General features: G+C 68.1%; 59 protein-coding genes, 1 tRNA gene and 1 riboswitch (1 of these 61 running past the window's edge). Of the genes, 37 read left to right on the forward strand and 23 right to left on the reverse strand.

Annotation, left to right across the window (positions count from 1 at the left end; translation table 11 throughout):
- Positions 1-297: 297 nt before the first annotated feature.
- Positions 298-1,269, reverse strand: coding sequence for a carbohydrate kinase family protein (locus QH195_RS09540; RefSeq protein WP_280424928.1), 972 nt, complete (start codon positions 1,267-1,269; stop codon positions 298-300).
- 402 nt (positions 1,270-1,671) lie between these two features.
- A complete protein-coding gene (locus QH195_RS09545; RefSeq protein ID WP_195057714.1) occupies positions 1,672-2,028 on the reverse strand; it encodes a HesB/IscA family protein in 357 nt (118 codons plus the stop codon).
- Positions 2,029-2,279: 251 nt separating this feature from the next.
- On the opposite strand from QH195_RS09545, the gene QH195_RS09550 reads away from it, so the two are divergent.
- From QH195_RS09550 to QH195_RS09575, 6 genes are all read left to right on the forward strand, one after another.
- The gene (locus tag QH195_RS09550) at positions 2,280-2,960 is read left to right on the forward strand and encodes a DUF3043 domain-containing protein (protein ID WP_432278320.1); all 681 of its coding nucleotides are present in this window, start codon (positions 2,280-2,282) and stop codon (positions 2,958-2,960) included.
- A gap of 7 nt (positions 2,961-2,967) precedes the next feature.
- Positions 2,968-3,525 (forward strand): bifunctional adenosylcobinamide kinase/adenosylcobinamide-phosphate guanylyltransferase, encoded by a 558-nt coding sequence (locus tag QH195_RS09555; RefSeq protein ID WP_432278319.1) that lies wholly within the window; start codon positions 2,968-2,970, stop codon positions 3,523-3,525.
- A 49-nt stretch (positions 3,526-3,574) separates the two neighbouring features.
- Positions 3,575-4,279, forward strand: coding sequence for a maleylpyruvate isomerase family mycothiol-dependent enzyme (locus QH195_RS09560; protein WP_348536824.1), 705 nt, complete (start codon positions 3,575-3,577; stop codon positions 4,277-4,279).
- Between the two features lie 518 nt (positions 4,280-4,797).
- On the forward strand, positions 4,798-5,889 hold the full coding sequence (gene cobT, locus QH195_RS09565) for a nicotinate-nucleotide--dimethylbenzimidazole phosphoribosyltransferase (RefSeq protein WP_280435088.1): 1,092 nt from the start codon (positions 4,798-4,800) through the stop codon (positions 5,887-5,889).
- Between the two features lie 25 nt (positions 5,890-5,914).
- Positions 5,915-6,664, forward strand: a complete 750-nt coding sequence (locus QH195_RS09570; RefSeq protein WP_280435089.1) for an adenosylcobinamide-GDP ribazoletransferase — start codon at positions 5,915-5,917, stop codon at positions 6,662-6,664.
- Between the two features lie 116 nt (positions 6,665-6,780).
- Entirely contained in the window at positions 6,781-7,494 is a 714-nt protein-coding gene (locus QH195_RS09575; RefSeq protein ID WP_280435090.1) for an MBL fold metallo-hydrolase, read from the forward strand.
- A 72-nt stretch (positions 7,495-7,566) separates the two neighbouring features.
- Here QH195_RS09575 and QH195_RS09580 read toward each other — a convergent pair whose 3' ends face one another.
- The 3 genes from QH195_RS09580 to QH195_RS09590 all read right to left on the reverse strand — a co-directional run bounded on the left by QH195_RS09580 (position 7,567) and on the right by QH195_RS09590 (position 10,615).
- Positions 7,567-8,667: a branched-chain amino acid aminotransferase gene (locus QH195_RS09580; protein ID WP_280424923.1), complete on the reverse strand. Its 1,101-nt coding sequence runs from the start codon at positions 8,665-8,667 to the stop codon at positions 7,567-7,569.
- 93 nt (positions 8,668-8,760) lie between these two features.
- Positions 8,761-9,855, reverse strand: a complete 1,095-nt coding sequence (gene gcvT, locus QH195_RS09585; protein ID WP_280435091.1) for a glycine cleavage system aminomethyltransferase GcvT — start codon at positions 9,853-9,855, stop codon at positions 8,761-8,763.
- A gap of 148 nt (positions 9,856-10,003) precedes the next feature.
- Positions 10,004-10,615, reverse strand: a complete 612-nt coding sequence (locus QH195_RS09590) for a GNAT family N-acetyltransferase (RefSeq protein ID WP_280435092.1) — start codon at positions 10,613-10,615, stop codon at positions 10,004-10,006.
- 261 nt (positions 10,616-10,876) lie between these two features.
- Here QH195_RS09590 and QH195_RS09595 point away from each other — a divergent pair, with 261 nt between their 5' ends.
- Together QH195_RS09595 and QH195_RS09600 are read left to right on the forward strand one after the other, a co-directional pair.
- On the forward strand, positions 10,877-11,521 hold the full coding sequence (locus QH195_RS09595) for a TetR/AcrR family transcriptional regulator (protein WP_280435093.1): 645 nt from the start codon (positions 10,877-10,879) through the stop codon (positions 11,519-11,521).
- Positions 11,522-11,531: 10 nt separating this feature from the next.
- Positions 11,532-13,043: a leucyl aminopeptidase gene (locus QH195_RS09600; protein ID WP_280424919.1), complete on the forward strand. Its 1,512-nt coding sequence runs from the start codon at positions 11,532-11,534 to the stop codon at positions 13,041-13,043.
- A gap of 386 nt (positions 13,044-13,429) precedes the next feature.
- Here the strand turns inward: QH195_RS09600 and QH195_RS09605 are convergent, their stop codons facing one another.
- Positions 13,430-13,783, reverse strand: coding sequence for an oxidoreductase (locus tag QH195_RS09605; RefSeq protein WP_280424918.1), 354 nt, complete (start codon positions 13,781-13,783; stop codon positions 13,430-13,432).
- 252 nt (positions 13,784-14,035) lie between these two features.
- Here QH195_RS09605 and sucB point away from each other — a divergent pair, with 252 nt between their 5' ends.
- From sucB to lipA, 5 genes are read left to right on the forward strand one after another with little or no spacing between them, the layout of a single operon-like run.
- Positions 14,036-15,796 carry a 2-oxoglutarate dehydrogenase, E2 component, dihydrolipoamide succinyltransferase gene (gene sucB / locus QH195_RS09610; protein WP_280435094.1) on the forward strand — a complete coding sequence of 587 codons (1,761 nt, stop codon included), beginning with the start codon at positions 14,036-14,038 and terminating at the stop codon, positions 15,794-15,796.
- A 10-nt stretch (positions 15,797-15,806) separates the two neighbouring features.
- Positions 15,807-16,697, forward strand: coding sequence for a TIGR01777 family oxidoreductase (locus QH195_RS09615; RefSeq protein ID WP_280435095.1), 891 nt, complete (start codon positions 15,807-15,809; stop codon positions 16,695-16,697).
- Positions 16,694-17,221 (forward strand): GNAT family N-acetyltransferase, encoded by a 528-nt coding sequence (locus QH195_RS09620; protein WP_280435096.1) that lies wholly within the window; start codon positions 16,694-16,696, stop codon positions 17,219-17,221. Before QH195_RS09615 ends, QH195_RS09620 begins: the two co-directional genes overlap by 4 nt.
- Before the next feature lie 2 nt (positions 17,222-17,223).
- On the forward strand, positions 17,224-17,997 hold the full coding sequence (lipB, locus tag QH195_RS09625) for a lipoyl(octanoyl) transferase LipB (RefSeq protein ID WP_280424914.1): 774 nt from the start codon (positions 17,224-17,226) through the stop codon (positions 17,995-17,997).
- Positions 17,994-19,016, forward strand: coding sequence for a lipoyl synthase (lipA, locus tag QH195_RS09630; RefSeq protein ID WP_280424913.1), 1,023 nt, complete (start codon positions 17,994-17,996; stop codon positions 19,014-19,016). The genes lipB and lipA overlap by 4 nt, the downstream gene beginning before the upstream one ends.
- 136 nt (positions 19,017-19,152) lie before the next feature.
- On the opposite strand, the gene QH195_RS09635 is transcribed toward lipA, so the two are convergent.
- Positions 19,153-19,287, reverse strand: a complete 135-nt coding sequence (locus QH195_RS09635; RefSeq protein WP_280435097.1) for a hypothetical protein — start codon at positions 19,285-19,287, stop codon at positions 19,153-19,155.
- A gap of 345 nt (positions 19,288-19,632) precedes the next feature.
- Here QH195_RS09635 and QH195_RS09640 point away from each other — a divergent pair, with 345 nt between their 5' ends.
- Complete coding sequence (locus QH195_RS09640) at positions 19,633-19,920, forward strand: putative quinol monooxygenase (protein ID WP_280424911.1); 288 nt, start codon at positions 19,633-19,635, stop codon at positions 19,918-19,920.
- A gap of 145 nt (positions 19,921-20,065) precedes the next feature.
- On the opposite strand, the gene QH195_RS09645 is transcribed toward QH195_RS09640, so the two are convergent.
- A tRNA-Met gene (locus QH195_RS09645) sits at positions 20,066-20,139 on the reverse strand.
- 178 nt (positions 20,140-20,317) lie between these two features.
- Positions 20,318-20,535: riboswitch (cobalamin riboswitch) on the forward strand.
- Between the two features lie 110 nt (positions 20,536-20,645).
- Between QH195_RS09645 and QH195_RS09650 the strand changes: the two genes are divergently transcribed.
- From QH195_RS09650 to QH195_RS09660, 3 genes are read left to right on the forward strand one after another with little or no spacing between them, the layout of a single operon-like run.
- Entirely contained in the window at positions 20,646-21,698 is a 1,053-nt protein-coding gene (locus QH195_RS09650) for a FecCD family ABC transporter permease (protein WP_280435098.1), read from the forward strand.
- Positions 21,698-22,468 (forward strand): ABC transporter ATP-binding protein, encoded by a 771-nt coding sequence (locus QH195_RS09655; RefSeq protein WP_280424909.1) that lies wholly within the window; start codon positions 21,698-21,700, stop codon positions 22,466-22,468. Before QH195_RS09650 ends, QH195_RS09655 begins: the two co-directional genes overlap by 1 nt.
- Positions 22,469-23,479: an ABC transporter substrate-binding protein gene (locus tag QH195_RS09660; RefSeq protein WP_280435099.1), complete on the forward strand. Its 1,011-nt coding sequence runs from the start codon at positions 22,469-22,471 to the stop codon at positions 23,477-23,479.
- Positions 23,480-23,493: 14 nt separating this feature from the next.
- On the opposite strand, the gene QH195_RS09665 is transcribed toward QH195_RS09660, so the two are convergent.
- Entirely contained in the window at positions 23,494-24,222 is a 729-nt protein-coding gene (locus tag QH195_RS09665; RefSeq protein WP_280424907.1) for a nuclear transport factor 2 family protein, read from the reverse strand.
- A 113-nt stretch (positions 24,223-24,335) separates the two neighbouring features.
- Here QH195_RS09665 and QH195_RS09670 point away from each other — a divergent pair, with 113 nt between their 5' ends.
- Positions 24,336-24,953, forward strand: a complete 618-nt coding sequence (locus QH195_RS09670) for a TetR/AcrR family transcriptional regulator (protein ID WP_280424906.1) — start codon at positions 24,336-24,338, stop codon at positions 24,951-24,953.
- A 225-nt stretch (positions 24,954-25,178) separates the two neighbouring features.
- The gene (locus QH195_RS09675) at positions 25,179-26,084 is read left to right on the forward strand and encodes a DUF5995 family protein (RefSeq protein WP_280435100.1); all 906 of its coding nucleotides are present in this window, start codon (positions 25,179-25,181) and stop codon (positions 26,082-26,084) included.
- Here QH195_RS09675 and QH195_RS09680 read toward each other — a convergent pair.
- From QH195_RS09680 to QH195_RS09695, 4 genes are all read right to left on the reverse strand, one after another.
- A complete protein-coding gene (locus QH195_RS09680; protein WP_280435145.1) occupies positions 26,081-26,707 on the reverse strand; it encodes a formylglycine-generating enzyme family protein in 627 nt (208 codons plus the stop codon). The genes QH195_RS09675 and QH195_RS09680 overlap by 4 nt on opposite strands.
- 125 nt (positions 26,708-26,832) lie before the next feature.
- A complete protein-coding gene (locus QH195_RS09685) occupies positions 26,833-27,738 on the reverse strand; it encodes an SDR family NAD(P)-dependent oxidoreductase (RefSeq protein ID WP_280424904.1) in 906 nt (301 codons plus the stop codon).
- 136 nt (positions 27,739-27,874) lie between these two features.
- The gene (locus QH195_RS09690; RefSeq protein ID WP_280435101.1) at positions 27,875-28,510 is read right to left on the reverse strand and encodes an NAD(P)-dependent oxidoreductase; all 636 of its coding nucleotides are present in this window, start codon (positions 28,508-28,510) and stop codon (positions 27,875-27,877) included.
- A gap of 38 nt (positions 28,511-28,548) precedes the next feature.
- A complete protein-coding gene (locus QH195_RS09695) occupies positions 28,549-29,778 on the reverse strand; it encodes an MFS transporter (RefSeq protein WP_280435102.1) in 1,230 nt (409 codons plus the stop codon).
- Positions 29,779-30,219: 441 nt separating this feature from the next.
- Here QH195_RS09695 and QH195_RS09700 point away from each other — a divergent pair, with 441 nt between their 5' ends.
- The 3 genes from QH195_RS09700 (at position 30,220) to QH195_RS09710 (ending at position 32,008) form a co-directional block, all read left to right on the forward strand.
- The gene (locus QH195_RS09700; RefSeq protein WP_280424901.1) at positions 30,220-30,678 is read left to right on the forward strand and encodes a hypothetical protein; all 459 of its coding nucleotides are present in this window, start codon (positions 30,220-30,222) and stop codon (positions 30,676-30,678) included.
- On the forward strand, positions 30,659-30,991 hold the full coding sequence (locus QH195_RS09705; RefSeq protein ID WP_280435103.1) for a hypothetical protein: 333 nt from the start codon (positions 30,659-30,661) through the stop codon (positions 30,989-30,991). Before QH195_RS09700 ends, QH195_RS09705 begins: the two co-directional genes overlap by 20 nt.
- A gap of 147 nt (positions 30,992-31,138) precedes the next feature.
- Positions 31,139-32,008, forward strand: a complete 870-nt coding sequence (locus QH195_RS09710; RefSeq protein WP_280435104.1) for a LysR family transcriptional regulator — start codon at positions 31,139-31,141, stop codon at positions 32,006-32,008.
- Here the strand turns inward: QH195_RS09710 and QH195_RS09715 are convergent.
- Positions 31,981-32,655 (reverse strand): class I SAM-dependent methyltransferase, encoded by a 675-nt coding sequence (locus tag QH195_RS09715; protein WP_280435105.1) that lies wholly within the window; start codon positions 32,653-32,655, stop codon positions 31,981-31,983. The genes QH195_RS09710 and QH195_RS09715 overlap by 28 nt on opposite strands.
- 111 nt (positions 32,656-32,766) lie before the next feature.
- Here QH195_RS09715 and QH195_RS09720 point away from each other — a divergent pair, with 111 nt between their 5' ends.
- The gene (locus QH195_RS09720) at positions 32,767-33,015 is read left to right on the forward strand and encodes a hypothetical protein (protein ID WP_280424897.1); all 249 of its coding nucleotides are present in this window, start codon (positions 32,767-32,769) and stop codon (positions 33,013-33,015) included.
- A gap of 45 nt (positions 33,016-33,060) precedes the next feature.
- Here QH195_RS09720 and QH195_RS09725 read toward each other — a convergent pair whose 3' ends face one another.
- Positions 33,061-33,450 carry a MarR family winged helix-turn-helix transcriptional regulator gene (locus QH195_RS09725; protein ID WP_280424896.1) on the reverse strand — a complete coding sequence of 130 codons (390 nt, stop codon included), beginning with the start codon at positions 33,448-33,450 and terminating at the stop codon, positions 33,061-33,063.
- Between the two features lie 85 nt (positions 33,451-33,535).
- On the opposite strand from QH195_RS09725, the gene QH195_RS09730 reads away from it, so the two are divergent.
- Positions 33,536-34,981 (forward strand): MFS transporter, encoded by a 1,446-nt coding sequence (locus QH195_RS09730; RefSeq protein ID WP_280435106.1) that lies wholly within the window; start codon positions 33,536-33,538, stop codon positions 34,979-34,981.
- A gap of 101 nt (positions 34,982-35,082) precedes the next feature.
- On the opposite strand, the gene QH195_RS09735 is transcribed toward QH195_RS09730, so the two are convergent.
- Positions 35,083-35,991, reverse strand: a complete 909-nt coding sequence (locus tag QH195_RS09735; protein ID WP_280423245.1) for a hydrogen peroxide-inducible genes activator — start codon at positions 35,989-35,991, stop codon at positions 35,083-35,085.
- 120 nt (positions 35,992-36,111) lie between these two features.
- Between QH195_RS09735 and QH195_RS09740 the strand changes: the two genes are divergently transcribed.
- From QH195_RS09740 to QH195_RS09750, 3 genes are all read left to right on the forward strand, one after another.
- Positions 36,112-36,699, forward strand: a complete 588-nt coding sequence (locus QH195_RS09740; protein WP_280423244.1) for a peroxiredoxin — start codon at positions 36,112-36,114, stop codon at positions 36,697-36,699.
- Between the two features lie 16 nt (positions 36,700-36,715).
- Complete coding sequence (locus tag QH195_RS09745) at positions 36,716-37,255, forward strand: carboxymuconolactone decarboxylase family protein (RefSeq protein WP_280435107.1); 540 nt, start codon at positions 36,716-36,718, stop codon at positions 37,253-37,255.
- 376 nt (positions 37,256-37,631) lie between these two features.
- On the forward strand, positions 37,632-38,825 hold the full coding sequence (locus QH195_RS09750; RefSeq protein ID WP_280435108.1) for an FAD-dependent oxidoreductase: 1,194 nt from the start codon (positions 37,632-37,634) through the stop codon (positions 38,823-38,825).
- 24 nt (positions 38,826-38,849) lie between these two features.
- Here QH195_RS09750 and QH195_RS09755 read toward each other — a convergent pair whose 3' ends face one another.
- The 3 genes from QH195_RS09755 to QH195_RS09765 form a co-directional block, all read right to left on the reverse strand.
- Positions 38,850-40,055, reverse strand: a complete 1,206-nt coding sequence (locus tag QH195_RS09755; protein WP_280435109.1) for a serine hydrolase domain-containing protein — start codon at positions 40,053-40,055, stop codon at positions 38,850-38,852.
- Positions 40,056-40,274: 219 nt separating this feature from the next.
- Complete coding sequence (locus tag QH195_RS09760; protein ID WP_280435110.1) at positions 40,275-42,605, reverse strand: M28 family peptidase; 2,331 nt, start codon at positions 42,603-42,605, stop codon at positions 40,275-40,277.
- Between the two features lie 107 nt (positions 42,606-42,712).
- Positions 42,713-43,930: an SGNH/GDSL hydrolase family protein gene (locus tag QH195_RS09765; protein WP_280435111.1), complete on the reverse strand. Its 1,218-nt coding sequence runs from the start codon at positions 43,928-43,930 to the stop codon at positions 42,713-42,715.
- A 132-nt stretch (positions 43,931-44,062) separates the two neighbouring features.
- Between QH195_RS09765 and QH195_RS09770 the strand changes: the two genes are divergently transcribed.
- A complete protein-coding gene (locus QH195_RS09770) occupies positions 44,063-44,638 on the forward strand; it encodes a TetR/AcrR family transcriptional regulator (protein WP_280435112.1) in 576 nt (191 codons plus the stop codon).
- A 176-nt stretch (positions 44,639-44,814) separates the two neighbouring features.
- On the forward strand, positions 44,815-45,663 hold the full coding sequence (locus QH195_RS09775) for an LLM class flavin-dependent oxidoreductase (RefSeq protein ID WP_348536870.1): 849 nt from the start codon (positions 44,815-44,817) through the stop codon (positions 45,661-45,663).
- Between the two features lie 3 nt (positions 45,664-45,666).
- Here QH195_RS09775 and QH195_RS09780 read toward each other — a convergent pair whose 3' ends face one another.
- Complete coding sequence (locus QH195_RS09780; RefSeq protein ID WP_280435114.1) at positions 45,667-46,848, reverse strand: MFS transporter; 1,182 nt, start codon at positions 46,846-46,848, stop codon at positions 45,667-45,669.
- Positions 46,849-46,945: 97 nt separating this feature from the next.
- Between QH195_RS09780 and QH195_RS09785 the strand changes: the two genes are divergently transcribed.
- Together QH195_RS09785 and QH195_RS09790 are read left to right on the forward strand one after the other, a co-directional pair.
- Positions 46,946-47,884: a LysR family transcriptional regulator gene (locus tag QH195_RS09785; protein WP_280425886.1), complete on the forward strand. Its 939-nt coding sequence runs from the start codon at positions 46,946-46,948 to the stop codon at positions 47,882-47,884.
- 184 nt (positions 47,885-48,068) lie between these two features.
- Positions 48,069-49,097, forward strand: coding sequence for an alpha/beta hydrolase (locus tag QH195_RS09790; RefSeq protein ID WP_280435115.1), 1,029 nt, complete (start codon positions 48,069-48,071; stop codon positions 49,095-49,097).
- Between the two features lie 171 nt (positions 49,098-49,268).
- Here the strand turns inward: QH195_RS09790 and QH195_RS09795 are convergent, their stop codons facing one another.
- On the reverse strand, positions 49,269-50,213 hold the full coding sequence (locus tag QH195_RS09795) for a helix-turn-helix transcriptional regulator (protein WP_280435116.1): 945 nt from the start codon (positions 50,211-50,213) through the stop codon (positions 49,269-49,271).
- A 93-nt stretch (positions 50,214-50,306) separates the two neighbouring features.
- Between QH195_RS09795 and QH195_RS09800 the strand changes: the two genes are divergently transcribed.
- Together QH195_RS09800 and QH195_RS09805 are read left to right on the forward strand one after the other, a co-directional pair.
- Positions 50,307-50,726, forward strand: a complete 420-nt coding sequence (locus QH195_RS09800) for a VOC family protein (RefSeq protein ID WP_280435117.1) — start codon at positions 50,307-50,309, stop codon at positions 50,724-50,726.
- Between the two features lies 1 nt (position 50,727).
- Entirely contained in the window at positions 50,728-51,105 is a 378-nt protein-coding gene (locus QH195_RS09805) for a YdeI/OmpD-associated family protein (protein WP_280435118.1), read from the forward strand.
- 18 nt (positions 51,106-51,123) lie between these two features.
- Here QH195_RS09805 and QH195_RS09810 read toward each other — a convergent pair whose 3' ends face one another.
- A complete protein-coding gene (locus tag QH195_RS09810; RefSeq protein ID WP_280435119.1) occupies positions 51,124-51,459 on the reverse strand; it encodes a 4a-hydroxytetrahydrobiopterin dehydratase in 336 nt (111 codons plus the stop codon).
- The gene (locus tag QH195_RS09815; RefSeq protein WP_280435120.1) at positions 51,456-52,787 is read right to left on the reverse strand and encodes a helix-turn-helix domain-containing protein; all 1,332 of its coding nucleotides are present in this window, start codon (positions 52,785-52,787) and stop codon (positions 51,456-51,458) included. The genes QH195_RS09810 and QH195_RS09815 overlap by 4 nt, the downstream gene beginning before the upstream one ends.
- Positions 52,788-52,954: 167 nt before the next feature.
- Here QH195_RS09815 and QH195_RS09820 point away from each other — a divergent pair, with 167 nt between their 5' ends.
- From QH195_RS09820 to QH195_RS09835, 4 genes are all read left to right on the forward strand, one after another.
- Complete coding sequence (locus QH195_RS09820; protein WP_280435121.1) at positions 52,955-53,305, forward strand: hypothetical protein; 351 nt, start codon at positions 52,955-52,957, stop codon at positions 53,303-53,305.
- Positions 53,306-53,834: 529 nt separating this feature from the next.
- Complete coding sequence (locus QH195_RS09825) at positions 53,835-54,125, forward strand: WXG100 family type VII secretion target (RefSeq protein ID WP_432278463.1); 291 nt, start codon at positions 53,835-53,837, stop codon at positions 54,123-54,125.
- Between the two features lie 12 nt (positions 54,126-54,137).
- Positions 54,138-54,449, forward strand: coding sequence for a WXG100 family type VII secretion target (locus QH195_RS09830; protein ID WP_280435123.1), 312 nt, complete (start codon positions 54,138-54,140; stop codon positions 54,447-54,449).
- A 101-nt stretch (positions 54,450-54,550) separates the two neighbouring features.
- A protein-coding gene (locus tag QH195_RS09835; protein ID WP_280435124.1) for a hypothetical protein crosses the window boundary here: on the forward strand, positions 54,551-55,616 show its 5' portion. Its footprint extends 215 nt past the window's final position; 1,066 of the gene's 1,281 nt are visible here — the first part of the coding sequence; the start codon lies at positions 54,551-54,553; the stop codon falls past the right edge of the window.

Raw genomic sequence — 55,616 nt, forward strand, 5'->3', positions numbered from 1 at the left:
CCCCCCGCGCGCGGGGGGCCCCCTTCTACGTCCGAGTACCGGATGACCCGTCGCGAGCCGAGCGGTATGGAAAGGCCTGGTACTCCCGCCGGGCCGCGGCACGCTCTCTGTCGTCGCGTGCAGACCGACTCGACTCAGCGACCTCACTGTTGCGATCGAACCGCCCCTGCCCACCGTGTCGGCGGATCCACCGCCGCGCGCCGGCGAAGAGCGTCTGCGTCTATCGCCCCTGGCCGGCGGAAGCAGGCCGATTGCTGTCGAGCCTCTCGATGTGCCGGGCACGGCGTGTGGAAAAGCTCAGCGCAGCAGCGGTTCGAGTTCTGCGGCGGCCTCGGCGCCGTAGGCCTCACCGAGCCGTTTCAGGGCGGCGTCGGCGTCCAGGGTCCATTCCTGGGTGCCGACGGTTTCCAGCACCAGTACCGCGATGAGCGAACCGAGCTCGGCCGAGCGCTGCAGGCTCAGGCCGGACGTGTGACCGGTGAGGAAGCCCGCCCGGAAGGCATCGCCGACGCCGGTGGGATCGACCTTGGCGGTCTCCGGTACCGCGGCGACCCGCACCTCGGTGCCGTCGGTATCGACGACCAGCACGCCGTCTTTACCGAGGGTCGTGACCCGCACCCCGACCCGGGCGGCGATCTCCTCCTCGGTGAGGCCGGTCTTCTGCTTGAGCAGACCCCATTCGTATTCGTTGGTGAACAGGTAGGTGCAGCCTTCGATGAGCTGCACGGCTTGGTCGCCGTCGAGGCGGGCCAGCTGCTGGGACGGGTCCGCGGCGAACGGGACGTGCAGCTCGCGGCATTCGGCGGTGTGCCGCAGCATGGCCTCGGGATCATTGGCGCCGATGAGCACCAGGTCGAGGGTGCGCTGTTCGGCGAGCGCGGTCAGCGAGATATCGCTGGCCTCGCTCATCGCCCCGGGATAGAAGGAGGCGATCTGGGCCATATCCTCGTCGGTGGTGCAGACGAAGCGCGCGGTATGCGCGGTTTCGGAGACCCGGACCGCCGAACAGTCGACGCCGCTGCCCTCCAGCCAGGTGCGGTAGTCGTCGAAATCGCGGCCCACCGCGCCGATCAGCAGCGGTGCCCGGCCGAGTAGACCCATGGCGTAGGCGATATTGCCGCCCACGCCGCCCCGCCGGACCACCAGATCGTCGACGAGGAAACTCAGCGAGACATGCTCGAGCTGATCGGGCAGCAGCGCGTCGGCGAAGCGGCCGGGGAAACGCATGAGATGGTCGGTCGCGACGGACGCGGATACAGCTATGGACACGTAAGTGGGCCCCTTCGGAATCAGCGCGAACAGAAAGTGAACGGGGCCTTGCCCCCGCTGAATCACCGTATCAACTCACCGGGGCTACGACTATGTGTCGTAAACGGTGTTTATCCTGCGATACCGTCGGGCAACACCTGATTCCTGCCCGCAATCCGGGTTGACGATGCCGGCCGGGAAAGCCACCAGCCCTGCTGTATCGGGTGGCGGCTTGCCGAGAACAGCCGGGCTCTGTCGCTCGAGCCCGTCTCGACGAGGCCAACGGCACCGCGAGTCCGAAAGGTCGTCAGTCCGTCCATGCGTTCGGACCGTAGGACCATACGGCGCAGCCGCGAGTATGCGGGCTGAACGCTTGGACCGAAGGGCCGAAGCCCACGCCGCTCGAAGCGGCGCGAACTCAGCTCAGTTGAAGGAATCGCCGCAGGCGCAGGAACCGGTGGCGTTCGGGTTGTCGATGGTGAAACCCTGCTTCTCGATCGTGTCGACGAAATCGATCGCGGCACCCTGCACGTAAGGGGCGCTCATCCGGTCGACGGTCAGGGTGACGCCGCCGAAATCGGCGGTCAGATCACCGTCGAGGGTGCGATCGTCGAAGAAGAGCTGGTAGCGCAGCCCGGCACAGCCACCCGGCTGCACCGCGATCCGCAGCGCGAGGTCGTCGCGGCCCTCCTGGTCGAGCAGCGCCTTGGCCTTACCCGCGGCCGCATCGGTCAGCTTCACGCCGTGGGTTTCGGTGGCGGTCTCGTTCTGCACAGTCATGAACTCTCCTATGGACAGCGTGGTCGGTCCGTGAACAGCGCACGGTTCAGGGGTCAACACCCTCGGACGGGCTGCTATTCCCCATCTTGCCATCTCCGGCCGCGCGCGCCACAGCACCCGGGCTTGTTCTGGCACCGTATCCGGATCTCGCCGCACGTGAGCACCGCCACGACCGGGCCGGGCGGTGACCGTTCCCACCCGGCAACCGCCCGGCTTCCGGGCCGGTCAGCCGACCGATTAGCCTGGTTACCGTGAAGTTGTTCCGACGCGGTGAGTCCAGCGGTACCGACGTGCCCGCCGACAGTTCCCGGGCGGCGACCGCTACCGCGAATGCCACCGAGGCCGATGCGGCACCGGCGAAAGCCTCCCCGACCGCGGGTAAAGGCCGGCCGACGCCGAGCCGGCGCGAGGCCGAGGGCCGACGCCGCGGTCCCGTCGCGCCGCCGCCGATGACCGCGAAGGAAGCCCGCGCCCGCCGCAAGGAGACCCGCGGCACCAAGGCGGATCGCAAGGCCGCGGCCGCGGAACGCCGGGCTGCCGCGCAGGATCGCCGCGCCCGGATGCTCGCCGGTGAGGACAAATACCTGCTGCCGCGCGATCGGGGTGAGCTCCGTGCGTTCGTACGCGATATCGTCGACGCCCGCCGCAACCTGGTCGGGCTGTTCATGCCGATGGCGCTGCTGCTGATCCTGTCCATGTTCGCCGCCCCCGCGTGGCAATCCATCATCACCCTGGCGATGCTCGTGATGATGGTGTTCATGATCGCCGAGGGTTTCCTGCTCGGCCGGATCGTGAACCGGCGGGTCCGGGAACGGTTCCCCAAGAGCACCGATACCGGGTTCCGGCTGGGCTGGTACGCCTTCGTGCGCGCCTCCCAGATGCGCAAGATGCGCGCACCGAAACCACGCGTCGGCCCCGGCGACGCGATCTGACCGATCGGTGCCGCAACCCGATCCCGTGACACGGCCGTCCGGTGGCCGGTCACGCACGCTGGTGCTCGGCGGGGCCCGGTCCGGCAAATCCGCCTATGCCGAATCTCTGGTCGGCGAGGGTCCGGTCCGCTATCTCGCCACCGCGATCCCGGACCCGGCGGATACCGATTTCGCCGCCCGGATCGCCGCGCACCGCGCACGCCGCCCCGCGTGCTGGACGGTGCTCGACGGCGCCGATCCGGCGACGGTGCTCCGTGATTCCCACCCCGGCCCCACTCTCGTCGACGATATCGGCACCTGGCTCACCGCTCGTCTCGACACCCGCGCCGCCTGGGACGCGCCCCGCGGGACGATCGCCCCTGATATGGACGCTCTGGTCTCGGCTGTCGCGCAGTACCCGGGCCGGTTGGTCCTGGTCACCCCGGAGGTCGGGCTCGGTGTCATCCCCGCGACCCGCTCGGGCCGCCTGTTCCGCGACGAGATCGGCACCCTCAACCAACGCCTCGCCCACGTCTGCGACGACGTCTATTTCGTCGTCGCCGGACTGCCGATGCGCTTGAAATGAGCCCCACAGAACACGGTTCCGCGGCAGAAACGGTCCACACCCGCCCGGCATGGTGATCCGGGTCGTCGCGCGCTCGTGCCGCTATGTCACCGGCCCGTGTTTCCATATGCGCGTGCAGAGCATGCCACGAGCCGAGATCTGGGCCGCTATCCATCGGGAACGGGCCGCGCTGGCCGATGAACTCGCCGAGCTGACACCGGATCAGTGGGCGTCCCCATCGTTGTGCGGGCATTGGACGGTCGAGGAAGTCGTCGCGCATCTCACCGCCGCGGCCAGTATCGGGCGGTGGCGGTGGATCCGCAGTATGGCCGGTGCGCGTTTCGACGGCGACCTGCACAATCAGCGGCGGATGCTGGAGTATCGCGGGTCCGGTCCCGACGAGACACTCGCCCGATTCCGGACGGCGGTCACGAGTACAACCGCGCCTTCCGGCCATACCCCCGCATGGCTCGGTGAGGTCGTGGTGCACGGTCAGGACATCCGCCGGCCGCTCGGACTGTCCGGGACTCCGGAACTCGCCGCGGTCACCGAGGTCGCCCGGTTCTTCGCCGCACACGATTTCACCGTGTCCGGTCGCACGGTCCGCAAGGGACTCCACCTCATCGCCACCGACGGGCCGTTCGAAATCGGCACGGGCCCGGAGGTCCGGGGCAGCACACTGGCGCTGGTCATGGCGATGGCCGGCCGCGCCGAATACTCCGCCGAACTCACCGGTCCGGGTGTGCCCGTGTTGCGGTCCCGGATCGCAGGCTGACGCGACCGATCTCGGTCGGGCGGTAGGAGCACGGCTCCGGACCGCACCGATCACCGATGCGGTTGGTCTCCTCCGGGGCACAGGGTTCCCGACCTCGGACGTACTGGTCGCACCGGAGGAACCGGGTGAACCGTCGACACCACAGCCGAGGCCGGTCCGTAGCGGATTCGTGCACAGCCGACGCGGACGAGTACGGCACCGGCCGATCATTCGGCGGCTGGTCCCAGGCGGCCACACAGAGCCCGGCCTGCGTCGCCCTTCGGCCCTCCCGGCGAACACGGAAGAACCGGGCACGGCGCGCGACAGCGAATCCGCCTATGCGGCGGCCACCCCGACCCGGAGTCCCGGCCGGCCCGGCCGGATCGGTGGGCTGGAGGATTCCGGGACGGATGGGTGCCTCGCGCTGTTCCCGGGACCGGCGGGCAATATTGTCGGGAGACCGGCCACCGTGGCGGGGCCTGTCACAGGCGCCGCGCGGCGGCCCGGCGTGACAGCTACCCGACCGGAAGGCTCCACCAGTGTCAGAGGGATTCGCACCCGTTGCTCCGCCGGATGCCGGCGCCCGCGCGGCGGCCGAGCAGCGGCAGGCATCGCTGACCAAACCGCCGGGATCGCTGGGGCGGCTGGAGGAGCTGGGCAACTGGGTCGCCGCCTGCCAGGGAGTGTGCCCGCCGCGACAGTTCGAGCGGGCCCGGGTGGTGGTGTTCGCGGGCGACCACGGCGTGGCCGCGCACGGTGTGTCGGCCTTTCCGACCGAGGTCACCGCGCAGATGGTGGCAAATTTCCAGGCGGGCGGTGCGGCGGTCAACGCGCTGGCCCGGGTGGCCGATGCCACCGTGCGGGTGGTGGATATCGCGGTCGCCGCCGATACCGACCCGGCGGTGAGCGGGCACAAGATCCGCCGGTCCAGTGGCGCCATCGACCGGGCGGATGCGCTGACCGGCGAGGAGGTCGCGGCCGCCCTCGCCGCGGGCCGGGCCGTCGCGGACGAGGAGATCGATGCGGGCGCCGATCTGCTCATCGCCGGGGACATGGGGATCGGCAACACCACACCGGCCACCGTGCTGATCGCGACCCTCACCGGCACCGAACCGGTGAAGGCTGTCGGCCGCGGTACCGGCGTCGACGATCACGGCTGGATGCGCAAGGTGGCGGCTGTCCGGGACGCCATGTGGCGGGCCCGGCCGGTCGCTCGTGACGGGGTCGAATTACTGCGGGTGGCCGGCGGCGCCGATATCGCGGCGATGACCGGTTTTCTCGCCCGGGCGGCGGCGCGGCGCACGCCGGTCCTGCTCGACGGGGTGATCGTCACGGCCGCGGCCCTGGTGGCCGAGGATCTGGCGGCGGGCGCCTCGGCCTGGTGGGTGGCCGCGCATCGTTCCACCGAACCGGCGCACACCGCCGCGCTGACGAAACTGAAGCTCGACCCGATCCTCGGCCTCGAGATGCGGCTCGGCGAGGGGTCCGGTGCGCTCACCGCGCTGCCCGTACTCCGCGCGGCCGTGGCGGTACTCGCCGACATGGCGACCTTCGCCGACGCCGGGGTCAGCACGGCCGCCGATACCGCTTCCGGCGCAGCCGAGGCCGCTGCCGTCGATATGCGGAAGTGACGGCACCCGTCCCGGGGACTGCGCTGTGCTGACTCTCCGGCTCACTTTCTCCTGGCTCACCGTGCTGCCTGTCCGCGGCCCGGCCGAGGTCGACCGGCGTGCGGCCGGCCGCGCGATCGCGCTGGCGCCGGTCGCCGGTCTCACGCTCGGGCTCGCGGCAACAGCTGTGCTGTGGCTGCTGGAACCGGCGGGTGCCGCGGCCGGATTCGCCGCGGTCGCGGTACTGGCGCTGCTCACCCGGGGAATGCATCTGGACGGACTGGCCGATACCTTCGACGGGCTCGGGGTGTACGGCCCACCGGAACGCGCGCGGGAGGTCATGAAAAGCGGCGGTGCCGGACCGTTCGGGGTGGCCGCGATCGTCCTGACTGCCGGTATCCAGTCCGGTGCGTTCACAGCTCTCGCCGGTTCCGGGAACTGGTACGCGGTGATCGTGGCGGTGACACTGGGCCGGGTCGCGGTCGTGGCCGCATGCCGCCACGGTATCGAGCCCGCTCCCGAGACCCGGTTCGGCGCCCTCGTCGCGGGAACACAGTCCCGGGCCACGGTCGCGGTGTGGGGTGTCGTGGCTGCCGCGGCATCGGTTTTCGCGGTACCCGGACTCGCGTGGTCCGGGCCGTTGGTCGCGGTGCTCGCGTTGTCGGCGGCCGGGTGGCTGGCCGGCCACGGTATCCGCCGGATCGGCGGACTCTCCGGGGACCTGCTCGGCGCCGCTGTCGAACTCACCACGGCATTGTCGGCGTTGGGATTCGTCGTGGCCGCGAATTCCGTCTGAACCAGGGTGACTCAGACACGTGGCGCACCACAAAGCCGACAGGCTCTGATGTCACCCGCCTCAATATTGCGAACGCAGCGTCTCACCGCCGCCGCGCTGCCCATAAGGTGGAAGGCATGTCAGCCGAGCGCCTCTACTTCCGTCAACTGCTCGCCGGCCGGGATTTCGCCGTGGGCGACCCGATCGCCACGCAGATGCGTAATTTCGCCTATCTGATCGGCGACCGGGACACCGGTGAATGCGTAGTCGTGGACCCGGCCTACGCGGCGGGCGATTTGGCCGGTATCGCCGAGAGCGACGGGCTCAAACTGTCCGGGGTACTGGTCACCCACCACCATCCCGACCATATCGGCGGATCCATGATGGGTTTCACGCTGCGCGGGGTGAAGGAACTGCTCGAACAGGTCACCGTCCCGGTTCATGTGAACGACAAGGAGAAATCCTGGGTGGCGAACGTCACCGGGATCGCGCCCAGCGAACTGACCGGCCACGGGCACGGCGACAAGCTGAGTGTCGGCGCCTTCGATATCGAATTCCTGCACACCCCGGGCCATACGCCCGGTAGCCAGTGCTTTCTCGTGGACGACAAACTCATCGCCGGAGACACCCTGTTCATCGACGGGTGCGGTCGCACCGATTTCCCGGGCGGCGATTCCGCGGCCATGTTCGCCAGCCTGCGGTCGCTGGCGGATATGCCGATCAATCCGGAGGTGTACCCGGGGCACTGGTACTCCGCCGACCCGCACGCCTCGCTGGACTCGATCCGCGACAACAACTATGTGCTGCGGCCGCGGTCGCTGGCCGAATGGCACGCCCTCATGCCCGGCTGACCCTGCCGCCCGGGTACCGGAAGCCGGTCCGGTACCCGGTGGTCACGGGTTATCGAGCAGATTCGGAGCGGTTCAGAGCACCCGCATCCACTGATGCACATCGGCGAAGGTGCCGCGCTGGATCCCGGTCAGGGTGTCGCGCAGCGCCATGGTCACCTCGCCGGGTTCGCCGCCGCCGATCACGAATTCGCCGTCCGGCCCGCACACCGAGCCGACCGGCGTGATCACCGCCGCGGTACCGCACGCGAAAACCTCGGTGATCTCACCGGATTCCGCGCCCGCACGCCAATCCTCCACCGAGATCTTGCGTTCGGTGATCGGATAGCCGGAATCGGCGGCCAGGGTGAGCAGCGAGTCGCGGGTGATTCCCGGCAGCAGCGACCCGGACAGTTCGGGGGTCACCAGCCGGGCGTCGGCGCCGGAACCGTAGACGAAGAACAGGTTGTTGGTGCCCATCTCCTCGACGTAGCGGCGTTCGCAGGCGTCCAGCCACACCACCTGATCGCAGCCCTTGGCCGTGGCCTCGGCCTGGGCGAGCAGGGAGGCCGCGTAGTTGCCGGCGACCTTCGCCTCGCCGGTACCGCCGGGCGCGGCCCGCACGTATTCGGTGGACAGCCACACCCGCACCGGTTTCACGCCGCGCGGGAAGTAGGCTCCGGCCGGCGATCCGAGCAGCAGGTACTTGTACGAGGAGGCGGGTTTCACGCCCAGACCGGATTCGGTGGCGAACATGAACGGCCGCAGGTACAGCGATTCCTCGCCGCCGGCGGCGGGCACCCACGCCGCGTCGACCTCGAGCAGCTGGCGCACCGATTCGATGAACAGTTCCTCGGGTAGTTCGGCCATCGCCATCCGGCGCGCGGAGCGGCGGAACCGGGCCGCGTTCGCATCGATCCGGAAACAGGCGATCTGCCCGTCCGGTTGCCGGTACGCCTTGAGTCCCTCGAAGATGGCCTGCCCGTAGTGGAAGACCATGGTCGCCGGGTCCAGCGTCAGCGAACCGTACGGTTCGACGACCGCGTTGGTCCAGCCGTCGGCCTCGGTGTAGTCGATGGTGACCATATGGTCGGTGAAGAAGCGGCCGAAACCGGGCGCCGCCAGAATCTCCTGTACCCGCTGCGCCGGGGTGGGCGCAGGATGAGGGATACGGGCGAACTGTGCAGCAGCGGTCATGACCAGCAGTCTATGTCCTGGGGTCGCGCAGAATACGCGGTGGTCGGTTGTCCGGCATCCCGGGCACGGTTCCGCAGCGCCCTCCGGTCCGGATCAGCTGGTGCGCGGTTTCACGAAAGGCGGCCGCACCACGGTGCAGCGCAGCGCGCGCCCGCGCACATCGACCTCGACCTCGCTACCGGGTGTGATCGCCGGGTCGAGCAGGGCCAGGGCGATCCCGACCTGTTTGGTCGGGGAGAAGGTTCCCGAGGTGGTCACTCCCGCCTCGCGACCGTCGTACCGTACGGTCTGGTTCTCCCGGGGAATGCCGCGGTCGAGCGCCTCGAGGCCGAGCAGGATCCGCCGCGCCCCGGCCGCCCGTTCGGCCTCCAGCGCCGCCTTACCCCAGAAGTCCGACTTCGCCCAGCCGACCGCCCAGGATGCCCGGGCCTGGACAGGCGTGATCTCGGTGGAGAGCTCGTGCCCGTGCAGCGGATAGCCCATTTCCGTGCGCAAGGTGTCGCGTGCCCCCAGCCCGGCCACCGCACCACCGGCGGCCCGCACCTGCTCGAGCAGCGCCCGGAACAGTTCCTCGGCTCCCGCCCAGCGCGGCAGCAGTTCGTATCCGTGTTCACCGGTGTAACCGGTGCGGCAGACCCGGACGGGCTGCCCGTGCCAGTCGGCATCGGTGAACGCCATATACGACAGATCCGTGGGCAGTCCCAGGGCGTCGAGGACCTGTGCCGACTGCGGTCCCTGCACCGCGAACACCGCGTAGTCGTGGTGTTCGCCGGTCACGGTGATCGCCGGCGGCGCCGCAGCCGCCAGCAACTCCACCACCGTGGCGGTGTTCGCCGCGTTCGGCACCAGGAAGATCTCGTCGTCGCGGAGGAAATAGGCGATCAGATCGTCGACCACTCCCCCGTCGGCGGTGCAGCACAGCGTGTACTGGGCCTTTCCCGGGCCGATCCGGCCGAGATCGTTGGTCAGCGCGGAGTTCACGAACTCCGCGGCCCCCGCCCCGCGCACCGTCGCCTTACCGAGATGGCTCACATCGAACAGTCCGACCGATTCCCGGACCGCGGTGTGCTCGGCCACGGTGCCCGTGTAGGAAACCGGCATCTCCCAGCCGCCGAACGGCGCGAATTTCGCCCCGAGTTCGACGTGAAGTCCATGGACAGGTCCCTGCTGCAGCCCGGCGTCACTCACTCGGCGAGCTTATCCCGGCCCCGGCTCGGCTCGACGGGCCCCGCGCCGGGTCTCGGGTTCACCCGGTCGCGGTCCCCGCGACCGCCAGGTCGGGTCGGGCGGAGAGCCCATCTCCCGGTATCGGTGATCTCGGCGGTCGGAAGCACGCTCAGGCTTCGAACCACATGGGGATCAAGGTCGGGCCGTCCTCCGGCAGGGTGTGGGTTTCGCCCATGCGCACGAACCCCTGCCGGGCGTACAGGCGCGACGACCGCTCGGTACTGGCCTCCAGGTAGGCCGGCATCCCCGCGGCCGCCGAGGCCCGGGTCCGGTTGTCGAGGATCGCCGCACCGGCGCCTTGCCCTCGGTACCGGGGAACGGTGACGATCATCTCCAGGTAGCGATGGGGAAAGCGCCGGGGGTGTTCGCGGGCCAGCAACTCGGTGACATAGGCCGAACGCTGTAGCGGACGGATATCGGGTGCCCGTTCGGCACGTTCCCGGGCGGTGGCCGCGTCGGCGTGCAGCCGGTCGGCCGAGGTGATCGCCTGCCAGACCGATACCGCCCAGATCTCGTCCTCGGTGCCCGCGATCCAGATCTCGTCCGTGCCGAGTCCGCGTTCGATGATCTCGGGTACATAGGCGTCGAGGAACTCGCCCACCGGAGATCCGCGCATCATCCATTCCGTCACCGCCTCGTCCGGCGCCGCCTCCCGCAGCGCCTTCACCAGGGCATCGAAATCGTCTTCGTCCGCCCGTCGCACACTCAGTTCCGCACCCACGATGCCGCCTCCTCGGTGAATGGTGTTCCTGTGGACGAACATATGCGGCCTACCACTACATCACTACTATTTCGTCACGGCATTTCGTGTGATGAAATCGGGGTCGTGACCCACTGTGTGCGCTGCGGTGAACTCCTTCGTCAACCGTCCCGGGGCCGGCGTCGGCGCTACTGCTCCCGCTCCTGTCAGGGCCGCGCCTACCGGGCCCGCCGCGCGACGACTCCGGCGCGGGAACGCCCGGTCGTCCGCCGGTTGTCCACCGTGGCGATCACTCGCGCCGCGGTCGGTCTCGCCGACCGCGCCGGTCTGGACGGGCTGACCATGCGGCGGCTGGCCGGCGAGCTGGGCGTGACCACCGCCTCCCTCTACCGCTATTTCGACGACCGGGAACATCTCCTCGTCGCGATGACCGACCTGGTGTTCGCCGAAGCCCCACCCGCACCCCCGAACCTGGCCGGGTGGCGGGAGCGAATGCGGTACGAGGCGCATCAGGAATGGCAGCTCTACCGGCGTCATCCCTGGATACTGGGGGTCCTCGCGCGGGTCCGGCCGCCGCTCGGGCAGAGCCTGTTCGACGCACTGGAGCGTGCCCTGGCTGCCCTCGACGAACTGGAACTGCCACGCACACAGTTGCTGTCGGCGTATCTGAGCTACTCCGCGCTGGTCCAGGGACTTGCTCTGCTCTGGGCATCCGAGCGCGTGGACCGCATCGGCGGCGCCGAATCGGCCGCCGATATCCCGGCCGCCCTGGCGGAGCTCATCGACCCGGCGACTCGCCCCACGTTGTACAAGGTGTTCGACCCGCAGGCACCCGGACTCGGACTCGATTTCGATGCGCTGCTCGCCGACGCCGTGGACACGCTCCTGGACGGTGTCGCGGTGCGGTACGCAAATACCACCGCATAGCCTGAAGGCCATGACAGCTGTCGCAGATCGTCCGCTCGGACCGGAATTGGCACGTACCCAGACCATCGAGCCCGGCACCGATGTCCTCGTCGTCGGTGTGGCCACCACCGACGACGGCCCCGTCCTGGTGCCCGAGGACCTTTTCGGTGATGTGCTCGACGCCGACCTGCGTACCCGGCTGCTCGATCAGGTGACCGCGGTCGGCGGCACCGGTAAGGCCGAACAGTTGATCCGGATACCGGCGCCGGCCGGACTCGACAACGTCACGAGTGTGCTGGCCGTCGGACTCGGCAGCGCCGAGGATCTCGACGCCGAGCAGATCCGCCGCAGCGCCGGTGTCGCCGCCCGCTCGCTGACCGGGGTCACGCGGGCCGTCACCACCCTGTCCGGCCTCGATATCGGCGCGGCCGTGGAGGGTTTCTACCTCGGCGCCTACTCTTTCACCCCGTTCCGGTCCGCGAAATCCGCGCCGAAACCGGACGCCGCCCCGCTCGCCCGGCTGGAACTGCTCGTTCCCGAACCGGATTTCGGCGGTGACGCACTGCTGCGCGCGCAGCTGACGGCCGAGGCCGTCGCCACCGCACGCGATTTCGTGAACACCCCGCCGAGCCACCTCTACCCGGCCGAATTCGCCCGCCGCGCCCAACTGCTCGCCGAGGGCGCCGGGCTCGAGGTCGAGGTACTCGACGAGAAGGCGCTGGAGGCCGGCGGTTACGGCGGTGTCGTGGGCGTCGGCAAGGGCTCCTCGCGGCCGCCGCGGCTGGTGCGGCTCAGCTACCGGGGCGGCGACAAGAAGGTCGCGCTGGTGGGCAAGGGCATCACCTTCGACACCGGCGGGATCTCCATCAAACCGGCCGCGAACATGGAGAACATGACCTCGGATATGGCCGGCGCGGCGGCGGTCGTGGCGACGACCCTGCTGGCGGCGCGGCTCAGCCTGCCGATCACCGTGATCGCGACCGTGCCGATGGCCGAGAACATGCCTTCGGACACCGCGCAGCGACCCGGCGATGTGCTCACCCAGTACGGCGGCACCACGATCGAGGTCACCAATACCGACGCCGAGGGCCGGCTCATCCTGGCCGACGCCATGGTCCGCGCCGGTGAGGACGATCCGCAATACCTCATCGACGTCGCCACGCTCACCGGCGCGCAGATGGTCGCGCTGGGCACCCGGACCCCGGGCGTGATGGGCACCGACGATTTCCGCGACCGCGTCGCGCGGATCTCCCGGGAGGTCGGCGAACACGGCTGGCCGATGCCGCTGCCCAAGGAACTGCGCGCCGACCTGGACTCCAAGGTCGCCGATATGGTCAACGCGACCTCGCACCGCTGGGGCGGGATGTTGGTGGCCGGCACCTACCTGAAAGAGTTCGTGCCCGAGGGCGTGCAGTGGGCGCATATCGATATCGCGGGTCCGGCGTACAACACCGGCGGGCCGTTCGGCTATATCGGCAAGGGCGGGACCGGTGTCCCGGTCCGCACGCTCATTGCGGTGCTCGAGGATATCGCCGCGGAATAGGCCGCCGGCAGGTTGCGAGCAGACCGGGTCCGGCGTCGCCTTCGGGCGGCGCCGGACCCACAGCGGGGAGCTGCGCGGGCGGGTAGGGCCGGAGAGCGGTGCGTACCTGCCGCTCCGCATCGGCGCTCCGCCGCTCGACCGTCACCGCACCTGGGACCGAAAGCGGGCCGTGGCGCCAGTACGCGCGACCACGGCCGCGAAACGGCGAGGAGTTTCGATCGCCGTGGCGGCCGAAACCGGGTGAGGTTGCGGCCGCCCCGGAGTGGGTGTGCCTCACTCGGCGTCGGTGCCGGTAGCGGTCATTTCGGCGATATGCGGATACCGCATATCGGGTGCGCACCGCAGTCGAGGCAGGTCGCCGCTGCCGGACCAGAAAGCGGCGACAGTCAGTCCTCGTCGAGTTCGCGTTCCATCGCGTGTTTGCGTTCGATCCGGCGCCGGGCGTCGTAGTCGCGCATCCGTTGTGGATAGCCGGTCTTGCCGACGTCGTACACCGGGATGCCGAGATCACGGGCGAGCCGCCGGGCGCCGCGTTCGCCGACGATCCGCCGGGTCCACTCCCCATCCGCGGCAACCAGCACCACGGTGACATCGGTCACAGTGGTCTTCGGCTCGACGAAACCTTCCACTCCGGTGTGCGTGCGCACCCAGTCCGCGAGATACGCGGACTCGGGTGAGCGGCCACGGGAAACACCGCCACGCCCTGCTGCGACGCGACGGAAACGATCGAGTAAGCCCACCGCGGCCGACCTCCTCTCGCTACCGAACCCGCCGTACAGGGCGGTGATTCCATGGTGCCGGATAGCAGAATTGGATGCCCTCCGGTAACCGCGCGCGGCGACGGGTGCAAGGATGGTTCCCGGAACAACAACCACACGGATCTCCGGCGCCGCGCAGAATGAACGCCGGCTGGAACACTGTCGCGACCCGCGACGGGATCCACCGGAACGAACTGTTGTAGACCCGTCGAGCAGTTAGAGGAGTCAACGGACATGGCCTTCTCCGTCCAGATGCCCGCTCTTGGTGAGAGCGTTACCGAGGGAACGGTGACACGGTGGCTGAAACAGGAAGGAGACACGGTCGAGGTCGACGAGCCGCTGCTCGAGGTCTCCACCGATAAGGTCGACACCGAGATCCCGTCCCCCGCGGCGGGTGTGTTGACGAAGATCGTCGCGCAGGAAGACGACGTCGTCGAGGTGGGCGGCGAACTGGGTGTCATCGGTGAGGCCGGCGAATCCGCCGCCCCCGCGCCCGCTCCGGAGCCGGCTGCCGCCGAGCCCGAACCCACGCCCGCGCCTGCGCCTGCGCAGGAAGCCGCTCCCGCACCGGAACCCGCACCGGCGGCGCAGCCTGCGGCGGCGTCCGCGTCCGGCGCGGCCTCCGGTACGCCGGTGAAGATGCCGGAGCTCGGCGAATCGGTGACCGAGGGCACCGTGACCCGGTGGCTCAAGGCGATCGGTGACGAGGTCGCGGTCGACGAACCGCTGCTCGAGGTCTCCACCGACAAGGTCGATACCGAGATCCCCTCGCCCGTGGCGGGCACGCTGCTCGAGATCACCGCGAACGAAGACGATGTGGTCGAGGTCGGCGGTCAGCTCGGCGTGATCGGCTCCGCCGCACCCGCCGCGAACTCTGCCTCTCAGCCTGCTCCGGCACCGGCCCCCGCACCGGCACCGGCACCGGCACCGGCACCCGAGCCTGCTCCAGCGCCCGAACCCGCACCGGCACCCGCCGCTGCCGCCCCCGCACCGGCACCCGCCGCCCCCGCACCTGCCCCCGCTGCGCAGGCTCCCGCTTCGTCCGGTAACGGCGCCACCCCCTACGTGACCCCGCTGGTCCGTAAGCTGGCCGAGGAAAACGGCGTCGACCTGGCCACCGTCACCGGTTCCGGTGTCGGCGGGCGGATCCGCAAGCAGGATGTGCTCGCCGCCGCCGAGGCCAAGAAGGCGCCCGCGACCCCGGCCGCGGCTCCGGCCGCCCCCGCGGCGAAGGCGCCGGCCGCACCCGCCCCCAGCCCCGCGCTGGCGGCGCTGCGCGGAACCACGCAGAAGGCCAACCGGATCCGGCAGATCACCGCGACCAAGACCCTGGAATCACTGCAGACCACCGCGCAGCTCACCCAGGTGCACGAGGCCGATGTCACCAAGATCGCGACCCTGCGGGCGAAGGCCAAGGCCGAATTCGCCAAGCGTGAAGGCGTGAACCTGACCTTCCTGCCGTTCTTCGCCAAGGCCGTGGTGGAGGCGCTCGGGGCGCACCCGAACGTCAACGCCAGCTACGACGCGGACAGCAAGGAGATCACCTACCACGCGTCGGTGCATCTCGGGATCGCCGTGGACACCGAACAGGGCCTGATCTCGCCGGTGATCCACAACGCCAGCGATCTCTCACTGGCCGGGCTGGCGCGCGCGATCGCCGATATCGCCAACCGGGCCCGCACCGGCGGCCTGAAACCGGACGAATTGGCCGGTGGCACCTTCACCATCACCAATATCGGCAGCCAGGGCGCCCTGTTCGACACCCCGATCCTGATGCCGCAGCAGGCGGCGATGCTGGGTACCGGTGCCATCGTCAAACGGCCCACCGTGGTCACCGACGAGTCCGGTAGCGAATTCATCGGCGTCCGTTCGATGTGCTACCTGCCGCTGACCTACGATCACCGCCTGATCGACGGTGCGGACGCCGGACGGTTCCTCACCACCATCCGGCACCGCCTCGAAGAGGCGGCGTTCGAGGCCGATCTCGGCCTGTAAGGTCACGTAGATGCTGGTTGTGGTGGCCGGTTCGTCCGGGCTGATCGGCACTGCCCTCGTCGCGGCGCTGCGCCGTGACGGGGATCAGGTGCTCCGGTTGGTCCGGCGGCCGGCCGCCGCGCCCGACGAACGCCGCTGGGATCCCGCCCGCGGCGAACTCGATCCGGCCGTTTTCGACGGTGCGGACGCGGTGGTGAACCTGTGCGGCGCCGGGATCGGCGGTAAACGCTGGTCGGGCGCGTACAAACAGGAACTTCGCGACAGCCGGATCACCCCCACCGATGTGCTGGCGACGGCCGTCGCGCGGACCGGGGTGCCGACGCTGGTGAATGCCAGTGGCGTGCACTATTACGGCGATACCGGTGCCCGCCCGGTCGACGAAAGCGGCCCGCCCGGTACCGGTTTCCTGCCCACACTGTGTGTGGACTGGGAGGCCGCCACCCACGCGGCCACCGATGCGGGCGCCCGTACTGTACTGCTGCGCAGCGGGGTCGTACTCGCCGGCGCCGGCGGAATGCTGCCGCAACTGAAGGCCCTGTTCCTACTGGGTCTGGGCGGGCGGCTCGGCAACGGCCGGCAGTACCAGCCGTGGATATCCCTCGACGACGAGATCGGCGCGATCCGGCACGCCCTCACCACCCCGTCGGTGACCGGTCCACTCAACGCGGTGGGCCCCGCACCGGTGACCAATGCCGAATTCACCCGCGCCCTGGGCCGGGCGCTGCATCGCCCGACCCCGCTGCTGGTCCCGGGTTTCGCCCTGAAACTGGCGGTCGGCGAATTCGCCGACGAGGCGATCCTGCACAGCCCTCGCGCACTTCCCGGCGTGCTCGAGGCGACCGGTTACGAATTCCGCTACCCCACGGTCGGGGCGGCACTCACCGCCGCGGTGGGCCGATGAACCCCACCACCGCCACCCTGGTCCGTGACGCGCGGATCGGTGATCTGCCCGCGATTCTGCAGATCCACAACCGGGCGATCGCCGAGACCACCGCCATCTGGGACGACGAGCCCGTCGATCTGGCCGATCGGCAGGCCTGGTTCGACAACCGCACCGCACACGGGCGGCCGGTACTGGTGGCCGAGGTCGACGGTGAACTCGCCGGGTATGCCAGCTACGGCCCCTGGCGGCCCAAATCCGGGTACCGGCACACCGCCGAGAACTCGATCTACATCGCCGACCGCTTCCAGCGGCGCGGTATCGGTGCCGCCCTGCTGGCCGAACTGATCGAGCGGGCCCGCAGTGCCGGAGATATCCACGCCATGATCGCGGTGATCGAATCCCGCAACACCGCCTCCATCGCGCTGCACGAGCGGTTCGGTTTCCGCACGGTGGGGCAGCTGCCCGAAGTGGGCCGCAAATTCGGCCGCTGGATGGACCTGACACTGATGCAGCTCACATTGGAGATGAGCGTAACGTCGTGATCGTGAACAACACCCGCACCGCAACCCGGTCGGCACGCTACGACAGCACCCCCGTCGACGTGCGCGATCTGGGCCTCATCGAGTATCAGCAGGCCTGGGATCTGCAACGGGAACTCGCCGCCGAGCGCGCCGACGGCGCGGGCGCCGACACCCTGTTGTTGCTGGAACACCCGTCCGTCTACACCGCGGGCCGCCGCACCGAGGAAGTCGACCGGCCTACCGACGGCAGCCCGGTGATCGACGTCGACCGTGGCGGCAAGATCACCTGGCACGGGCCGGGACAGCTGGTGGGCTATCCCATCATCCGGCTCGCCGAGCCGATCGACGTGGTCGATTACGTCCGGCGGCTGGAGCAGGCGCTCATCCGGGTGGTCACCGATCTCGGTGTCGAATGCGGGCGGGTGCCCGGGCGTTCCGGCGTATGGCTCGCCGCGTCCGGGATGCTGCCCGAACGCAAGATCGCCTCCATCGGGATCCGGGTTCAGCGCGGGGTGACCCTGCACGGGATCTCGCTGAACTGCGACCCCGATCTGGGTGCGTTCGGCGCCATCATCCCCTGCGGTATCCGGGACGTGGGTTCCACCAGCCTCAGCCAGGAACTGGGCCGCACCGTCACCGTCGCCGAGGCCCGGCAGCGGCTGGCCGCCGCGATACCGGCCGCGCTCGACGGTGAGCTTCCGGTTACCGAGCACGATATTCCGCAGGCCGCCACCCCGGCCGTCGCGGAGCCCGCCGCCGCTACCGCGGCACGCGACCCGAAAGGTCCTACCGCATGACCTCCGCCCAAGCCCCCGCCGGCCGTAAACTCCTGCGTATCGAGGCCCGCAATGCCGAGACCCCGATCGAACGCAAACCCGGCTGGATCCGCACCCGCGCCACCATGGGACCGGAATACACCGAGCTCAAAGGTTTGGTGAAACGAGAAGGTCTGCACACGGTCTGTGAGGAAGCGGGCTGCCCCAATATCTTCGAATGCTGGGAGGACCGCGAGGCCACCTTCCTCATCGGCGGCGAACAGTGCACCCGGCGCTGCGATTTCTGCCAGATCGACACGGGTAAACCCTCCCCGCTGGACCGCGACGAACCGCGCCGGGTCGCCGAAAGCGTCCAGGCGATGGGGCTGCGTTACTCCACGATCACCGGTGTCGCCCGCGACGATCTCGACGACGGCGGCGCCTGGCTGTACGCCGAAACCGTGCGCGCCATCAAGAAACTCAACCCGAACACCGGTGTGGAACTGCTGATCCCGGATTTCAACGCGAAGCCCGATCAGCTCGCCGAGGTGTTCTCCGCGCGCCCGGAGGTGCTGGCGCACAACCTGGAAACCGTGCCCCGCGTCTTCAAACGGATCCGGCCGGCGTTCCGCTACGAACGCTCGCTCGCGGTGCTCACCGCGGCCCGCGCCGAGGGCCTGGTCACCAAATCCAACCTGATCCTCGGTATGGGCGAGACCCCCGAGGAAGTCACCCAGGCCATGCGCGACCTGCACGAAGCCGGCTGCGATATTCTCACCATCACCCAGTACCTGCGCCCCTCACCGCGGCACCATCCGGTGGACCGCTGGGTGAAACCGGAAGAGTTCGTCGAACATTCGAAGGTCGCCGAGGAGATCGGTTTCGCCGGTGTGATGGCCGGTCCGCTGGTGCGTTCCTCCTACCGCGCCGGCCGCCTCTACGCCCAGGCCATGGCGCATCACGGCCGCGCGATCCCGGAAACCATGGCGCACCTCGCCGACGAGGGCACCGCCTCCCAGGAGGCCAGTGCAGTCCTGGAACGGTTCGGGTCGCGGGCCTGAACCCGGCCACAGTGCCCGCTCCGGGGGTCCGGCCGGAGGACCGTCACCGGGCCTTCGAGGTGCACGAAAAGCCTTGACGCCGACGAAGTTCGGTGGTCGAGTGATCGGATGCACCGGTCCGGGCCGAGTACGGCTGTCACCGTATTCCGCCTTCGACGAAGAAGACGACGAGGTCGCCGCGATCCACGAGCCACCGGCCGAGATCGAGGCCCGGTACCGCATCGCACCGGAGTTCCGCCCACTGCCGGCCACCGACGTACCGGTCCTCCACTTGGACGCCCCCGGCCTCCGTGTCAGCTCCCTGGGGTTCGGACTCCAGTCCGCGGTTCCCCGCGAAATGTTCCGCCGCGAGCCGCCGCCGCTACCCGAACCTCGGCACCGGCCCGGGTGGACCGCATCCCCTCCCGCCGCTCACGCGGTACCGACGACGGGAGGCGAGACGGGACCCGGTTTCGAGCCGACCGAAATTTCGGATGTCGCGGAACCGGATACCGCTGCGCCGCGTCCAACATCAGCGACGAGGCGGTGACTACCGGACGCACCGCATGAAGGCACCGATGAATCGGGCGGCACGGATCGGTCGGTACAGGGGAACCGACCGAACAGGAGTGCAGCAATGGTCATCGTCGCCGGACATATTCTCGTCGCACCGCAAGCCCGCGAGGCGTATCTGGCCGGGTGCGTCACCGTGGTCGAACAGGCGCGGTCCGCGCCCGGCTGCCTCGACTTCGCGATCAGCGCCGACCTCACCGATCCCGGCCGTATCAATATCTTCGAACGCTGGGACACCCAGGAATCGGTGGAGGTATTTCGCGGCGCCGGTACCGGCGCCGAGCAGAATGCGGAGATAGCCGGGGCCACGGTGGCCGAATACGATATCGCCGGAGTACGGTCGCTGACCTGAGATACCGGACGGTGCCGTATTCGGCCCCCAACCGCGGCAACCGAGGCGCGCTGATCGGGAACGATCGAGGACGCCGGACGACAGCTGGGTAACGAAAACAGGCCCGGCCGGTACGGTGTTCAACCGTCCCGGCCGGACCCTTCAGTAGCGGGGACAGGATTTGAACCTGCGACCTCTGGGTTATGAGCCCAGCGAGCTACCGAACTGCTCCACCCCGCGTTGCGTTGCCAACCGTAGCGCACGAAGGGCCGCCGCACCAAAACGCGCCCCGGCCGCCTCCCCTCGGCAGCCGGGAACCGGTGGCCGCCGGGTCGGCTCACCCGCCGGAACACGGCCGCCACGCGAGTGAGGTGCTGCACATTCCCGCCCGGAGGGTCCGGACCGGAAATCCGGGGTGTTACCGTGACCGCGCGCTGGTTACCACCCGTCGACGACGGGTGGTTCGTAAGAGGGAATCCGGTGGGAATCCGGAGCTGCCCCGCAGCGGTATGTGAAAACGACCGCGGTCATCGAGCACTGGGCCTCCGGGCCCGGGAAGCGACCGTCAGTAGGCGATAACCGGAGTCCGGTGTCACGTTCACGAGTCCGAAGACCTGCCCGCGCGGCCACGCTGCCGGCGTGGTCCGGTGTCGACTCCGAGGGAACGGTTGACCAGTGATGGATTTCGGTGGCGTGCGCGCGTCTTGTTACATCGGTATGGGGAACGGACGACCGGTTCCGGTTCCATGAGCGCACCCGGGATCCGGCGGTTGCCCGTGGCTGCGCTGCTTGCCGGTCTCACCGCGGCGCTGGTGGTCGTGTCCGTTCTCGCGCTGATGCTCGGCGCGGTGCATATTCCGTGGCGGGCCACCGCCGGTTTCCTGTGGGCCGAACTCACCGGCGGTGTCGTCGTGGCGGCGGATATCGCCGAGTACCGGATCGTTGTCGACTCCCGGTTGCCGCGGGTCGTGCTGGCGGCAGCCGTCGGTGCGGGGCTCGGTGCCGTCGGGTTGCTGGTTCAGGCCATGGTGCGCAACGCCCTCGCCGATCCGTATGTGCTGGGGATTTCGTCGGGTGCGTCGGTGGGTGCCACTGCGGTCGTGCTTTTCGGCGCCTTCGGTGCGCTGGGGGTCTACGCCCTGTCGTCCGCTGCCTTCGCCGGGGCACTGGGCGCCACCGTTCTCGTCTACCTGATGGCCCGGTCGAGCAGCGGGCTGGTGCCGTTGCGGCTGGTGCTCACGGGTACCGCGGTCGGCTACGGATTCTCCGCGGTGACTACGGTGCTGGTGTTCATGGCACCGCACGGCGACGCCGCCCGCTCGGTGATGTTCTGGCTGCTCGGCAGCCTGGCCGGTGCGACCTGGCAGATGATCCCGCTGGTGGTCACCGTTGCCGTGGTGGGCCTGGCGATCATCGCGGCGTGCGCCCGGCAGCTGAATGCTCTGTCGATGGGTGACGAGGTCAGCGCCGGGCTCGGCTTGAACGCCTCCCGGTTCCGCCTGCTGCTCTTCGTGGTCTCCGCTGCGATGACGGGCTGTTTCGTCGCGGTCTGCGGGGCCATCGGGTTCGTCGGCCTGGTGGTGCCCCACGTCGCCCGGCTACTGGTCGGCGCCGACCACCGGCGGTTGATACTGGTGACCCCGCTGCTGGGCGCGGTGTTCCTGGTGACCGCCGACCTGGTGGCCCGTATTCTCCTGCCGCCGCAGGAGTTACCGCTGGGCGCCGTCACGGCCGCGGTGGGCGTGCCCGTGTTCGTTCTGCTGATGCGACGGCGCGGCGCACTGACCGGAGGCGGCTGATGCGTGTCGACTACGACAATGTCACCGTGGCGATCGGCGGCACGACGATCGTCGAGGGAGTGACCCTGGCCGCCGAAGCCGGGCAGTTCATCGGCATCGTGGGCCCGAACGGCAGCGGTAAGTCCACCCTGCTGCGTTGCCTGTACCGCGCCGTGTCCCCCAGCTCGGGGCGGGTTCTGGTGGACGGCACGGATATCGCGGCGATCGGTATGCGCGAGAATGCCCGTCGAGTGGCGGCGCTGACCCAGGACACCACCACACCGTTCGATTTCACCGCGGCCGAGGTCGTCGCCACGGGACGCTTACCGCACGGGGCACTGCTGCGCGGCACCCACCGGCGCGACGAGGAGATCTGCGCGGCGGCGATGACGACGGCCGATATCGCTCATCTCGCCGACCGCGGTTTCCTGTCGCTGTCGGGCGGTGAACGCCAGCGTGTACTGATCGCCCGGGCGCTGGCCCAGCAGCCGCGCGTGCTGGTGCTGGACGAACCGACCAATCATCTGGATGTCCACCACCAGTTCAGCGTCCTGTCCGCGGCGCGCGGTCTGGGTATCACGGTGGTCGCGGCCCTGCACGACTTGAATCTGGCTGCCCAGTACTGTGATCGGCTCTTCGTGCTGCACGCGGGCCGGGTCGTCTGCTCAGGCCCGCCGGGCGAGGTGATCACCGCGGAGGTGATCGCCCGCTGGTTCTCGATCGGCGGCCATATCGTCACCCATCCCCGGCTCGGTGTTCCGCAGATCATTTTCGACGAGAAGGACTGTTAGATGAGGTCTCCCCGATTGTTCGTGGCACTGGCCGTCACGGCCGCGGTCGTTTCCACCGCATGCGGCGCCGAGGTGCAGCAGCCCGCCGAGGCTTCCACCGGAGCGGCGGTGAACGTCACCAACTGCGGGGCGCCGCTGACCGTCGACGGAGTCCCCGAGCGGGTCGTCACCAACGACACCGGTATCACCGAGATGATGTTCGCGCTCGGGCTGGCCGACCGGTTGGTGGGCTACACCAGTTATCGCGGTAAGGAACGCGATATCGCGTCCTCACCGTGGCAGGCCGATTTCGACCGTACGACGATGCTCGGTGACGCGTTCACCCGCGAGGTCGTCCAAGCGGCCGATCCCGATTTCGTCTTCGCCGGGTGGAACTACGGATTCAAGGAGTCCACCGGCCTCACCCCGGAGTGGGTGCGTTCGATCGGGGCGGTGCCGTACCAGTTGACCGAGGCGTGCCGGCAACCCGGAACGGACCGCCGCGGCGTGATGGAACCGCTGGACGCGCTCTATGCGGATCTGGCCAACCTCGGGGATATCTTCGGTGTGCGGGCGAAGGCCGACCAGCTCATCGCACAGTATCGGGACCAGGTCGCAAAGGCCGCAGGCAGTGCCCCGGCCGGGCGGGAACCGGCCCGGGTGTTCCTGTTCGACAGTGCAACTCCCGAACCGTTCACCTCGGGCCGGACCGCGGCGCCGTCGCAGATCATCCGTGCGGCGGGGGGCAGCAATATCTTCGATGATCTGAACGATTCCTGGATCAGCGCGTCGTGGGAGGCGGCGGCGCAACGGGATCCGCAGGTGATTCTGATCGTGGACTACGGTGCGGGACCGGAGAACTCGGTGCAGGCCAAGATCGAGCAACTCCGCACCCACCCGCTGATGGCGGGTACCACGGCTGTCCGGGAGGACAATATTCTCGCGCTGCCCTACGCCGCGCTGGTGGAAGGGCCGCGTAATCCGCAAACCGTGGTCACCGTGGCGGATTTCCTCCGATCGAAGGGTTACTAGCGAAACAGCGCACGCTACAACCGGAACCGCTGCAGCAGCGCCGGGATCTTGGACGCCGACATCAGCGCCTTGAACTGCCAGCTGTCGTCGCGCGGGAGGATGCCGCCGCGTTGGGTGACGTCGAAGGCGTCGTAGAGGGTTTCGCCCTCTTCCATCAGCCCGTCGGCGTTGAAGTGGTAGCGGTCGACCGCGGGGCACTGGATGAAACGGCCGGTGCCGTACAGCACCGGGGCACTGCCGTCGTAGGGGTAGAGCCGCAGCGGCCCGTCCCAGTGGCCGCTGCCGATATAGCGGATGACGATCCGGACCTTCTCGTCGGGCATGACATCGAGATAGACCTGGTCGGGCAGTGGGTCGTAGCGCCAGTCCGGGATGGCGTCGAAGAAGGCGAAGTTGTACTTCACGAATTCGTCGATACCGACGATGGTGCGGCCGAAGGTGGTGACGTCGGTGTAGCGGATATCCGGCGCGTACAGCTCGTGGTTGAGGCTCATATCCCGGGCCAGGAAGCTCCACCAGTACTTCTTCGCCCACTCCATAAGCCAGGACAGATCGAGACCGAGTTTGCCGTAGTACTCGAGCTTCCGGTCGAACCGGTCGAACCATTCCTCGGTGGTGGCCTGCAGCTCGGGTTCGGGGATCACGCGGATCGGCACAGCGCGGTTGCCGTCCAGGAACTCGGGGGCGGGCCGGGCGAGGCGGGGGCGGCGCAGCGCCTGCTGGAACTTTTCCTCACTGAACACAGCGGCAACCTTTCGGCGGGCGCGGGCCGGCCGCTCCCGGGATCAACTTGAATCGTATGATTCATGTTGAATCACCTGATGTCAATGGACCCGGTCGATGCGAGGATGAACCGATGAGCGCACCGAAACTGTGGCGCGGCCGGACCCTGGACGACAGATCCGCGGAGCGCCGCGAACAATTGGTGGACGTCGGTTTCGATCTGCTGGGTACCGACGGGCCGGCGGCGGTCACCATGCGGGCCGTGACCCGCCGCGCCAACCTGAGCCCCCGCTACTTCTACGAAAGCTTCGCCGACCGCACAGCGCTGCTCACCGCCGTCTACGACCGCCTGGAAACCGAGCTCTCGACCCGGCTCGGTGCGGCCGGCACGGGTGCGGATACGCCCACCACCGTCCGTTCGGCGCTCGAGATCTGCGCCGCCTATTTCGAAGAGGATCCGCGCCGGGCCCGGGTGCTGCTCCGCGAACCACTCACCGACGACACGCTGCGCCGGTACAGCGCGGACCGGCTCCCGGTCTTCCTCCGCACCGTGCTCCCCACCCTGGGCACCGACGTGAACGCCCTCCTGCCCGACAGTGAAGAAACCCTCATCATCAACGCGACCGCACTCAGCGGCGCTTTGGTCGCTCTGTATGTGGACTGGATCGACGGCCGGCTGCCGGTACCACGCGACCGCTTGGTGGACGCGGCCACCGATATCGTGCTCGCCCTCGCACGAACCACGACCTAGCGGCGGCACCGGGGTGCCCCGGACCGAATCGCCTGCCGGACTCGCCGAACCACGCCGTCGCCGGTCGGCGGTGGCGGGCTGTTCCTGCGTGGCGAGCAGTGTTTCGCCCGGAGTCCGCGGTTAGTCTGTAGCCGCACCGGACCGGCATTCCGGCCGGTCCGCTGAATCCGTCCCACCGCAGTCGTGCACGTCCCCATTGTTTTCCGTCGAGGAAGGTGGTCGGCCATGCCCGGCGTACGGAGATATCCCGGCATCACCGCATCGGTGCTCGTATTTGCAGTGATCGGCCTGATCTTCGTGCCGCGCGCCGAGGCCGTCGTCGCCGACAGTGCCTGTGGCGCACCGCTGGCACCCGCCGCCGTCGCCGAGATCGTCACCCTCTCCGATACTTCCGAGTTGCTCGACGAGCAGACCGGGCCGGCCCTGGCCCGGCTCGAACGTGCGGTGGAACAGCATCGGCGCATCACCGAGATCCTGGTGGCGTATCGGGACCGGCGGGGCTTGCTGCCACTGGGACTCGACGCCGTGGAGCAGGCGGCCGTTATGCCGTTGCAGCACAACCCCGGCGCGTTCGACGACCCGGAATGGGCGCATCGCGTCAGCCTCGAGCTGCTGGCGCGCTTCCTGCGCAACCTGCACGCCGAGTTCACCGGCGCCCCGGCCGATCCGCAGTGGGCCCACTATTTCGCGCTCGCCCGGCAGTGCGAACTGTCCGCCGCACGGGTCGCGATGGCGGGCTACAACGCCCATCTCAGCGTCGACCTCGCCTATTCCGTCGCCGCGACGCAGGCGACACCGGCCCAGGCCCGCGACCATTTCACCATCGTCGACGCGATAGCCCGCCACGGGTTCCTCATCGTCGATCTCACAAAAGCCGTCTACGGCGCCGATCTCGGCCCGCTGTGGCGGTTCTATTTCGTGGGTGATGGACTCGACGCCGTCCTCGGCGCGGGTGTGGCCACCGGTCCCCTGCTGCGGCTGGCCGATGCGGGCGCCAATGTGGTGATCTTCGGTAACGGCCTGGCCCTCCAGGATCCGGCCGCCGCACCGGCGGCTCGGGCGGAGATCGATATCCTGTGGCGCAGTGCCGACGCCGCCTTCGAACTACTCGCCGCCCGCGGCGCGCTCTAGACCGAGCGGGCGACCCGGAACCCGACATCGTCGAGGCGCAGTGTCGGATGGCTGCGCCGCCGCACCGAGGCCCGGCAACTCCAGTGTTCGTCGAACCAGCCGCCACCGCGCAGCACCCGGTATTCGCCGTACACGGCGGGATCGTAGAAATCCCAGCACCATTCCCACACATTGCCGAGCATGTCGTACAGCCCCCACGCATTGGGCTGTTTCCGGCCGGCGGGCTGCGCGGTGCCGCCGGAATTGCCGCGGTACCAGGCGATATCGTCGAGTTCGCCGTAGCGGGGTCCCGTGGTCCCGGCCCGGCAGGCGTACTCCCATTCGGCCTCGGTGGGCAGGCGATACCCGTCGGCGGAGTCCACCACTTCCGTGTTCTCCCCGGTCCGGCTGTACACCGGGGTCAGTCCTTCCCGCTCGGACAAGCGGTTACAGAATCGCACCGCGTCATCCCAGGACACGCTGTCGACCGGCAGTCCGTCGCCGGCGTCGTCCCCGGCGATCGCCGCGTACTGCGCCCGGGTCACCGGCAGGGCCGCGATACGGAACGCCGCGACCTCCACCGGCCAGCGCCGTTCCGTCCGGCGATCCGACAGCTCTACGCGGCCGGGCCGGATATCCACCAGCGCAATCCCGATATCCACGGGTCGTGTCTATCAGCAGGGGCACTCGGCCGGCACAGCAGCCCGAGGTGGCGGCCGGAACCGTACCGCGGTCCCCTGACCGGACCGCCGGGTCGACGTGAACTCCTTCAAGCCGGTAGCCCCACCAGTTCGGCGCTGTCGCTCCAGAGTTTCCGCGCGGCTTCCGCGGTGCACGCCGCCGACGGGTCCGGCCAGGTGAGCTGCCCGCCGCGCAGCGCCGCGTAGATCCGCCCGGCCGGCGGCCGGGTGGTCCCCGCGGCCAGATCCGCCAAGGTGTTCGCGGCGTCCGGCCGGGTGTTGAGGGTGCGATCGAACCGGCGGGCCGGCCGGCTCAGCATCGGTGACCCCATCAGCGACCACGCCGCCCGCAGATGCAACGGCAGTTCTCTGGCGAGCCCGGTACCGAAGACCTGCCCCGGGCAGTAGGCGATCGCGGTGATCTTTCTGCCCGGCCCCGATGGCTGCTCCGACAAGGCCCGCGCGGTGAGCACGGCGCACAGCTTCGACGCGGTGTAGGCGTGTTCACCGGCCTTTCGTGGCCGGTGGTCCAGTTCCGGATCGCGGTCGGGGTGGGCCAGCAGTGCCGCGTCGGCGTGCCGGGGCGGCACGAGGCCGGCGCCGGTGGCGGGATCATGGGTACCACTGGTCGTCAGAATCACCGTCGCCCCCTCGGTGAGCGAGGGCAGCAGCAGGCGCAGGAGCAGATAGTGCGCGAGGTGATTGACCGCGAAGGTGGTCTCGAATCCGTCGGCTGTCCGGCTGCCGGTATCGGCGCGCACCAGGCCGGCGTTCAGGATCAGCGCGTCGATCGATGTCGCGGCCAGTTCGTCGCGGACAGCGGCGGCGAACGCCCGCACCGATTCCAGGTCGGTCAGTTCCAGTGGAAGCGATCCGCCGAACTCCCGCACCCGCCGCGCGCCCAGGAGCAGCCGGGTATCGCCCGAACACCGGAGGCGACCGGCCGCAATGGCCCCGAATCCGGACGTACCGCCGGTCATCACCATCGTCGACATCAGTGCCCCTCGACATCCGCCGGATCGTGCTCCCAGAATAGGGCGTATCCCCCGGCGCCGCTTCCGGTTGCGCGAATGGGCAATCGCGGCCGGATTCGGCACCGCGGCCGGATTAGCGCCGCCGGGCGGGCCATGATCAGTAGGCGGCGGTGAACCGCATACCGCGATGCGCGCAGCGTTCGGCCTCGTCGAGCAGTACCACCGCGAGGTCGGCGTAGGACAGCGCCGATCGCCCGTGCCGATCGACCACCAAGGTGTCCCGGCCCAGCCGATAGCGTCCGGTGCGGGTTCCGGTGTGCAATTGCGCCGGCGGGCTCAGATAGGTCCAGTCGCTGCGGGCGGCCCGGCACACCGCGAGCTGATCGGCGCAGGCACGGGCGATAGGGCGCAGGGACTCGGGGAATCCCGGTTCGTCCATCACCGTCACCCCGTCGGTGCCGGGTACGGTCAGCGTGGCCGCGCCGCCGACGATCAGCAATCGCGTCCCGGTGCGCGCGGTGGCGGCCGTGAGATTGCCTGCGGTGGTGATCAACTCGTTTTCCCGTCCGGCGGCCGGCCGGGTCGCGCTGATCACGAGATCCTGGCCGACGGTGAGATCGGCGACGTCCTCGGGGTCCGCGGCATCGCCGATCCGGACCTCGGCGGCACGCGGTATCTCATGCGCCCGATCGGGACTGCGGAGCACCGCGGTGACCCGGTGGCCGCGGTCCAGAGCTTCGGCGACCGTCCGGCTGCCGGCCTGTCCGGCCGCGCCGAAAATGGTGATACGCATACGTTTCCTTCTCCGAATACCGGTTGCGCGAACTGTGGTCACTGTGCTCGAGTGGACCGGCCGAGCAACCGGTCGGCGGCCCACAGCAATACCGTGGCTGTCGCCAGCGCGCCCCCCGCCACGCCCACGCCGATCCACCCGGCCCGGTCCCACGCGACGGCGGTGAGCGCCGATCCGGCTGCCCCGCCGAGGAAGAAGGCCGTCATGAATGCCGAGTTCAACCGGTTGCGGAGTTCGGGGGCGAGCGCGTACAGCACGTTCTGGTTGCTGTTGAGCAGCGACTGCTGACCCACGGTGAGCACTATCGCGCCGGCGATCAGTGCCGGAAGTGAACTTCCACCGGCACCGAGCACGATCCAGGCCACCACCAGCAAGACCGCGCCCGCACCCGCAACCCGGTGCACCTGTCCACGGTCGGCCAGGCGGCCGGCGACGGGGGTCGCGACGGTGCCCGCGATCCCGACCAGCCCGAACAACCCGATCGTGGCCTCGGACCACTGATAGCCGGGGCCTGCCAGCAGGAAGGTCACACCGGTCCAGAACAGCGTGAACGACGCCATCGACAGGGCGCCGAGCCCGGCCCGCCGCCGCAGTACGGAATTCGTCCGGAGCAGCCCCGCCGTGGACCGTAGCAGCGCCGGATACGACATCCCCACCGGTGCATGCACCGCGGGCAGCGACCGCCACAGCGCGACGGCCACCGCCGCCAGGGCGGCCGCGCCGAACCAGTACACGGTGCGCCAGCCACCGACCTCGCTCAACAGCCCCGCGACGGTCCGGGCCAGCAAACTGCCGATCAGCAAACCGCTCATCACGGTGCCGACCACCCGGCCACGCCGTTCGGGCGTGGTCAGCGCAACGGCGAAGGTCACCAGCACCTGCGCCGCGACCGAGGTGAACGCCGCAAGCGCGGTCGCGGCCAGCAGCACCACCCCGTTTCCGGCGACACCGCAGACCAGCAGGAACAACGCTGTGGCGCCGAAGAGTGTCACCGCCAGACGCCGCCGTTCGAAGAGATCGGCCAGCGGCAGCAGCAGGAACAGACCCAGTGCGTAACCGGCTTGGGCGGCGGTGACGATCAGCGCGGCGGTACCGGTACTCAGCCCGAAGTCGCCACGGATCGCGTCCAGCAATGGTTGTGCGAAATAGTTGCCGGCCACGATCAGGCCGGTCGCCACCGACATCAGCATCAGCAGTCCGCGGGACAGGCCGCGGGCTTCGGCCGGGTCGGCTCCGAGAGGCGGCCGGGCCGCTGTCGTCATGCTCATGACCTCAACCTTGCGACCGCGCGATCAATGAGTCCAACACATGTTTGTCAACGCAACAATCGTGTTTCACGATAGTTCGATGGCACTGCAGCAGATGCGGTCCGTCATCGCGGTGGCGGAGACGCCCGGCTCTGCCGGAACCGGCTGCCGCGCCGGCGGTCCGGTCGGAGATCGATGTCCTGTGGCACCGTTCCCGCTATTGGCACAGACCATGTTTGGATTTCAGAATCGACATGAGTAGCGTCGCACGGTTCGGCAGCAGTGGATTGCCGATCCATCGACCGGGATTTGGAAATGTCACCACGGCGCGGGAGCGAGAACAGTTGGGCGGGGGAATGGAAGGAAGCGGCTCAACGCATAGGCAATGCCGGCACGAACGCGGCAGCACATGTGGAGAAACACACACGGGCAGCGGGGTCCCACGTAGCGCGAGCGGCCGAATTGGACAAGACAGACGAAGCCCTGTCCAGGAAGTTCGGTAAAAGAACCGAGAACGACGGCGCCGTCAACAGCAATCTGTCGGTGACCCAGGCCCGGGGAGTCGGCAACAACAATCCCGCGAAGACGCCGCGGCACGCCATCAGGTCGGTCATTCACGACGACAACCTACTCATCAAGGCGGCGGACAAAGTCGGCAAACAGGGCGTTCTCCAGCGAGAAATGGACCACCTGCAGGAGCAACTGGTGCGCGGAAACTTCATGGCCGGTCTCGGCGGAAAGACACTGACCGGCAACGGTAACTCGACGACCGATGTCAGCTACGCTCGCGGCAAGAACGGCGCCCGCCTGTTCTACCGGACGATAAACCAAGAAATTGTCATCGTTGCGAAATGTTCCAAAGCCGACGAGGACAAAGTTATCAAAAGATTGAGGGATCTCTATGGCAACCAAACCGCCTGACCATATTGTGCGGGACACCTTTACCGCACATTTCCTCTTGGGCGCGGAAGACGATCCGGAAACGATCGACAACATCGACGTGATGATCACACTGAACGATGGATCCCGGCGCTCGGCGACAATCCTCACCCTCGATCGGATCTGGGCGATCATGCAGCGGTGGCAGGAATCCGGTGAGTACGCGAGCGGCACCTACTTCACCTGCCCCGACCTGGTGATCGTCCGGAAGGCCGGGATTCCGGCGATCATGGAGGTACTGGACTACGTGGTCGCGAACGACCCCGACAGCCTGGTGCCGATCCCGGAAGACTGAGCGCCGCACCGGAATCGAGCCCTTACGTGCAGGCGGGTAGACCGATCCGTACGCCGCCGTCCCGCCCATGAACTCTACCTGCGACCGCGCGATCAATGAGTTCAGCACATGTTTGTCAGCGCAATAATCATGCCTCACGATAGTTCGATGGAACTGCAGCAGATGCGGTACGTCATCGCGGTGGCGGAGACGAAGAATTTCACCCGGGCCGCCCGGCAATGCCTGGTGGTGCAGTCGGCGCTGAGTCACCAGATCGCACGCCTCGAAAGAGAACTGGGCGCGAAACTGTTCGAACGCACGAGCCGACGCGTCGAACTCACCCCGGCCGGGGCGGCGTTCCTGCCGGCGGCCAGGCAGGCCCTGGAAGCGGCCGAGCGGGCGCGCGCCGAGGTCACCGCGGCGGCCGGTGAGATCCGCGGCCGCCTCGCCATCGGCGCGATCCCCAGCGTCGGCGCGATCGATCTGCTGGGGACGCTGCGTGATTTCCGCACCCGCCATCCCCGGGTCCAGATCAGCTTGCAGGTGGGGATGAGCGACCATCTGGTGGACGATGTCCGCCAGGGTCGACTGGATATCGCCTTCCTCGGCCTGCCGGAGGGCACCGAACCGAGTGGCGTCACGGCACGTGAGCTCGCCCGCGGCGAGCTGGTCGCCGTGGTCTCCCCCGACCATCCGCTGGCCGGGGAACACGAGGTGGGCGCGGAGCGGTTGAGCGCGGAACTGTTCGTCGATTTTCCCGCCGGTTCGGCCGGGCGTGCGCAGGCCGATCGGGCCTTCACCGCCGCCGGGGTGCACCGGGAAGTGGCGTTCGAAGTGGTCGCGGTGGACTATTTCGTCGAATTGATCCGGCGCAACCTGTGCATCGGTCTGCTACCCGAAGCCATTGTGGCGGCGTTTCCGGATCTGCGGACCGTCGCTGTGCGAAATCCGCCGCGGCGGGTCGAGTACGTGGTGTGGGGTCCGCGTAAACCCGGCCCGGCCGCCGCGGCCTACCTCGCGGCGCTCGAAACGCCATAGATCTGCGGCCGTGAAGGTCCGCGCTGGTGCGAGAGTACGGCTACGAGGAAATCCGATTCGTCCGTGAACGGGCGCAGATCCCATGTGGAGAGCAGCAGATCTTCGCGGAAGCCCTGCTCGGCGGCGTCCGCGCGGAACTGCGCGAATTCGTAATCGCGCCCGGCACCGAAGCCGACGACGAGGCGGCCGTCCGCCGCCAGATGCCGTGCGAATCCGGCGAGTACGGCGGTACGGGTGGCGGGCGCGAGGAACGTCACCACATTGCCCGCGCAGACGATGACATCGAAATCGGCGGGCACCCCGCAGGCCGGGAGGTCGAGTTCGGCGAGGTCACCGACGAGCCAGGTCGGGCCGGGATAATCGGTTTCGGCGGCGGCGATCAGCACCGGGTCCACATCGACGCCCACCACCGCATGCCCGGAATTGTGCAGGAACCCGCCCAGCCGGCCGGGTCCGCAGCCCGCGTCGAGCACCCGGCCCCGGCGGCCGAGCATCGCATCGATCAGCCGAGCCTCCCCGAAGATGTCCTGGCCCTCGGCCGCGAGGTCGCGGAATCGCTGCACATACCACTGCGAATGCTGCGGGTCGGCGGCGACGAGCTCCTCCCATTTGCTCGGAACGCGCCCTTCAGGGGTGTGGGCGTTCATCGGTTTCCTCCTCGGTTCGGACTCGGCGTCACCACACGGTACGGCCCGCGCCGCACCCGGCCGCATCGTGGCCGGAGCTCGGCACCACCGCCTGTGATAGGTATGGGCGGCATGACTTCTCCGAATCCAGAAGGGCTGCCGGCGTGCGAGCTGTGCGGTGGCCGGCAGCTCGGCAATCTGTCCGTGGTGAGCCAGTACCACGTCGGTATCCACCCCGCCGGGCGCCAGTTGTGGGGCAAACCGCTGTCCCGGCTCTCGGCCGTCACCTGCCTGAGCTGTGGTCACACCAAGCTGTTCGCGACCGATCTGGGCAAGATCCGCGCCGAGGCCACGAAACATCCCGAGGCCTTCCGCTGGTAGCGGCGGTAACCGGGCCACAGTGTCCGGCGCGAGGCCTGCACCCGTTCAGCTCAGATGCTTGCGCAACACTTCCAGATGCGTCGGTTTGGCATCGTCGAGTCGTGCCCGGCCCGTCGCGGTCAGCTTCAGGAAGTTGGCGCGCCGGTCGAAATCACAGGCCGCACGCTCCACCAGTCCCGCCTTCTCCAGCCGCGTCACGGTACGGGAGAGGGCGCTCTGGCTGAGGTACATCTCGGTTTCGATGTCCTTCATCTTGACCTTTTCGGTCTGCTCCGCACCGCAGCGTCCGCCGAGGACCTGCAGGAGTTCGAACTCGCTGAGCCCGAGCTGATGCCGTGCCTGCAACGCGTTCTCCAGCTCGCAGGACGTGCCGTGGTAGAGGCGGAGCGTATCGGACCACTTCGCGCAGACATCTTTGTCGGTGTCGTGGTACATGGCCCGAGATTATCATGTCAAGTCATTTTATGCCCATGCATTACATGCGTTGACATTTAATGTACGTGCATCTAAGTTTGCCGTCGTGACCCTGACTGCAACCTCGCCGCAGAACCTCACCCCGGCAGAGATAACCCCCGCGTCCACCCTCGGCCGCTGGAGCCCGAAGTTGTGGGCGATCCTGTTCGTCGCCGGCCTCGCCATGTTCCTGGACGCCCTCGACGTCTCCATGGTCGGCGTCGCGCTCCCCTCCATCGGCCAGGAGCTGGGCCTCGACACCTCCGCACTGCAGTGGATCGTGAACGGCTACATCCTCGGCTACGGCGGCCTGCTGCTCCTCGGCGGTCGCGCCGCCGATCTCCTCGGCCGCCGGCAGGTTTTCCTGACCGCCCTGGTCGTCTTCGGTATCGCCTCCCTGGTGGGCGGACTCGTGGACGAGGGCTGGCTGCTGATCGCCACCCGGATCGCCAAGGGTGTCGCCGCCGCGCTCACCGCCCCGGCCGCACTCTCGATCATCACCACCACATTCAAGGAAGGTCCCGACCGCAACCGCGCACTCTCGATCTTCGCGATCTTCGGCGCCACCGGATACGCCTCCGGGCTCATCGTGTCCGGTCTGCTCACCGGTATCGACTGGCGGCTCACCTTCTACCTGCCCGTCGTCGTGGTCGCCGGGGTCGTGCTCGCCGCCTACCTCGTGGTGCCGCGCAATACCGAAAAGGAAGAGGGCCGTATCGATTTCGCCGGCGCCGCACTGCTCACCGGTGGCACGCTCGCCGCGATCTACACCATCGTCACAGCCCCGGAGACAGGTTTCACCGCCACCGTCATCGCGACCACCGTCCTGGCGGTCGGCCTGCTCGGCAGCTTCTTCGTGGTCGAGAACCGGGTGAGCCACCCGCTGGTGCGCCTGAGCATCTTCAAGGTGAAGTCGATCGTGCGCGCGAACCTGGCCGCGCTGGCCATCTTCGGCTCCTACCTCAGCTTCCAGACCATCGTCTCGCTGTACCTGCAGAACACGCTGCACTGGGAGCCGCTGCAGATGGCGCTCGCCATGGCGCCGACCGGCATCATCGTGGCCGTCCTCTCACCCCTCGCGGGCAAACTCATCGACCGCTTCGGCACCACCCCGATGATCCTCGCCGCCCTCACCTCCTTCGTGGCCGGCTACGCATGGTTCCTGACCCGCGGCGGAAACCCCGCCCCGGTCTACGCCGTCGACTACCTGCCCGCATTCCTGCTGCTGGGACTCGGTTTCGCCCTGGGCTTCTCGGCCGTGATGGTGCAGGCCACCGAAGGTATCGCCGACCACGAACAGGGCTTGGCCTCCGGCCTGGTGCAGACCTCGTTCCAGATCGGCGGAGCGGTGGTGCTGGCCGTTGCGACCGGCCTGATCAGCGGCGCGACCGCCGACGGCATCGCCGGGTACCGGCCGGGGCTGTACCTGGTCACCGCGGTCGCGGTGGTCGGCCTGGCGGCTTCGTCCGCGGCGCTGCTGAACCGTAGACCGGTGGTCGCCGCAATCGCGTAAGTGAGGCGTCGCCACCATCTGTGATCCGTTCGCCGCCGGATCACGCCCGGCCCGCAACCCCACCCCGGGTTGCGGGCCTGGCCGCAGGCGGACCGCCGACCCTAGATCGGTTGTTGCGTGCGGATGACCTCTGCGAGATAGGCGTAATCGTCGGCGCGAGCCGTGGATGCGCGGTACACCAAACCCAGCGTGCGCCCGGGCGCGGGCGCGGCGAACCGCACGATATCCAAGGCACCGCGACCCGTTTCGGCCGCCACCGCCATTTCCGGGATCAGGGTCACCCCGAGCCCGCCGGCCACGCACTGGACCACCGTCGACAGCGATGCCGCCCGGGTGTCGCCCACCGCGCCCGGGCGGACCTCCGCGGAACGGCACAGTTCCAAAGTCTGGGCACGCAGGCAGTGCCCCTCGTCGAGGAGCAGGATGGGTAGCGTATCCAGCGCCGCCGGTACGAGATCGGTGCGGCCCGCCAGCTCGTGCCCCGCCGGCACGACCAGTACGAAGTCCTCCGTGTACAGCGGTATCTCCACCACACCGGGGACCTCGGCGGGAAGGGCGAGTACCGCGACGTCCAGACTGCCGGCACGCAGCTCGTCGAGGAGACGGGCGGTTCTGTCCTCGACGATCCGCGGAGTGAGCGCGGGCAGGCGGCGGCGCAGGGTCGGCAGCAGTGCGGGCAGCAGATACGGTGCGACCGTCGGGATGATGCCCATGCGCAGGACACCGCCGAGCGTATCGCCGTTCGCCGCGGACAGGAATCGGCCGGCCGCGTCCAGTGTTGCGATTGCCTGCGGGAGCAGTCGCCGACCGGCCTCGGTCACCAGAACCCGCCGGGTGCTGCGTTCGATCAGCTGTAGTCCGAGGCCGTTTTCCAGTGCGGCCAGCGCCTGGGAAAGCGTGGGTTGGCTCACATCCAGACTCGTGGCCGCCGTTCCGAAATGGCGGTGTTCGGCGACGGCGACGAACGCACGCAGCTGCGAGAGGGTCGGCTGATAAGACTGATCGGACATCCCTATCAGTGTAGTGCGACCTATCACTTTTACCTTTTGCGGGCTGATTGGCAAGATCGACAGCGAACGCTCACCCCGCCGGCCGAGCGCCGGCCACTCGATACGACAAGGAGTTCGACCATGCCCCTGTTGACCATCGGCGACCAGTTCCCCGCCTACGACCTCACCGCGGTGATCGGCGGTGACCTGTCGAAGGTCAACGCCCAGCAGCCCGACGACTACTTCACCCGGATCACCAGTGCCGACCACGCCGGCAAGTGGCGGATCATCTTCTTCTGGCCGAAGGATTTCACCTTCGTCTGCCCCACCGAGATCGCCGCCTTCGGCAAGCTGAACGACGAGTTCGCCGATCGCGACGCCCAGGTGCTCGGCGCCTCGGTGGACAACGAGTTCGTGCACTTCCAGTGGCGGGCTCAGCACGAGGACCTGAAGACCCTGCCGTTCCCGATGCTGTCGGATCTCAAGCGTGAACTGGCAACGGCCACCGGCGTTCTCAACGCCGACGGTGTCGCCGACCGCGCCACCTTCATCGTGGACCCGAACAACGAGATCCAGTTCGTTTCGGTGACCGCCGGTTCCGTGGGCCGCAATGTCGACGAGGTACTGCGGGTACTGGACGCGCTGCAGTCCGACGAGCTGTGCGCATGCAACTGGAAGAAGGGCGATCCGACCATCGACGCCGGCGAACTGCTGGCGGCGAGCGTCTGAGAGACGAGGTAACTCAGTGAGCATCGACAATCTGAAGAACTCGCTTCCCGAGTACGCCAAGGATCTGAAACTCAACCTCTCCTCGCTGTCGCGCAGCACCGTGCTCAACGAGCAGCAGCTGTGGGGCACCCTGCTGGCCACCGCCGCGGCCACCCGGTCCGCCACCACCCTGCGCGAGATCGCGGAGGAAGCGGCCGACGTCCTGTCCGCCGAGGCGTACAACGCCGCCCTGGGCGCCGCGTCGATCATGGGTATGAACAATGTGTTCTACCGCGGCAGGGCCTTCCTCGACGGTAAGTACGACGATCTGCGGGCCGGCCTGCGGATGCAGATCATCGGCACGCCGGGTGTGGACAAGGCCGATTTCGAACTCTGGTCGTTCGCGGTGTCGTCGATCAACGGCTGCCAGCACTGCCTGGAAGCCCACGAGCACACCTTGCGGGAGGCCGGCGCCTCGCGCGAGGTGATCTTCGAAGCCCTGCGCGCGGCGGCTATCGTGGCCGGTGTGGGGCAGGCCGTGCAGACGAACGAGGTGCTGGCCGGCGCCGCCGTCTGATCTGCCGCCGTAGCGGCGTTTTCTTCGAGAGCCTGTGGGGGGGGGGGGGGGGGGGGGGCCCCCCCCCGGGGGGGGGGCGGGGCGCCGCGTTGTCTCCGCCCGCGGGTGGGGGTTTTTCTTCCCCCGCGGGGGGGCCCGCGTTTGGGGCGCCCCCACAGCTTGTTTCGTGAGAATTGCAAAGCCCACTCGACCGGCTACGCCCGAAGGTGGGGTAGCTCCCGTGCCCCGTCACAGAGGCGCGTCCGTATCTTCAGCGCACCAAGGGAGCCCCCCAACTCGGTTCGTCAACCATGGGTTGACGCAATTAGAACGTCAACCTATGGTTGACGACAGCTGGTGTGGTCCACACCGGCGACGAACCGACACGGGAGTGGTAGTGGCAACCATCGAAACGCCGGATACGGAGCGGAAACGGGTGCTTGTCGTGGGCGCCGGTATCGCCGGACTCGCCACCGCACTACGGCTGTACCGGCAGGGCTGGGATGTCGTGGTGGTCGAGCGCGCGCCGGCCCGGCGCAGCAGCGGCTACCTGGTGAACCTGCACGGTCCCGGATACGACGCGGCCGAACGGCTCGGGCTGGTGCCGGCCCTGGAACCGCGTGATATCGGGTTCTTCACCTCGATCCTGGTCCACGCCGACGGACGGGAGAAGTTCCGGCTACCGGCCGCCGTCGCCGAAGCCGCCGTCGGAACCCGGGCGCTCAGCATCTTCCGCGGCGACCTGGAATCGGCGCTGTACGACGCGGTGGCCGGCCATGTCGAGATCCGGTTCGGCACCACCGTACGCGCGGTGACCCAGAACGCCGAGGAGGTCGACGCCACTCTCGCCGACGGCACGCATATCCGGGTCGAACTGCTCGTCGGCGCCGACGGAGTGCACTCCGGGATCCGTGAACGGGTCTTCGGACCCGAGTCCGAATACCTGGTGGTCCTGGGCCATATGGTGGGCGCGTTCCCGCTCGACACGGTCCCCGAACACGTACCGGAGGGCGCCGGAACCACGTTCATCGGCCCCGGCCGCACCTCCGCGGTGATGAATCTCGGCCCGCGGCGCTCCTCGACGTTCTTCACCTACCGCTGCGCCGATACCCGGGCCGAACTCGCGCTGGGCCCGGCCGCCGCGCTCACCGGCTCGTTCGGGGATCTCGGCGGTGGGGTGGCCGACGCCCTGCATCAGCTCGAATCCGATCCGGCCGGCGCCTATTTCGATTCCGTCGGCCAGGTGGTGATGGACCGCTGGAGCGACGGCCGTATCGTCCTGCTGGGTGATGCCGCCTGGTGTGTCACCGTTTTCGCCGGCTACGGCGCGGCCCTGGCCCTCGACGGCGCCGACCGTCTCGGCGCCGCCCTCGACGACCACGGTGCAGATATCCCCGGCGCATTGGCCGCCTGGGAGTCGTCACTGCGCCCGGAAGTGAACAAACGGCAAGCCTTGGCGCGCAAAGGGATCAGCAGGTTCGCTCCCCCGACGCGGGCCCACGTCCGGGCCGGTGAGCTCATGCTCCGCGCGATCGGGCTACCGGGTATCCGCACTCTGGTCCAGCGGTCGATCCAGCGCGCGAACAACTAGCGCCGGCACCCTCCCCGTGCCCGGCTACCCCGCCGGGCACATAGCGGCACGGTAGAACGCCGCGAGCGCGTCGTCGCTCGGGTGCGGCTGCGGTCGGCCGGTGGCGTCCGGCCGGTTCGCACGCACCAGGTTCACCGCGACCGACATCTGGCGCTGCCCGTCGGCCGAATGCAGCGACATCATCGAGGCCCCGAAAACCGAACCGTCGTGGCCCCAGAAGGTGTCGCAGCCCGGCAATTGCACCTTGTGCAAACCCAGCCCGTACTCGATCGGCTGCCCGTCCAGCGCTGTCACCGGCACCGTCTGCCGCATCTGCTCCAGCGTCGCCGGGCCGACGAACGCACCGGTGAACAGCTTGCGGTAGAAGGTGTTCACATCGGCCATGGTCGAGACCAGACCGGCGCCCGGGCCGAGCCAGGAGTTGTCGTAGGTGCTGTAGTCCCGCGGCGGATCGATGACGCCGTACAGCGCCTCGTACATCCGCGAGTGCGGTTCCGCGAGTTCCGGCCGGTCCGGAAAGTAGGTGTGCTCGAGCCCCGCCCGCGCGATCACCTGTTCGGTGACGTACTGCTCGAAAGGCGTACCGGTCGTATGCCGCACCAGTTCGCCCAGGATGCGGTAGTTGGTGTTGGAATACACACCCGGTAGCGTGCCCGGCTCACCGGCAGGCGCGTTCACGCCCAAGGCGATCAACTCCGCCGGCTCGAACTTCCGGAAACGATTGTCGTCCAGGCTCTGCGCCGATATCTCGCCGCCGGTGAACATCCCCGCGACCGACGGAAACGCGTACGGCAGGTAGTCGGGCAGACCGCTGGTGTGGTTGACCAGCATCCGCACCGTGATCTTCCGGCCCCGCTCACCCGGCACCAGATCCGGCAGATAGTCGCCGATCGGTGCGTCGAGATCGATCCGGCCCCGCTCGACCTGCTGCATGACCGCGACCGCGGTAAAGGTTTTGGTGACGCTGCCGATGCGATGCCGCATATCCGGCGTGACCGGACGGCCGGAGCTCAGGTCGGCGATCCCGGAGGCGTGACTCCACACCTGGTCGCCCGCGCGTACCTCCGCGAAAACTCCCGGTATCCCGGCACGCTCGATTGCCGCCAGCGCGGCGCGCAGGTGCTCGGTGTCCAACACGTCCGCGGGCTCGGGGGTGCCGGCGGATCCCAGTGTGCAGGCGCTGATACTCAGCGCGGCGGTCAGCAGGATGGCCATGGATCGGATCTTCACGTCGTCGGTCCTCTCGAATCAGCATCGAAGGCCCTAACCTTCGCGCCGACCAGGGCGGTCGCGCGTCGGCCGGGAAGCTTCTCCGAGCACGCCGACAGTCGTAGGAGAACGGTGGATCGGCTACGCCGGCCGTCGTACACGGCGATCACGTTCCGCCACGGCGACCGGCCGCCGCCGGTACCGGTGTCCGGCCGGACCCGATCGGGCAGCGCCGCCAGGTCACATCCGATACGTGCGCACCACCACCATCACATCGCCGTCCGGGCGGATCGAGGCGATCGTGTCCGCCGGCCGTCGCCGGAAACCGGGTGCGCCGGTGAGACCGTGGCTTTCGTCCGACGCCGTGACGCCGACCTCGTCCGCGCCTGGCGTCCGCACCGTGAGGTCGACCCCTTCCGGTGGCAGATCACGGAAGCGGATCTCGCCCGGCAGGTTGTTCGGCCGGGTGCCCGTGACCGGGACGGTCACCGACGCGGCGCCGGGAGCCTTCGCGGTGACGAGATCGATCGGCCGGTCGAAGCGCAGGATCAGCGACGAAGCCGCGCGTGGGGAGGTCACGTGCATCGTCACGGTATCGCCGTCGCGGTGGCGTAGTTCGACCCGCGGCGCTTCCGCATCGATCGGGTCCGCCGGCCCTGTCCACAGCGACTCGCGGGTGTAGCCGATCGGGAGACCGGAAGTATCGCGACCCTTGACGTACTGACCGGTCCAATCGGTGGGATGCAGTTCCGCGCTCACCCAGGACGCCCGCCCGGTTTCGGCGTCGAGGACGTAGGCGAGATGGCTGCGCTGTGGATGTGCCGGATCGGCGGTATCGACGACGAGACCCGCGCCCACCGAGGCGATTCCCAGCGCTGCCACAGTCGCGGGCACTGCCCAGAGCCTGGTCCGGGGAACTGCCCACAGCTTTCCCTCGAACGCCTCGGGTTCGGGTAGCAGCAACTCCACCGCGGGCAGCAGCATGAGACCGAGAAGCGCGAGACACGCTGCGCCGGCTCCGGCGTAGCCCATCCCGACCGCGTCGAAGACGCCACGCGCGAGAACCGGCAGGAACACGGCCGAGATCGAGAACCCGGCCACCAGCGCCACCACCGGCCAACCGGCCCAGCGCACCGGGATCATCGCCAGCAACAGACCGGCCGCGGCGAACCCCGCGGGCAGCGTGAACAGGAATGCTGCGCCCGGCGCCACCGCCGCGCACAGCAATCCGAGAACAGCCGGCCAGGCCAGCGCACCGATCGCGAGTGCGGCCGGCCCCAGCCGCACCCGCAGCAGTAGATACCAGACGAGCAGCGCGGTACCGGCCAGCGCCGCGAGCGCGGCCTCGTAGAACTCCGGCCGGTACAGCAGCCCGTTCATCATGTGGTAGCCCGGCCGCAGCGCCACCAGCAGCCACCACAACGCCTGCCCCAGCCCGATCACCGCTCCCAGCGGCAGCACCACCGAAACCGCCGCCAGCACCATTCGCGGCGTACTGGCCAGCTCACGGCGCCGCGCCGGCACGGCCAGCCCGGCCACGAGCGCCGCGGCCAGTACCGCCAGCGGCCAGACCAGCGCGTTCGGGTAGTGGATGGAGAGCGGTCCGATCCGGAAGTAGGTGGCGTCGCGGTCGGTGCGCAGCTCCGGCAGATCGGCGGCGCCGAGGGCCCGGGTGAGTGCCAGCATGTTGTCGCCGTGGTGTTGCAGACTGCGTGGGTCCAGGTTGGCCAGCGAATCGCCGGCGGTGTGGTAATACGCGGGCTGTTCGATATAGGCGAAGTTCAGCCCGTCGAAGCCGGCCTTCCTGAACTCGGTGAAGTCGGTGTCGTTCGGCAGTTTCCGATAGATCTCGACCATCGACGAGTCGCCCCGCGGGTCGGGCACCGTATCGGCGAACAGTGCCGACAGTTCCGCGTTTCCCCTGGACGTTTCGAACATCAGCGAGGGCCCGCTCACCCCGCGCGCTTCCCAGTTGAGCACCACCCCGCCCGCGCGACCCAGTGGATGCTCGCGGACGAATGCCTCGGCCCCCAGCAGCCCGTCCTCCTCGCCGTCGGTGAACAACAGCACCAGGTTGTTCCGCACCCCGCCCTGCGCACCGACCAGCCGTCCCACCTCCAGCATGGCCGCGACCGCGGCCCCGTCGTCGGATGCCCCGGGGCCGGTGGCGGCGGAGTCGAAATGCGCGGCGACCACCACGGTCCCCGTCGGGTTCCGGCCCGGGAGGGTCGCGATCACATTGTCCACCCGGCCGAAGGTCACCAGGCCCGGCGCCGTCCCCGACCCGACCGCGTGCTGGATTTCCACCTCGAACCCGGCGGCCCGCATCTGATCGGCGATATAGTCCTCGGCCCGGTCACTGGCCGGGCTGCCCAGCGGGCGCGGTTCGGTCGCGAAACGTTCCAGGTGCGTGAGTCCCCGCTCCGCACTGAACTGTCCGGGCGCCCCCGCGGGCACCAGCTCCCGGTCGTTTCCTTCCGCCCGGACCGCCAGGACCGCCACACCCGCGAGCACCAGCAGCACCACCGCACCCAGCACCCGGTGGGGCGTGTCGATCAGTTTTCGGATCACGATCAGACGTTAGAGGATTCCGCTGGACGGCCAGGTGGTCGTATCGCATTTCGCGGACCCGCCCACCTCCGCCCCGGTCGGCCCGGGCGCTTGTGGCAGCGCCGTTCTCATCCCCTCGCCGCGACGACCGGGCGGTGGACGCTGTCCGTCCGATTGCCGAATACACCGCCGGCCGTGAACACTCGCTCGGCGAACCGTTCGCCGATCAGCTGGTGTGTCGCGGCGTCCGGGTGGAGCCGGTCCGGTAGCGGATGTTCGCGGTAGTCGGTTTCGCCGTACAGTTCGCGCCCGTCGAGGTAGAACAGATTCGGATCCCGCGCCGCCCGCTGATCGACGATGCGGGACAACTCGTCACGGATGCTGCGCAGCGTCAGCTTTCCCGTGCCCTGTTCGGCGGGGTCGCCGGTGGCGATGAATCGCATTTCTCCCGCGTGCAGCGCTTCGGGATCGAAGGCGCCCGGCCCTGGTGTGCTCTCGTGGATTTCGCAGTAGATGGGCGAGATCACCAGGAGCGGGGTCGTCGGGTGACCCTCGCGGATGGTGCTGAGGAAACCGTGTACGGCCGGTCCGAAGGCGCGCATCCGCATCGCGTCGGCGTTGACGAGGTTGATGCCGATCTCGAGGCCGATCAGGTCGGCCCGGGTATCGCGAATCACCCGGGCGGCGAACGGGTCGAGCATGGCACTGCCGCTCAATCCCAGATTGATCAGCTCGGCATCCCCGGCGGCAGCCGCCAGGGCGGGCCACGTGGTGGACGGGCTACCGGCATTGGACCCTTGACTGATCGAACTGCCGTATTGCACCCACACCCGGCGGTCGTCGTCCCGCACCGGGTCGACGGCGGCATCGGTGCGCAGCGCGGCGAGTTCGGTGATCTCGTTGTGCGGCAACCAGATTTCGACGTTCTTCGACCCGGCGGGAAGATCGGTGAAACGCACGGTACCCACCGGCCCCGATTGCCGGGTGGTACTCCCGGTGGCCATATCGATGGTCACGGTATCGCCGCCCGGGGCATGGGTCTGGGCGGCCAACCGGCCATCGATACGCAGGTCGTAGACGCCGGGCGGGCGGGCCGGCGCTCCCGCGTACCTCAGCCTGGTGGGGACGGTTTCGAGTTCGATCGTCGTGGCAGCGGTACGGAAGACCAGCCGGACCCCGGAGGGCTGGGTCTCCGCCATCGCCAACTGCCCGTCGCCGCCTTGTTCACGCGCCCAGGCCGGTAGGCGATGCGGCAGGATGCCGCGTCCGGTGTGCTCGAGTTCGAGGGCACCGCGGACGATATCCGCGGTGAGCGCGGTGGTTGTCCACTCGGCGTCGCAGTGCATGGGTTTCACCTGTGCATCGGTTCTGGGCGGTTGCGCCGACCGGCCCGGCAACGGGCACTCGGCTCGGATCACAGGCCATAGTAGGCTTCCTATACAGCATAGGCAAATTCCTAATGCTGTATGGTTACCGGTATGGCTCGGACAGGACTGACCCCGGAGCGGCTGACCCAGGCGGGTGCGGAACTGGCGGACGAAGTGGGTTTCGACCAGGTCACCGTCTCCGAGGTCGCCCGGCGCTTCGGCGTCAAGGCCGCCAGCGTGTACTCCCATCTGCGGAGTTCCCAGGACCTCAGAACGCGGATCGCACTGCTCGCCCTGGAAGAAATGGCCGACCGGGCCGCCGACGCTCTCGCCGGCCGCGCGGGACGCGACGCACTGACCGCTTTCGCGAACGTCTACCGCGATTACGCCGCGCAACACCCTGGACGCTATGCCGCCGCCCGCATGCGTCTACCCACGGACACCGCGGCGGCGAGCGCGGGCATCCGGCATTCGAACATGATGCGCGCCATCCTGCGCGGTTACGACCTCGACGAACCGGAACAGACACACGCGGTTCGGCTACTGGGCAGCGTCTTCCACGGTTACGCCGCCCTGGAACTCGGTGGCGGCTTCGACCACAGCGAACCCTCCGCCGAGGAAAGCTGGTCGCGCATCCTCGAGGTTCTCGATTCCACACTGACCAACTGGCCGGCCCGGCAGCAATAGGCCCGGTCCCTGCCCGGCGGTAACCCGGTTGCAGACCGCAGAGCTCCCGGCCTACAGTTTGCGCAATCCGTTCGGCGCTCTCCGGAAGTACAGCCGCAGAATGAGAGCCCGCGCCCAGGATTTCGGGCGATGGAGTGGGCGGCTTGTTTGCCCACCCATTTTCCTGGAGGAAACCGATGGATATCGGACTCGGATTGCCCATTGCCGATCCCGCAGTGCTGCTCGATTGGGCCCGCCGCGCCGATGCCGGCCCCTTCTCGACACTCGGCCTGCTCGACCGGCTCGTCTACAACAATCCCGAACCCCTGGTCGCACTGGCCGCCCTGGCCGGTGCCACCAGCCGGGTGCGGGTACAGACCGAGGTTCTGCTGACCCCGTTGCGGGATACCGCGCTGCTGGCCAAACAGGTCGCGACCGTGGACCGGATGTCCGGGGGCAGGCTGGTGCTCGGCCTCGGAGTCGGCGGACGCGCCGACGACCATCTCGCGGCGGGAGTCGAACTCCGCACTCGCGGCCGCCGCATGAACGAACAGCTCGCCCGGCTGCGCAGCCTGTGGTCCGGCGAACCGTTCGGCCCCGGCTGTGGTCCGATCGGCCCGCCCCCGGTCCGGCCCGGCGGACCGCCGATCCTCTTCGGCGGTTTCCGGCCGGCCGCTCTCGAGCGCGTGGCCCGCTGGGGCGACGGGTACCTTTCCGCCGCCCCGCCGCAATGGTGCGGGGACCTCTTCGATTCGGTCCGCACATCGTGGCGCGAACACGGCCGCACCGGCGAACCCCGGATCGTCGCCCAGATCAACGTAGTCCTCGGCCCGCAGTCGCTGGTCGACGAAACGCGCGCTGCCCTCGGCACCTACTACGAGTTCACCGGCTATGCCGAGAACATGGTGGCGGGCCTGCGGACCACTCCTGGCGAGATTCGCACGGCAATAAGGCAATTCACCGACCTCGGAGCCGACGAGGTGATGTTGTACTGCTACGGCACCGACCCCGGCCAGGTCGACCGGATCGCCGACCTCATCGCCTGACCGTCACCGGGCCGGACTCACCATCGTCGCCAGCGCGGCCACGGCCGCCACACCCGCCGACCCCCAGAGCAGTACGGACAACCCCGCACCGTCGAGGATCACACCTCCCGCGAACGACCCCAGCGCGATACTGCCGGTGAAGGCTCCGACGTACAGCCCCGAAACGGCTTCCCGCCGGTCCGGCGCGGCCTGCACCGCCCAGAGCTGACTGCACACCGACACGCCACCGTAGGAGAGTCCCCACAGCACGAGCACCGCGGCGGCGCCGAACGGGGTGGTTCCCAGCAGGAGCAGAGCCGGTAGCGCGGCGGCGATACCGATCGCCAGGACGAGCAGTGTCGACCGGACCCGGCGCGTGGCCGCCGCGCCCGCCGCGAAGTTCGCGACGATTCCGCAGATCCCGTAGAGCAGGAGCAGCAGCGAGATATCGATACCGTGGACGCCCGACAACTCTTCCAGCGCCGGCCGTACATAGGTGTAGGCCGCGAAATGCGCGGTGACCAGAAGAGTTACCGCCACCAGGCCCCGGCGCACCGCCGGAATCGCAAGCAGGGAACCGGCGTTCGTGCTGCCCGCTTCCTCGAGTTGCGCGGGTAGTGCGGGCAGCAGCGCCGCGAGTCCCACGGCAAGCCCGACGGCCGCCAGCGCGAGCGCCCCGAAGGCACTGCGCCATCCCGCGATATCGCCGAGCACGGTCCCGAGTGGCACGCCGAGTACGGACGCCACCGCGACACCGCTCACCACCATCGATACCGCGAGCCCCGCCCGGCGAGCGCTCACCAGCCGGGTGACCAGCGCGACCGCCAGCGCCCATACGGTGGCCATGGCAAGGCCGACCACAATCCGGCCGACGGCGAGTACCGCGAACCCCTGGGCGACCGCGGTGATCAGATTGCCGGCGGCGAGCAGCAGCGCGGCCGCCACCAGAACGCGCCGGCGGTCGAGGCCACCGATCCCCCGCGCGACGAAGGGCGCGGCCAGCGCGGCCACGACGCCGGTGACGGCCAGGCTGAAACCTGCCGTGCCCGCGGAGATGCCCAGGCCTTCGGACATCGGGGTGAGAATTCCCACGGGCAGCATCTCCGCCGTGACGACCAGAAATGTGGACAGGGCAAGGACGGCGATCGACGACCAGCGTTCGGCGGGTTCGGCCGCGGGCTCCCGCGATTCACTCACAATGGACATGAATCCAGTCAAGGATGCGCGGTATCGCGGAACAACAGTGATCAGTTCATTGTTCGATCAGCTGAACTGATCGATCGCGGTGACCGGGAGGAGCGGCATGCCGGACCTACCCGTCCGCGAGCTGGAGTGTCTGCTGATACTGGCCGAAGAGCTGCATTTCGGCCGGACGGCCCAGCGCCTGCGGGTGTCGCAGAGCCGGGTGAGCCAGCTGGTCGCCGCGCTGGAACGCACCATCGGCACGCAACTCGTGCACCGCACCAGCCGCCGGGTGGCCCTCACCGATTTCGGCGCCGAATTCGTGGAGCGCGTGCGCCCCGTGTACAGCGAGCTGGTCGATCTGGTCGGTGGTGCGCGGCAGGAGGCGCGGCACGAGCTGCCCGCTCCGGTCCGCCTCGGTTTTCAAGGCATCGCCTACGAAACCGTCACCTGGACACTCACCAGATTCGCCCGCGACAACCCCGACGTGGCCTTGTCATTGCAGGAAATCCCGCTCGGCGACCCTTTCGGCGCTGTGCTGGCCGGGCAGGTCGACGCCGCCGTAGCCCTGTTACCGGTGCGGGAGCCCGAACTCGCGGTCGGCTACGTGTTCCCGCCCGCGCCGCGAATGTTGGCGGTGGGGCGCGGTCATCCTCTGGCGACGGTCGAACGCATCGATGCCGAAGCCTTGGCCACCGTGGACCTCGTATCGGTGGACGGACCCGCACCGGAATATTGGCGCGACGTCCACTTCCCGCGCTTCACGCCGCTCGGCAGACCCATCACGGCGACGGTCCGGGTGGCGACGCTCCAAGAAGGGATGACTCTCGCCGCCACCGGGCGGTACGCGATGCTGACCTGCCGTCCGGTGGCGGAACGCAATCAGCGCGCCGATCTCCGCTTCGTCCGCGTCACCGGTTTCGACGAGGAGTCGAGGATGGCGTTGATCTGGCGCTCCGCGCACCGCCGGCCGCAATTGACGAAGCTGGCGGCCATGCTCGGCGAACTCCCCGGCGCGCCGCAACTACAGGCGGACCCCGGCAGGGCTACCGTCGCCTAGCGGCACCGGCCGAGCGGGGTACACGGCTGCACTCTCGCCGGATATGCGTTCCCTGTCTTCTTGCACCGAACCGGAGGCCGCGGCAGCACGAACCCCTTCCGATGTCGATCCGGACGGCCGGCGAATACCGCGGCCGCCGGCGTCATCCGGACAGTGACCGCGTGAGGCATACGAAAGGCCGACATTGAGCACACCGCGATCCTCCCGCACCACCGCAGTGCGATACGCCCTCGCCGCCGCTCTGACCACCGCCTGCCTGATCGGCACCTGCGCGACCGGGACAGCCGATCCCGGGGCGGCGAGCGTGGTTTCGGTGGAGCAGGTGAACGACCGGCAGCAACTGGTTTCGGTGTTCTCACCGGCGATGAACCGGCCGATCCAGGTGCAGGTCATCCGAGCCGCGGACGGTTCCCGCCCGCGACCCACGCTGTATCTGCTGAACGGTTCGCAGGGCGGTCCCCACGGCAGCGGCTGGGATGTACAAACCGACGCCGTCGGATTCCTGCGCGACAAAGACGTCAATGTCGTGACCCCGTTCGGCGGCGCCGGTTCCTACTACACCGACTGGATCCGCGACGACGCCGTCCTGGGCCGGAACAAATGGCAGACCTTCCTCAACGAAGAGCTGCCACCGGTGATCGAGGGATTCCTGAACGCCGACGGCACCCGGGCACTGGCCGGCGTATCGATGAGCGGCACCTCGGTATTGAACCTGGCCGTCGCCAAACCCGGCTTCTGGAAAAGCGTCGCCTCCTACAGCGGGTGCGCGCAGACCTCGGACCCGCTCGGACAGGAGTTCGTCCGGATCACCGTCGAGACCTGGGGCGGCGGCCAGAGCGTCGAAAACATGTGGGGCCCACGCAACGGACCACTGTGGCGCGCCAACGATCCCCTGGTGAACGCCGACCGGCTGCGCGGCACCGCCATCTACCTGAGCACGGGCAGCGGTCTCCCGGCGGCACCGCACGACACTCCCGCCGACAAAAGGGTCCAGGAGGGGCGGATACCGCTGCCGGTGCAGATCGCCTTCGGCGGACCGATCGAAGCAGCGATTCAGCACTGCACGATGAACCTCACCAACCGGCTGCGCGAACTGAATATCCCCGTGACACTGCATGATCGGCCGGTAGGCACGCACTCCTGGGGTTACTGGGAGGACGACCTGCACCATTCCTGGCCGTTCCTCGCCGATTCGCTGGGAGTCCCCGCCTGAGCCCGAATCGGGCGCCGGATATTCGCTACCGGATCGGCCGGTTCCACCACTGGCCGATCCGCCCCGGCACCGCGTCTCCATCTGTCCTGAAGCGAAATCCACGACTCCGCCTTCTCGCTGGCCGGTGCAGGCATGATCCGTTGTCGCCGTGAACACCTGCCGGGGCGAGAATCAGCGACCGTACAGCCCGGCCAGCTCGCTGCCGATCCGCGCCAGCTCCGCCTGAACCGGCGGGGGCGCGAGCACCTCGACCAGCGAGCCCCAGCCGGCGAGATTCCGGGCGATATCGCGAGGCGTCGGTGCGGCGATCCGTACGCGGCTGCGCCCGTCGTCGAGCTCGGCCTCGGTGTGGCAGTGGAGGCCGAAATGGTCGCGCAGGATCGGCACGTGCCGGGTCTCGACGAGCACCGTCGCCCAGGTGCGGGACCGCTTCCGCTCCACCTCTCCGACCACCTCCTTCCAGGCCCGGTCGAGTGCGAAGTCGTCGGGACGTTCCGCCGGGTCCTCGGTCGCCACCGCCTCGACGACGCGGTCTACTCGGAAGGTGCGCTGTCCACGCTCGGTACCGGCGATCAAGTACCAGACGTCGTCCTTGTCGACGAGCCCCCACGGGTCGACCAGGCGCACCGATCGCTCCCCCTTGGCATCGGTGTAGGCCAGTCGCACACGCCGGCGGCGTACCACCGCGTTCTGCAGGAGACCGACGAGGTCCGGTCGCGGCCGGTCCAGCCCGCTCCACCCGGTGCGATCGTTCATGGCCGCGCCGGCGGCCGCTTCCGCGTCGGCCCGGAAGGTGTGCGGGAGAGCACGGAGGAGCTTGCGGAGGGCGGTCTTGGCCTCGCCCGAGACCGAGGCCGCCGAACCGACCAGCAGGAACAGTGCCTGCGTCTCGGTGGCCGACAGCCCGCTGAGATCGGTGCGCGCGCCGCCGACAAGCGCCCAGCCACCACCGCGCCCCGGCTGCGGATACACGGGAATTCCTGCCGCCGCCAGCGCTTCCAGATCGCGGCGGGCGGTCGCCACCGACACCTCGAGCTCCGTGGCGAGCTCAGCGGCGGTCACCCGCCCTCGATGCTGGAGAAACAACAGGGCCGCGACAAGCCGGTCTGCGCGCATTGCTCCAACCTCCCCGAAAAAGTGCTCAGTTGGTGAGCACTTTAGCTGGAAGAGTGACACCCGACAGTCAGGAACAAGAGAGGAACAACCGCCATGCTGCGAGGACTCACCACCACCAACTTCGTCGTCGACGATCTCGGCTCCGCCGTGCGCTGGTACACCGAACTGCTCGGTGTCGAGCCCTACTTCGTCCGTGAGGTCGAGGGCACACCCGCATACGTCGAGTTCCGCATCGGCGATTTCGAACACGAACTCGGGTTCATCGACCGCCGGTTCGCGCCCGCGAGCCGGGCCGGCTCGGACGTCGGCGCGACACTCACCTACTGGGCCGTCGACGATGTCCGGGCCGCGTACGAACGACTGCTGTCACTGGGAGCCACATCGCATCAGGACGTCACCGAACGCGGCCCGGGATTCGTCACCGCGTCGGTCATCGACCCGTTCGGCAACGCGCTCGGCGTCATGTACAACCAGCACTACCTCGACATCGTCGAGTCGACGAAGGGCGCCTGATATGGACGTGCAGGCAACCAGCGCCGAGGTGTGGCGCGCCTGGCTGGAAACCCACGGCCGCTCCGAGACCGAGGTCTGGCTGGTGATCCCCCACAAGGACAGCGCGACACCCGGACTGCGCTACCACGAGGCCATCGAACACGCCCTCTGCTACGGCTGGATCGACGGGCTGCACCGCAAACACGATGCCCACAGCTCACGGCTGCGGTTCACCCCACGCCGGCCGACGAGCAGCTGGAGCGCGGTCAACCGGGAGCGCGCCGCCCGCATGACCGCGCAGGGCCTGATGACCGAGGCCGGGCAAGCAGCCATCGACCTCGCCAAATCGCGCGGTACCTGGCAGAGCACACCCGACGAGCCGCCCGCCGGTTGGCAATAATTCGCCGCAGCCTGCTTCCTATCGGTGGCAAGTCTTCCTATCGACCGCGGTCGCGCCAGAAGCTTCCGCGATCCGGTCGATGTCCCGCGCCAGATTGAAGTCCAGCTCGGTCAGTTTCCGACCGACATCGTGGGTCGTGATCCGGAACTCGATCCGCTGCCATGTGATTAGCATGTCAGGATGGTGGCTCACCTCTCGTGCCTTCGCCGCGACATACATCGCGAGGTGCACGCACTCGTGGTAGGTGTGCGCGAATGTGCGTGTGATCTCGTCACCGTCACGCTTCCAGCCAGACAGAGCTTCGAGGCGGCGGGAAATTTCGTTGTCGTCCAGCAGTGCGGGAAGTTCGGTCATGCGACGGACCCTACGAGAGCGCGAAGTTCACGTCCCGCTGAGGTGTACCCCCAAGCCCGGGCATGGGAAGTGATCCCCTGCAGTTCGATGCGGAGCCTCGCCGACCCAGTAACTCGCGCCGCATCCACCGCTTCCGCTGCCGCCCATACGGCCCGGTCGGGGTCAGGGACTCTGGAAAGCACAGCCGACTGCCGTGCCCGGAACACCGCATTGTCGCGGCGTGCTGACTCCGGCATGGAGTCCATGATCTCGTCCCACAGGGCGACTGCATCGGTTGCGTCCTGCGTACTTCCGGTGCGCCCGTAACAGGTCGCACGCTGTACTTCCACATAGCGCGGGGTACGGCGGCAGGAATTTCCCCACGGATGCGCGTCATCAATTCGGTCGATGAGAGGAACAGCCTCATCGAGCCGGCGGTCCGCTGTGGACCGATCACCGAGCATTGCGTGCCCATGCGCCTCGTACTGAAGCGCCATCACGCGGACCTTCGGGGAAAGCTTCGTCCCGACCGCTAGAGCTGCACGCGCGTAGTCGACGACAGTACGGCCGTCGTTGTCGTCCAGCGCGAGCATTGCCATATTCGAAAGCGCGTAGGAGATGAGCTGGGGATTGCCGCAGCGGTGCGCGAGAGATAACGTGGCACCCCGCCATTTTGCCGAGGCCGCACGATTCCCTGCATCCTGATACAGCCACCCGAGAAGAGCGGCATACGCGGTGCCGATCTCGAGCAGCCCCCGCCTCACCGGCGGGGCAGCCGTACCAGCGAGCCGCGCGATCAATTCCGTTTGAGCCTGCACGGTGGGAATGAGGTACAGAGGCCCCAGATACATATCTGCGGTGTAGTGACCGGAGAGTTGGGAGCGGAAGTAGTCCACGAGTTCCGGGGCCACACGGGTGCCACTCACCACGTCTGACATTTCGATTGGCGTCGTAATCGTGTCCGACTTCGCGACACCGACAGCGAGGGTCGGCAATCCTAGAATGGTGGCCCCGAAATCACGTCGCCTCACGTCATCGACTTTCTGCGGGTCGAACAAATCATCGGCAGTACTCAGCGAGGATACTTCCGGCCCGGCGGTTTGGGGAGTCGAGTCCGGCTCGCGTAGAGCGACATCGAATCGTGCCCGCTGCTCATCATCGAGCCTGCGGCGGGTGGTGTCCATACACTCGGAGTACTTCGCCCCCAGCGTGATATCCGCACCCCTGCGCTCCCATTTGCCGACCGACTCGATCGAACAACCGATCCGGTCGGCGAACTGAACCTGCGTGTCCCGCAACGCTGTACGCAGCGCGGCGACCTCGAGCCCAGTCCACTTGATAATCGTCATCTTTCGGCGTTCTCCCCTCCGCTGCGATACCGCCAGGGTACGGCCTCCGTACGGGTTCGGTGTGTCCTTCTGCCGCAAGAACACAGCAATGCTGAAACCGATCATTACCGCAACCCGCAGAGGCGCACGCTCGACTTTCGCCCCAACAGAACCCGGAGCCGACCGTTATGCCCGTTCCCTCAACCGAAACCACCGTCCGCGAGCCGGCCTGCGTGGACCCGATCCCTTCCGGTACCGCCCCGGTCGACGACCACCTGCGTCAGGAACCACCGAAACTCCCCACCAGACGCGCGCACAACCAGTCGATGGCGGCCACCCTCCGACTCTGGCACACCCGCAACCGCGACCTCCTCGAGCGCGTCGCCGCCGGCCTCCGCCACCTCGACCACCCGGCAGCCTGCAAGAGCACCGACCCCATCCGCGGGCGAGCACACGCCATCCACCTGATGGCCGACCACACCAAACACAACTGCCGGCGTTTCCGGCTCGCGGCACAGTACATCGAGGACAATCAGTGACCGCCGGACCGAGGGTGTGCGGCTCGGTTCCGGTACATCCCTATCGAATCGTGGAGGGGCAAGCACTGTGACGAAACCGGACGCACGGACACAGGCGGTTGCCCTCCGGCCTGCCACTCGCCGTGCTGATCCTGTCGGTGACGCTGCCCGAGCGCCGGGAGCCGTCCGCGACTCGGGAAAGGCAAGGTCGCCGGTCTTCGCCGTGGAAGCACCGTCACGGCTGAACGTACCAACGGGTCCCAAGTGCATGATCACCATCAGCGAGACGGGCTCCCAAACGATCAGCGCCGAGGTTCGACAGCACGCGCAACGGACGACTTACCCACGACGACCTGCGCACGGCCGCAAACAACGCCCCGTCGCCTGCAGGGTCGAGCAGATCATGATGATTGCGTATCACTCGGGCGGCCGAGGCCAGGTTGCGGGCGGGCTCGTGGGCGGGTAGGTGCTGACTCTGATAGCGTGCTTCTAAGTCTGTACTCGCTCAAGGGGGTCGCTCATTTCTGAGCCCGAGAATCCGACACCAGATTTGCACGTTGTGCCGGAAGAAGTAGTCGACGCCGGCCAGTTCGTCCAGCAGACGGCGAATACCCTTGTCAACGCACTGCATTCCCTTGATACGGATATCGAGGGAATGCTTGGAGTATGGAGGGGCGTCTCGGCATCCAGCTATCAGGCAGGATGGCAGGAGACCAAGCAGGGGGTCATAACGGTCTTGGATGCGTTGGGGGACATCGCAGTTCTACTGGGCGTCAACAGTCGCACCTATGTTGAACAGGACGACGACAACTCTCAGAGTTATGGGTCGCTGAATATTTGAGAACAGTGAACAGTGAAGGTGAACGTGCCCGAGGAATATTCTTTTCAAGTTGATCTTGCAGAGTTGGACAATATCACCGCGCGCGTAGGGAACTTTATCGGCTTCCTTGCCGACAGTCTCACCGCCCTCGAACAGCGGATGGCAGCTCTGCATACCACGTGGGGAGGGGAGGCAGCGACGGCACAGCGAGATGCCTTTCGACAGTGGGCTGCCGGGGTCACCGATGCCGCCGAGGGTATAGATGCCATGAGAAATGCAGCCCGGGCAGCACACGATCGATACACCGCGGCAATCGAGACCAACCGCGTGATCCTGGGCCGGTGACTTTCATCATCAGCGAACCGGGCGACGAACACTGCGCCGTACAAGAATTCGCTTGGCACGCTAGTCGGAAGTTTGACGATGTCCGATAGGTGGTGGTGCCCATGACGACCTTGGTAGTCGATCCGACAGTGTATTTGCAGGCGGGTGAGTCGCTGTACTCCCACGCCACCGAGTATCAGCGGGCCTATTCCACCCGGATCGCCGCACTTGGAGAGACCGCCAACATGGGCGGCAACGTCGGCGAATCCAAAGCTTGGGCGACCTCATACGATTCGACCGTCGCCACCGCGATGAGCATGACGGAATTGTTGATCAACGCGATGGGCAACTACGCCAACATCGTTCGTGAGCTTGGCTATAACCATGCCCTCGCCGACTATGTCGAAGGGACCGGCCGACCGGAGCCGACCAAACCCACGCAATTTCCACCGGCCGTTGAGAAGCGTCCGGCACCACCGCCCTCGGCCGGTGGCCCCGGCAGCGGCCTTTTCGACGACGTCGGATTCGCTGTGTCAGCTCTCGAGGATTTCGGCGTTTCAATTCCCGACGGAGAGCCCGGGGACCTCGAAGTCGCCGCAGATGTTTGGGAAAAATTCGCCGCCGACCCGGTGGTCGCAAACCTTCCCGCGAAATTAGATCAGATCGCGAAGTCATTCGAAACCGAAACTGCGCCCGACGCGGCATTGGTAGATGAGGATATTCGTGAACTGAAGAATTCAGCGGAGGGTCTGTTGACCCTCTATAGAGACCTCGCAAATTCCTGCCGAGGACACCATGATGCGATCGTGGAATTCCGACGACAACTAGGAAATCTGCTGGTTGACCTCGGAAAGGATCTCGCCCAAGAGGTCGCCGAAACCGTCGTGCTAGGTGTAATCGCAGGCGCGTTGACGGCAGGGTTCGGCACCGCCGCTGTCGCGGCAGCCAAAGCCGGCAAACTCGCATTGAAGATGAAGAATTATGTCGATCGTGTCATCAGCGCAAAGCGGGCGGCAAAGTTTGTCGATAAAGTCACGCAGACCGGCGATGATCTTGCGGTCAGACGCGCCGAGCTTCAACGAATCGCCGATCTCCTCGCACAGCGAACCGCCGATATAGCGAAAGCCGCAAGTGACAGATTGAAAAGTTCCCTCGACTATGCGCTCGATAAAGAGGCGATGGGGCACG

The organism is Nocardia carnea (assembly GCF_029868855.1).
GTDB classification, from domain to species: domain Bacteria; phylum Actinomycetota; class Actinomycetes; order Mycobacteriales; family Mycobacteriaceae; genus Nocardia; species Nocardia carnea_A.

What these genes read in the sequence shown, in the direction of transcription:
- QH195_RS09545 (WP_195057714.1), bottom strand. Translation starts at nt 2,028, where the DNA reads ATGACTGTGCAGAACGAGACCGCCACCGAAACCCACGGCGTGAAGCTG.
- QH195_RS09560 (WP_348536824.1), top strand. Translation starts at nt 3,575, where the DNA reads ATGGTGATCCGGGTCGTCGCGCGCTCGTGCCGCTATGTCACCGGCCCG.
- QH195_RS09575 (WP_280435090.1), top strand. Translation starts at nt 6,781, where the DNA reads ATGTCAGCCGAGCGCCTCTACTTCCGTCAACTGCTCGCCGGCCGGGAT.
- QH195_RS09580 (WP_280424923.1), bottom strand. Translation starts at nt 8,667, where the DNA reads ATGACCGCTGCTGCACAGTTCGCCCGTATCCCTCATCCTGCGCCCACC.
- QH195_RS09600 (WP_280424919.1), top strand. Translation starts at nt 11,532, where the DNA reads ATGACAGCTGTCGCAGATCGTCCGCTCGGACCGGAATTGGCACGTACC.
- sucB (WP_280435094.1), top strand. Translation starts at nt 14,036, where the DNA reads ATGGCCTTCTCCGTCCAGATGCCCGCTCTTGGTGAGAGCGTTACCGAG.
- QH195_RS09615 (WP_280435095.1), top strand. Translation starts at nt 15,807, where the DNA reads ATGCTGGTTGTGGTGGCCGGTTCGTCCGGGCTGATCGGCACTGCCCTC.
- QH195_RS09620 (WP_280435096.1), top strand. Translation starts at nt 16,694, where the DNA reads ATGAACCCCACCACCGCCACCCTGGTCCGTGACGCGCGGATCGGTGAT.
- lipA (WP_280424913.1), top strand. Translation starts at nt 17,994, where the DNA reads ATGACCTCCGCCCAAGCCCCCGCCGGCCGTAAACTCCTGCGTATCGAG.
- QH195_RS09640 (WP_280424911.1), top strand. Translation starts at nt 19,633, where the DNA reads ATGGTCATCGTCGCCGGACATATTCTCGTCGCACCGCAAGCCCGCGAG.
- QH195_RS09650 (WP_280435098.1), top strand. Translation starts at nt 20,646, where the DNA reads ATGAGCGCACCCGGGATCCGGCGGTTGCCCGTGGCTGCGCTGCTTGCC.
- QH195_RS09655 (WP_280424909.1), top strand. Translation starts at nt 21,698, where the DNA reads ATGCGTGTCGACTACGACAATGTCACCGTGGCGATCGGCGGCACGACG.
- QH195_RS09660 (WP_280435099.1), top strand. Translation starts at nt 22,469, where the DNA reads ATGAGGTCTCCCCGATTGTTCGTGGCACTGGCCGTCACGGCCGCGGTC.
- QH195_RS09670 (WP_280424906.1), top strand. Translation starts at nt 24,336, where the DNA reads ATGAGCGCACCGAAACTGTGGCGCGGCCGGACCCTGGACGACAGATCC.
- QH195_RS09675 (WP_280435100.1), top strand. Translation starts at nt 25,179, where the DNA reads ATGCCCGGCGTACGGAGATATCCCGGCATCACCGCATCGGTGCTCGTA.
- QH195_RS09685 (WP_280424904.1), bottom strand. Translation starts at nt 27,738, where the DNA reads ATGTCGACGATGGTGATGACCGGCGGTACGTCCGGATTCGGGGCCATT.
- QH195_RS09690 (WP_280435101.1), bottom strand. Translation starts at nt 28,510, where the DNA reads ATGCGTATCACCATTTTCGGCGCGGCCGGACAGGCCGGCAGCCGGACG.
- QH195_RS09695 (WP_280435102.1), bottom strand. Translation starts at nt 29,778, where the DNA reads ATGAGCATGACGACAGCGGCCCGGCCGCCTCTCGGAGCCGACCCGGCC.
- QH195_RS09705 (WP_280435103.1), top strand. Translation starts at nt 30,659, where the DNA reads ATGGCAACCAAACCGCCTGACCATATTGTGCGGGACACCTTTACCGCA.
- QH195_RS09710 (WP_280435104.1), top strand. Translation starts at nt 31,139, where the DNA reads ATGGAACTGCAGCAGATGCGGTACGTCATCGCGGTGGCGGAGACGAAG.
- QH195_RS09715 (WP_280435105.1), bottom strand. Translation starts at nt 32,655, where the DNA reads ATGAACGCCCACACCCCTGAAGGGCGCGTTCCGAGCAAATGGGAGGAG.
- QH195_RS09720 (WP_280424897.1), top strand. Translation starts at nt 32,767, where the DNA reads ATGACTTCTCCGAATCCAGAAGGGCTGCCGGCGTGCGAGCTGTGCGGT.
- QH195_RS09725 (WP_280424896.1), bottom strand. Translation starts at nt 33,450, where the DNA reads ATGTACCACGACACCGACAAAGATGTCTGCGCGAAGTGGTCCGATACG.
- QH195_RS09735 (WP_280423245.1), bottom strand. Translation starts at nt 35,991, where the DNA reads ATGTCCGATCAGTCTTATCAGCCGACCCTCTCGCAGCTGCGTGCGTTC.
- QH195_RS09740 (WP_280423244.1), top strand. Translation starts at nt 36,112, where the DNA reads ATGCCCCTGTTGACCATCGGCGACCAGTTCCCCGCCTACGACCTCACC.
- QH195_RS09765 (WP_280435111.1), bottom strand. Translation starts at nt 43,930, where the DNA reads ATGCACTGCGACGCCGAGTGGACAACCACCGCGCTCACCGCGGATATC.
- QH195_RS09770 (WP_280435112.1), top strand. Translation starts at nt 44,063, where the DNA reads ATGGCTCGGACAGGACTGACCCCGGAGCGGCTGACCCAGGCGGGTGCG.
- QH195_RS09775 (WP_348536870.1), top strand. Translation starts at nt 44,815, where the DNA reads ATGGATATCGGACTCGGATTGCCCATTGCCGATCCCGCAGTGCTGCTC.
- QH195_RS09780 (WP_280435114.1), bottom strand. Translation starts at nt 46,848, where the DNA reads ATGTCCATTGTGAGTGAATCGCGGGAGCCCGCGGCCGAACCCGCCGAA.
- QH195_RS09785 (WP_280425886.1), top strand. Translation starts at nt 46,946, where the DNA reads ATGCCGGACCTACCCGTCCGCGAGCTGGAGTGTCTGCTGATACTGGCC.
- QH195_RS09795 (WP_280435116.1), bottom strand. Translation starts at nt 50,213, where the DNA reads ATGCGCGCAGACCGGCTTGTCGCGGCCCTGTTGTTTCTCCAGCATCGA.
- QH195_RS09800 (WP_280435117.1), top strand. Translation starts at nt 50,307, where the DNA reads ATGCTGCGAGGACTCACCACCACCAACTTCGTCGTCGACGATCTCGGC.
- QH195_RS09805 (WP_280435118.1), top strand. Translation starts at nt 50,728, where the DNA reads ATGGACGTGCAGGCAACCAGCGCCGAGGTGTGGCGCGCCTGGCTGGAA.
- QH195_RS09810 (WP_280435119.1), bottom strand. Translation starts at nt 51,459, where the DNA reads ATGACCGAACTTCCCGCACTGCTGGACGACAACGAAATTTCCCGCCGC.
- QH195_RS09815 (WP_280435120.1), bottom strand. Translation starts at nt 52,787, where the DNA reads ATGACGATTATCAAGTGGACTGGGCTCGAGGTCGCCGCGCTGCGTACA.
- QH195_RS09820 (WP_280435121.1), top strand. Translation starts at nt 52,955, where the DNA reads ATGCCCGTTCCCTCAACCGAAACCACCGTCCGCGAGCCGGCCTGCGTG.